Here is a 57,671-nt window from a genome sequence, read left to right on the forward strand (position 1 = left end):
CTGGCCGACGACATCGACATCTCGCGCGGTGACCTGATCGCACCGGCCGACGACGCGCCGGCCGTCACCCAGGACGTCGAGGCGACCGTCTGCCACGTCGCCGACCAGCCGCTCGCGGTCGGCCAGCGGGTGCTGCTCAAGCACACCACCCGCACGGTCAAGGCGATCGTCAAGGACATCCCCTCGCGCCTCACGCTGGACGACCTCTCCCAGCACCCGGCGCCCGGACAGCTCGTCGCCAACGACATCGGCCGGGTCGTCGTCCGTACCGCGGAGCCGCTCGCACTCGACGCCTACGCGGACTCCCGGCGCACCGGATCGTTCCTCCTGATCGACCCGGCGGACGGCACCACGCTGTCGGCCGGCATGGCGGGCGCCTCGTTCGCCGCCGCGGCCGAACCCGAGGCCGCCGCGGACGACGCCGAATGGGACTTCTGATGGCCATCGACATCTACTCCACGTTCGCGAAGGAGGGCGGCCGCATCGGCAGCGGCGCCCTCGGCAGCGGTCAGGGCGGGGTCGCGCGATGTGCGTGATGACGTACGCGCACCGCCCGCGCGCCCACTCGTTCCAACCGCACCGCCCGCACAGCCAGTTCAGACGAAGACCTGCCGACCTCCCGGCCGCGTCCCCCTGATCGCCCAGGACGCTAGCACCGGGCCGACGAGAGGAAAGCCTCCCGTGTCTGCCCCCCGTACCACGCCGCGCCGTGCCCTCGCCGCCGTCGCCGCCCTGCCGCTGCTCGCCCTCGCGCTCACCGCCTGCGGCTACGGCTCCGAGGCGAAGCAGGACGACGCCAAGAAGGCGGACGTCGCCACCGACGGCAAGAAGCTCTCCGCGGACACCGTGAAGATCGGCTACTTCCCGAACCTCACCCACGCCACCGCCCTGGTCGGCATCCAGGAAGGCATCATCGCCAAGGAACTCGGCTCCACGACGGTCAAGCCGTCGACGTTCAACGCCGGTCCGTCCGAGATCGAGGCGCTCAACGCGGGTTCGATCGACATCGGCTTCATCGGCCCCTCGCCCTCCATCAACGGCTTCACCAAGTCCAAGGGCAAGAGCCTGCGGATCATCGGCGGTTCGGCCTCCGGCGGCGTGAAGCTGGTCGTCGACCCGAAGAAGATCAAGACCCTGGACGACCTCAAGGGCAAGAAGATCGCCACCCCGCAGCTCGGCAACACCCAGGACGTGGCCTTCCTCAACTGGATCTCCGAGAAGGGCTGGAAGGTCGACGCCAACAGCGGCAAGGGCGACGTCTCCGTGGTCCGTACGGACAACAAGGTGACGCCGGACGCCTACAGGTCCGGTTCCATCGACGGCGCCTGGGCCCCCGAGCCGACCGCCTCCAAGCTGGTCGCGCAGGGCGCGAAGGTGCTCCTCGACGAGTCGTCGCTGTGGCCGGACAACAAGTTCGTGATCACGAACATCATCGTGTCGCAGAAGTTCCTCGCCGAGCACCCGGACGTCGTCGAGGCGGTGCTGCGCGGTTCGGTCAACACCAACGCGTGGATCAACGCCAACCCGGACAGGGCGAAGGCCTCCGCCAACGCCGCGCTCAAGACGCTGTCCGGCAAGGAACTGCCGGCGGACGTCCTCGACCCGGCGTGGAAGTCGATCCGGTTCACCGACGACCCGCTGGCCGCCACGCTCGACACCGAGGCCAAGCACGCGGTGAAGGCCGGCCTGCTGGAGCAGACGGACCTGACGGGCATCTACGACCTGAAGCCGCTGAACAAGATCCTCAAGGCCGCGGGCAAGCCCGAGGTCGCCGACGCCGGTCTCGGCGTCAAGTAAGAGCGTCCGGCACCCGAACAGGATTCCCAGGAGGTGACGACCATGGCGACCACCACGCTCACCAAGGCCGAGGACCGTACGGCGGTCGGGCACGCCGCCCGCATCGACCACGTCTCGAAGTCCTTCGGCGGACCGGGGGGGCAGCAGCTCGTCCTGGACGACATCACACTCGATGTCGCTCCCGGCGAGTTCGTCACCCTCCTGGGCGCCTCCGGGTGCGGCAAGTCGACCCTGCTCAACCTGGTGGCCGGACTCGACCGCCCGACCGCGGGGTCCATCGAGACCCCGGGCGGGCGGCCGGCCCTGATGTTCCAGGAGCACGCCCTCTTCCCGTGGCTGACCGCGGGCAAGAACATCGAACTCGCGCTGCGGCTGCGCGGCGTACCCAGGTCCGACCGCCGCGCCGAGGCGGAGCGGCTGCTCGAACTCGTGCGGCTCGGCGGGTCGCACGGGAAGCGGGTGCATGAGCTTTCGGGCGGTATGCGGCAGCGGGTGGCGATGGCCCGCGCGCTCGCCCAGGACAGTCAACTGCTGCTGATGGACGAGCCGTTCGCCGCGCTCGACGCCATCACCCGGGACGTGCTGCACGACGAGCTGACCCGGATCTGGCGCGAGACGAACGTCTCGGTCCTCTTCGTCACGCACAACGTGCGGGAAGCGGTCCGGCTCGCCGAGCGGGTCGTCCTGCTCTCGTCGCGGCCGGGCCGGGTCGCCCGGGAGTGGACGGTCGACATCGACCAGCCGCGCCGCATCGAGGACACCGCGGTGGCCGAGCTGTCCGTAGAGATCACCGAACAACTGCGTGGGGAGATCCGCCGACATGGCCAGCACTGAGACCGCAGCCAAGGACACCGCCAAGGACCTGGCGGGCCTGGAGGCGGGGCTGGACGCCCTCGACGCCGTACGGGTGAGCCGGACCCCGGTCCGCGAGGTGCTGGTGCGCAAGGTGCTGCCGCCGGTCGTGGCCGTGGTCCTGGTGCTCGTCGTCTGGCAGATCCTGGTCCGGGCGCAGGTCACCGACGACTACAAGCTGCCGTCGCCGTCCCAGGTGTGGGCCGAGGTGACCGACGCCTGGGCGCAGGGCACCCTGCTCGGCTACATCTGGACCAGCGTCTCGCGCGGTCTGCTCGGCTTCCTGCTGGCGCTGGCCATCGGCACTCCGCTCGGACTGCTGGTGTCGCGGGTCAAGCTGGTCCGCGCGGCGATCGGGCCGGTGCTCTCCGGGCTCCAGTCGCTGCCGTCGGTCGCCTGGGTGCCCCCCGCGGTGATCTGGCTGGGGCTCGACGACCGGATGATGTACGCGGTGATCCTGCTGGGCGCGGTCCCCTCGATCGCCAACGGCCTGGTCGCGGGCGTCGACCAGATCCCGCCGCTGCATCTGCGGGCCGGGAAGACACTGGGCGCCACCGGTCTTCGCGGTACCTGGCACATCGTGCTGCCGGCCGCGCTGCCCGGCTATCTGGCGGGCCTGAAGCAGGGCTGGGCGTTCTCCTGGCGTTCGCTGATGGCCGCCGAGATCATCGCCTCCTCGCCCGATCTGGGTGTGGGCCTGGGCCAGTTGCTGGAACAGGGCCGGGAGACCAGCAGCATGTCGATAGTGTTCCTCGCCATCATCCTGATCCTCACCGTCGGCATCGCGATCGACCTGCTGATCTTCAGTCCGCTGGAGCGGTGGGTGCTGCGCGGCCGCGGCCTCCTCGTCAAGAACTGAGGACGACCATGACCGCTCCGGTGCTTCTCGTCATCGCCCACGGCAGCCGCGACCCGCGGCACGCGGCGACCGTGCACGCGCTCACCGCGCGGGTGCGGTCGCTGCGGCCGGGGCTGCGTGTGGAGACGGGCTTCCTGGACTTCAACGCGCCGTCGGTGCCGCGGGTCCTGGAACGGCTGGCCGCGCAGGGGGCACAGGACGTCGTCGCGCTCCCCCTGCTCCTCACCCGGGCCTTCCACGCCAAGTCCGACATCCCCACCGTGCTGCACGAGGCCCGGAGCAGGCTGCCCCGCCTGCGGGTCCGGCAGGCCGAGGTGCTCGGCCCGTCGCCGCTGCTGAACTCGGCGCTGGAACGGCGGTTGCACGCGGCCGGGGTCCGTCCCGGCGACCGGAGCTCGACCGGGCTCGTCCTGGCCTCGGCGGGCTCCACAGACCCGGAGGCGATCGCAGTGATCGCTGAAATCGCGCGGGAGCTGCGGCACACCGGTTGGTGTTCCGTGCGGCCTGCGTTCGCCTCCGCATCCCTCCCCCGTACCGAGGACGCGGTACGGGCCCTGCGGGACGAGGGTGTGCGCCGGGTGGCGGTGGCGCCGTACGTCATCGCTCCCGGCCGGCTCCCGGACCGGATCGCCGAAGGGGCGGCCGGCGCGGACGTACTGGCCGATGTGCTGGGCGCCTCGCCGGAGTTGGCACGGTTGCTGCTGACCCGGTACGACGAGGCCCGCGTCCCCGGCGCACGGGCGGCGTCGCTCACCGCGTGACGCGGCGCCCGGTCATCCCACGTCCAGGCTGCCGGTGCGGGTCCGCTTGAGCTCGAAGAGGTCCGGATTCCCGGCGAACACCCGGAAGCTGTCGAAGACGCGTCCGGCCTCCTCGCCGCGCGGTGCCGCCCGCAGGACCGGCCCGAACCAGACCGCGCCGTCGACATGGATCGTGGGCGTACCGACGTAGGCGTCGGCCTCCGGGTCCTTGCCGGCGTCATGGCTGCGCCGCAGTGCCTCGTCGTACGTCTCCGAGTGCGCGGCGTCGGCGAGCGCGGCGGGCAGTCCGAGCTCCGCGAGGGACTCGGCGATCACCTCGTCGAAGTCCTCGTTCTTCTGTTGGTGGATACGGACGCCCATCGCGGTGTAGAGGTCGCGGAGCACCCCGTCGCCGTGGGCATCGGCCGCCGCGACCGCGACCCGCACCGGGCCGATCGACCTGTCGACCAGTTCCCGGTACCAGTCGGGGAGTTCGTTGCCGATGTTGTGCAGATACAGGCTCATGACGTGGAAGCGGAGACCGATGTCGCGCCGCTGCTCCACCTCCAGCATCCAGCGGGAGGTGATCCAGGCGAACGGGCATGCCGGGTCGAAGTAGAAATCGACGGCCGTCCGGCCCGGTCGAGGTGTGTGCGATGTGGTCATGAGGTCGAGCCTAGACACGAATTGGCATGTGGTCCCGGGCCATTCGGCGTCGTATCCGCTGGGCCACTCAGGACAGGACGAGGCGGGCGGTAGCATCCCCGGATGCGAACCATCGAGACACTGGTCCCGCAGGCCGGGCAGACCGATACCGAGGGCCTGCGCGCGTTCGACGCGGACGCACTCGCGGGGCACGTCGCCGATCCGGCGCATCCGTGGTGGCGCCGCAGGGCCTGCGTGGTCGCGTTGGCCGGGCGGGTACCGGAGCACCGCGTCGCCGGGCTGATCGCACGCATCCACGACCCCGACGACGTGGGCGAGGTCCGTATCGCGCTGCTGGACCTTCTCGCGGACCGGGCGGAACTCCTGCCCTGGCTCCGGCACAAGGACCGGCGGAAGGAGGGCTGGTACGGAATGTCCGCGGCGATCCTCAAGGCGCGCGGCCTGCTCGGCGACCGCTCGGCAGCCGGCGAACTGGCGACGCTCGCGGCCGAACCGTGGCCGCGCCTGCGGGAGATCGGCGAGGCCGGACTGGACGCGCTGGTCGCCCGGTACGGAACGGAGGCGGTCCTGGCCGACGTCGGTGACGCACGCCCCCAGGACCGGGCCTTCCGCGTCCGGATGAGGCACCGCGCCGGCCAGGACGTCATCGACGCGCTCGCGGACCCCGACCGGGCGGTCGCGTACCTCACCCAGTCCCTGCTGACCGACCCGGACCGGCTCCGCGGCTACCTCGGCGAGGCGCCGACGGCCGAGGCGAAGCTGTGGGCCGCGTACGCGCTGCACCGCCTCACCGGCGACGCCGCCGAGACCCGGGCGATCCACGACTCGCTGGGCCGCCCACGGGTCGAAGTCGAAGGCCTGGACGACGAGTTGCGCGAGGCGGTCCTCCACGAGTACGGGCACGACTGCGAGGAGTGGAGCGACCCGCGGTGGCGGGTCGAGGCCATCTGCGCCGGGCCGCCCGTCCAGCCGGACGAGGACGAGCAGCTCCGCCGGGCCGTGGCCGCGCTCACCGCGGCGGGCCTGGCGCCGGAGCCCCCGGTCTCCTGCGGGGAGCACCACCGGCAGGGCGGTGGCACCTATCACGTCATCAGGTTCGGCGGGAGCGAGATCTCCCTCAGCACCCTCGGGCGGTTCGCCACCTCGCACGAGGACGAACCCGCCGCCCGCGCGGCCCTGGAAGCGGCCGGCTTCCGCTGGATCGACCCGGCGACCGGCGCGATCCAGGTCACCGGCCTCTGCGTCTACTACTTCGGCGGGCGCGAACCCCTGGACGTCAGCACCCTGCTCTTCTACTGGCAGGACTAGGGCCTGTCTCAGGCCCCGGTCCACTTCGGGTCGCGTCCGCTGTGGGCCAGCGCCTGTTCGAAGACCGACGCCGACGCGGGCACCGTCACCTCGTCGGCGAAGCCGTCGTACTGCCGGTAGAGCGCGGCAGTGCTGTCGACGACACCGAGGACGTACGCGGCCGCCCCGTCGGAGAGCCGGAACTCCTCGCCGACGGCACGGGCCACGTCCCAGCCGTGCAGGGCCGTCTCCTCGATGAGCATCGCGGCGATGTCGGCGGCCGGGGAGGTCGAACCCCCGAGGTCGACCTCGCCGTCCCAGACCGCCGGGTCCGACCAGGCGGCGACCGCACGGTCCAGCTGGGCCGCGTACCGCTGCGCCCAGTCGGCGTCGGCGGTGAAGTCGCGGGTGGTGAGCTCCTCGGGGAGGTCCTTGCGCAGGGCACGGTGCTCCAGGCCGTGGGAGGTGTACAGCACCCAGTGGTTGACGAGTCCGCGCACATCCCAGTCGCCGCAGGGCGTGTTCGGTGCGTCGAGCTGCTCGGTGCCGATGGAGCGGGCGATACGTGCCGCCTCGGCGGCGACTTCGGTCATGTGCGCGTGCTCGTTCTTCATGCGTCCCAGTCTGTGTCCGTCCCGGCAGCCGGTATTGAAGAAACGCGACACCGGGGAACGCGACACCGTCCGGTGCGACCGGCTCAGGTCGTCGCGGCGTCGACGGCCGCGACGAGTTCGGCCACGGACATCGAGCCGGCCTCCCGGCGCTCGCGCGCGAAGGTGTTCGCGGTGCGGCGGAGTACCTCGTTGACCGGCGTGGGAATCCCGTGGAGGCGGCCGAGCAGCACGATCTCGCCGTTGAGGAAGTCCGCCTCGATCGTGCCGGTGCCCCGGCTGAGGCTCTGCCAGGACGAACCGCCGCCGCGCGGGGAACCGTCGAACGGTTCGAAGCTCATCCTTCCGGCGCGTGACTCCGTCTGTTCCTCCCGGCCGACCGGGTCGATTCCGGCGGCGGCGAGCACGGCCTCCCCCTCGGCGAAGGCCCGCTCGAACAGGTCGAGCGCGGTCTGTTCGGCGAGTGGGCCGGTGACGGCCTCGATCGCGTTGGCGAGGTTGGAGAGCAGCTTGCCGTACTTCCAGCGCATCACGTCCGGCACGACGGGGGCGAGCAGCTTCGACTTCTCCAGGTCGGCGGCGATCAGCCGGGCCGTCGCGTCGGTCCCGGTGGGGTAGCGGCCCAGGTGCAGGATGCCGGTCAGCGGTGTACCGGCGACGGAGACCTCGCCCGGTTCGACGAAGGTGGCGGGCAGCCAGACGCACATCCCGTACACATGGCGGAAGTGGCGCAGGGCCAGCCGCTCGCTCTCCACCCCGTTCTGCGCGCAGATCAGCGGCAACCGCTCACCCGCCGTGGCGCCGCCCGCGACCGGCCGGACGCTCCACGCGTCGAGGGCGGCCGTGCTGTCCTGCGTCTTCACGGCGAGCACGAGTACGTCGTCCGCGGTCAGGTCGAGCGCCTCGGGCCGGTCGACGACGGGGAGGCGGTGGGTGCGGGCGCCCTCGGGCGTGACGAGCCGCAGTCCGCCGGTGCGCAGTGCCTCGTACTGCGCACCGCGCGCCACGAGCACGACATCGTGGCCGGCCTCGGCCAGGCGTCCGCCGATGGCACCGCCGACGGCGCCCGCCCCGATGATGATGTAGCGCATCCCGACTCCCGTTCCACGGCCGCACAGGTCAGAAATCCGCCCCGCGAAGGGGCGTCGGCGCCTCAGCATAGGGTCCGTGGCCACGGCGCCGATCGGCATGCGCCCGCCGGGGATCACGGGACGGCCGTAGTGTTCCCTTCATGTCTTCGCTCTCCCCTCTTCCCGATGATGTGTTCCTGCTCGGCGGCGAGCTGCCCGTACGCCGCCTCGGCTACGGCACCGCCCAGCTGACCGGCCCCGGTTACTGGGGGCCGCGCGGTGAGCGGCAGGATGCCGTGGCGGTGCTGCGGGCGGCCGTCGAGCAGGGCGTCACGCTCGTCGACACCGCCGACAACTACGGCCCGGGGGTGGCCGAGGAACTCGTCGCCGAGGCGCTCCACCCGTACCGCGAGGATCTGGTGATCGCGACCAAGGGCGGTGTGGTGCGCACCAGCGACAGCGCCTGGCACGTCGCGGGCCGGCCGGAGCAGCTGCGGGCGATGTGCGAGGCCAGTCTCCGACGGCTGCGGACGGACCGGATCGACCTCTATCAGCTGCACCGGCTGGACCCGGAGGTGCCGATGGCCGACCAGCTGGGCGCTCTGGACGCGCTGAGGCAGGAAGGTAAGATCCGGTACATCGGTCTGGACACCCTCACCGCCGACCAGCTGGAGCAGGCTCTCTCCCTGACCGGGATCGCCTCGGTGCAGAACCGCTTCAATCTCCTCGACCGTTCGTCGGACGCGGTACTGAAGGTGTGCGAGGCCCACGGCCTGGCTTTTCTGCCCTGGTTCCCGCTGGCCAACGGCGCTCTGACCGGCGACGCCGCCGCGGCGCTCACCGGCATCGCCGACCGGCACGGTGCCACCCGCGGGCAGATCGCCCTCGCCTGGCTGCTGCACCGCTCCCCCGTGCTGTGCCCGACCCCGGGCACCGGTTCGCCCGCCCATCTGGCGGAGAACCTGGGGGCCCGGGAGATCCGGCTGTCCGCCGAGGACCTGAGCGGCCTGGAGGCGCTCGCACCCGCGTGAAGGAGTACTCGCCCGTGACCACCGCCCGTACCACCTCTGCCGTACCCGCCCCGGCCCCCGCCGAGACCGCCGCCCCGGTGATCCGGGCCGACGACGTCTCGCTCGTCCGGGACGGCAATGTGCTGCTCCGCTCGGTCTCCCTGACCGTACGGAGCGGTGAGCACTGGGCGCTGCTCGGAGCCAACGGCGCCGGGAAGAGCACGCTGCTGGGGCTGCTCGGCGCGGTCAACCACCCCACCCGGGGTTCGGTGGAGGTCCTGGGACGCACCCTCGGCCGGGTCGATCTGCGGGAGCTGCGGTCGCTGCTCGGGCATGTCAATCCGCGTCATCCGCTGCGTTCCCCGCTGTCGGTGCACGAGGTGGTGCTGACCGGCCTGACCAACTCGGTCGAGCCGGTGCCGCGCCGCTCGGTGGACGAGGAGCAGCGGGACCGGGCGGAGCGGCTGCTCAAGATGCTCGGCATGGGCGGCAAGTCGGGGTCGCGCTGGCCGGCGCTGTCGCAGGGTGAGCGGGGCCGTACGCTCATCGCCCGCGCCCTGATGCCGCAACCGCGGCTGCTGCTGCTCGACGAGCCGGCCACCGGTCTCGATCTCGCCGCGCGCGAGCAGTTGCTCGACAGTCTGGACGTGCTGCGCGAGGAAAATCCGGAGCTGGCGACGGTCCTGGTCACCCATCACCTGGAGGAGCTGCCCGCCTCCACCACGCACGCGCTGCTGCTGCGGGGCGGCCGGTGCGTGGCCTCGGGTCCGGCGGACGAGGTACTGACCACGGACCGGGTCAGCGACTGTTTCGGGCATCCGGTGCGGATCTCCCGCACGGACGGCCGGTGGGCGGCGCGGGCACAGCGCGTCGCCCGTCGCTGACCGGGCTCAGCCGTCGTCGTCGGCACCGGTGTCCGCGGCGGTGCCGAACGGCGTGGCCTGGTGGAAGTAGAGCAGCCAGCCCGCGTCGGTCAGCCGCCACACCGAACTGCGGTGGGCGAGGCGCCCCTTCGTCTCGGTGTCGTAGGTGAGGTGGACGAGGTCGTCGCCGAGCTGGACCCCGCTCATCCGGGACGCGGTCATCGGGCCGGGGCGCGGGGCGTCCTTCCCGGTGAGCGAGGCGATCATGGTCTCGCGGTCCCAGACCCGGCCGGCGTAGTCGATCTCGCGGTAGTCGGGGTGCAGCACCCGGGAGAGGAGTTCGGCGGAGGCGCGCACGGCGGGGTCCAGGAGGCGCAGCTCGCCCTCGACCGCCGCGGCCACGCCGGGGAACGGTTCGGTCATGCGGGGGCTCCGTCGCGCGCGGTCCCCGTGGGTGCCGTCATCTCCACCAGCTTGACCACGGTGTTCCAGTTGCGCGAGGTGGCGACGATGCCCTTGGTGACGGAGGACCGGGACAGCGCCTCGGCGAGTTTCGAACGGCCCAGCCCGTCGGGGGCGTAGAGGTAGAGCGCACGGTCGCCGAGGCCGAACGCCTCGGGGAGGAAGGCCGCCGGGTCGATCCGGGCGAAGCGGTCGGCATCGACCGGCTGGTCGTAGTAGGTGATGTGCAGCTGCTTGCCTTCGAGTTCGGCGGCCGGGAACGGGCAGGCCGCCGCAACTGCCGCCAGGTAGACGCCGTCCCGGACCAGACAGGGGACGGGGAAGCCGAACCGCTTCTCGATGGCCTGCTCCAGCTCGGCGGCGAGGGCGTTCTCGTCCTCCGACGCGCTGCTGAAGACGGCGTTGCCGCTCTGCAGGTGGGTGCGGACGTCGCCGTGTCCCAGTTCGGTGAGCAGCGTACGGAGTTCGGCCATCGGGACCCTCTTGTGGCCGCTCACGTTGATCCCGCGCAACAGCGCCGCGTACATGGTCATGGGCACACCATAGGACGATCTCTTCGCACGGTGCGGCCGCCGCGCCCCGTGGGGGAGGGCGCGGCGGCCGCCGGTTCCGTCGTGACCGGGCATTCGCCGCCCGGTCACTGCTGCGGGGTCGGCTACTCGACGACCTTCAGCAGCTTGTTCGGCGTGCCCTCGGTCGCGTTGGAGATCGCGTCGGGGGTGGCCCCGTCGGTCAGCGCCGTGGCGACCTCCTCCGGGGTGGCGTCCGGGTGTCCGGCGAGGTAGACGGCGGCGGCACCGACGACGTGGGGGGTCGCCATGGACGTGCCGGAGATGGTGTTGGAGCCGTCGTCGCTGTCGTTCCAGGACGAGGTGATGTCCGAGCCCGGGGCGTAGATGTCCACGATCGAGCCGTAGTTGGAGAACGAGGACTGCTCGTCGTCCACCGTGGACGAGGCGACCGTGATGGCCTCCGGGACGCGGGCCGGGGAGCTCTCGCTCGCGTCGGCGGATTCGTTGCCGGCGGCCACCGCGAAGGTGACTCCGGAGGCGATGGCCTTCTGGACCGCGGCGTCGAGAGCCTCGTCCGCGCCGCCGCCGAGGCTCATGTTGGCGACGGAGGGGCCCTCGTGGTTCTCGGTGACCCAGTCGATGCCGGCGACGACCTGCTCGGTGGTGCCCGAGCCGGAGTCGTCGAGCACCCGGACGGCGACGATCTTGGCCTTCTTGGCGACCCCGTAGGTCGCACCGGCGATGGTGCCCGCCACGTGGGTGCCGTGGCCGTTGCCGTCGTCGGCGCTGTCGTCGTTGTCCACGGCGTCGTAGCCCGAGCTGGCCCGGCCCTCGAACTCGTTGTGCGTGGTACGGACACCGGTGTCGATGACGTACGCGGTGACGCCCTCGCCCGCGCTGTCGGGGTAGGTGTACGCGTTGTCGCCGGCCGTCTCGGCCTGGTCGATCCGGTCCAGCCCCCAGGACGGCGGGTTGGCCTGGGTCTCGTCGATGTGGAACTTCTTGTTCTGGACGACCTTGGAGACGGCCGGGTCGGCCGCCAGACGCTTGGCCTCGGTGAGCGAAAGGCCGCTGGCGGAGAAGCCGTTGATGGCGGAGCTGTAGTTCCGCTTCAGCTTGCCGCCGTACTCCTTGGCGAGCTTCGCCTTGTCGGCCTTCTGGTCCAGCATCACGATGTAGCTGCCGGAGACGGCGTTCGCCGCGTCCGCGCCGTAGACGACACCCATCGTGGGAGCGGGTGCGGCACCGGCGAGGGAGGTGTTGAGGAGGGTGACTCCGGCCGCTGCGGCCACCGCGGTTATCGCCGCGGTCAGCTTGATCCGGCGTGCGCGCTTGTGAATTGCCATGAAGAGGGGTCTCCTCGTCATTCTTTGTGGGGGGATTGACCCCCGGCCGGAAGATCTCCGGGGGTTGGCTCGAAACCCTCGCCGATTGACGCGCCCAGATCAAGACCTTCATACAGCTGTGACTTACTCAACAAAGTTGCGTAATAAGAAACCGGCCAGCCACGCCCAAGTCAGGCACGGTCGCCGCGGCATCCGCCGCGCACACCGGGCCCACGGCACGACCGGCACACTTCGCACATGGGAAGACGAACCCCGCCCGGCCGTAGGCGCGGACGGGGGAACGGCCGGTTTCCACCCCCGTGTTCACAGAGCCCTCACGAGGTGACCACGTTGAGGTCAGCTTCGGACGACCCGGACCTCGGAGACCCCCATCAGCCCGGCCAGGGGCACCTGCGCGGTGGTCTGCTCCGGACTCACCGTCAGGCCGTCGCCGCGCAGCATGTCGAGCAGCATCTCGGCGAGCGGCATCACCATGTGCCGGCCCCAACAGCGTTCGGAGGCATGCCCGAAGGGGAGGTATCCGGGCTGATCGTCCGGGTCGAGACTGTCCCAGCGCTCGGGGCGGAACTCGTCGGGGTCGTCCCAGAGCGCGGGGTCGCGGTGGCTCACCAACGGCAGGATCAGTACGTCGTCGGCCGCGCCGATCCGGGAGTCGAGTGCGGGGTACTCCGGTGACGCCTTCCGCAGGACGTTCCAGGAGGGCGGCAGCAGTCGCATGGCCTCGTACAGGATGTTCCGGTTCGAGGTGTCCGCGTCGAAGGGCGATCCGAGCCAGAGCGCGTTGGCGACGAGCGTCGAGACGGTGAAGCAGACCGGGGCCGCCGCCCGCCGGTAGAGGCCCATCGCGTAGCGCCGGTCGCTGTAGCTCCCGGCTTCGGCGGTCAGGCCCGCGATGGCGGAGACGGGTGCGCCGGGGCGGAGCCGGCCGGGCAGCGCGGCCCCCGCGGCGATGACCGTCCAGGTGAGCTTGGGCGTCAGCTCCAGCGCGCGGTCCATGAGGATGCGCAGCCGGTAGGGGTCGGCTCCGAGAACCAGATCGCGCAGGAACACATGGCCGACGTGCGGCCACTCGCCGGAGAGGTCGACCGCCTCGACGGGCTTCTTCAGTGCCGTCCGCACGTCCCGGCCGATGGCCTGCATGACCGTCGACGCCTCGGTGCGCGGAATGGAGCGCCCGTGAAGGGGTTTGAACGTGGGGCGTTCGTCCTCGGCGGCCGGCCTGGCGGCGAGGATCCGGTCCGTCAGGCCGGCCCCGGCGACGCCGACGGTGCCGGGGTCGAGGCGGAAGACCTCCTCGCCCCGGTGGTCTCGCAGGAGCGCCTGGAGTCTCGGCGCGAAGACGACGTCCCGGGCGCGGCTGCCGGTACCGGACATGTGCATCGGTGGTCTCCAAGAAGCGGGAAGGGCCCGCGCCCGGCGGGCCGATGAGGCCTGGCCGGACACGGGCCCGAATCGACTGACCGTGTCCCTCGAAGTGACGGACCGTTCTGTCGGTTTAGTACCAGTGGTACCAGGCGTACGCCTTCAGGCTCTTCTCCGGCGTCATCTTGTCCTTGAGCAAGAAAAGGAACTTCATAACAGCACCTCCATCTTTTACTCTGAATTTGCATTCATGCGGGCATGACTCTGACCGTTCACGACGACAATCCCCCGCCTCTGACCGGGAATTTCTCGCCGCTCACCGCCGACAGGAGTGAAGCTCAGCACGAAAGGGCTTGTCAATGACTTCTTCTTTCCCCGCGCCCGAATCACAGCGAAACGGGCGGGGGTGGAACCAAGTCCGGGCGATTTCCATCCGGGCAGGCCGAAACAGGCCGCGCGTTCAGTTTTCGGCAGCGTCCGACAGGCGAGACGCGCCGGAGGAACCACCGCGACAGCAGGCACGATGCGGCACCCATACCCGCACAGGCTCGCGGGCACAAGGATCTGAAGAGTCGAATTCAAGCCACTGAATGTCTGAATCGCCGACGTTCAGGAATATTTCGGACCGGGCTCCGCGATTCCCGTGCTCTCACCGGAGAGCTCGGGCGGCGAGCCCAAAGAAACGTACCGGTCGGTAATTCCGGGTCCGGCCGCAAGAAAAACTGAGTGGCCCATGAAATCGACCCGACCGGAACGGCGGCGAATGGCCGAAGGGACCATCCGCCGCCGCGTCGGCCTCGGGTGGGTTCAGCGCTGATAGCGGGCCAGGACCCGGTTCCCGTCGTCGACCAGACGCTTCCTCAGCTCGTCCGCCCCGACAGCACCGCTGTAGTACTCCTGGAGGGCGGGCGTGGCGACCTTGTCCTTCCACTCCGGGTAGCCGCGCACCGACTGGGCGGGCGCCGGCCGGAGCGCCTTCGCGACGGCGACACCGGTCGCCCAGCCGTTCTCGGCGGTGTGCAGGGACGGGTCGGCGAGGGCCTCGGTGCCGGTCGGGAGCATCCAGTCACCCTTGGCCAGGCGCACCATGTTCGGCGGCCGGAGCAGGAAGTCGATGAACTGCGCGGCCTCCTTCTTGTGCGGGCTGGCCTCCGAGACGGACAGGGTCTGCGGACTCACCCCCTGGGCGAGGCCCGCGCTGCCTGCGGGGGCCGGCAGGACCGTCCATTCGAAGCCTTCGGGGGCCTGTTCGACGACCTGCTGGCGGTACGAGAAGCCCAGCGGCACCATCGCGTACTTGCCGCCGAAGAATCCGGGCAGGGTGTCGGAGCCGCCCATGCCGAGTGCGGTGCGCGAAGCACTGTGGTCGATGTCGACCTGGTCGTGGATGGTGCCGGGGACGATCCGGTCGCCCTCGTCCGCACGGATGGTCACCTTGCCGTCGGCGCCGCGGTGGAAGAGCTCGCCGCCGTCGGAGAGGCCGAGGTTGAGGGTGATGGAGACCGGTTCCTTGAGCGGCCAGGCGACGCCGTATCGCCCCTTGCCCGTCAGCTCCTTGGTGACCTGCCGGAACTCGGCCCAGCTCCAGGGTTCGCCGGGGGTCGGGATGCGGACCCCGGACTCGGCGAGGATCTTGGTGTTGGCGATCAGGACGCGGGGCTCCTGGAGGAACGGCACTCCGTAGACGCCGTCGCCGAAGGTGGTGGTGGACCAGCTCTGCCGAGGGATGTCGGCGGTCAGCCGGCCGGGGAGCAGCCCGCGCAGGTCCGCGAGGTAGCCGCCGTACGCGAAGTCGGCCAGGTCGTCGGAGGCGTCGTGGATGATGTCCGGCGCCTCGCCGCCCCCGAAGGAGGTGAGCAGCTGGTCGTGGACGGTGTCCCAACTGCCCTGTACATAGCTGACATGGATGTCCGGATGGGCTTCGTTCCACTCCTTCACCAGTTGCTTGTTGGCGTCGACGGACTCCTTCTGCCAGGCCAGCGACTGGAAGCTGAGCTCGATCCTCCCGTTGTCGCCCCTGCCGTCGTCCGTCCCCGCGCAGCCGGTGAGCAGCAGGGCCAGCGCGGTGGCCGCCGCGGCGGCCGTCGTCCGCAGGGATGGCCGCATCAGCTCTTCACCGCCCCGGCCAGCATGCCGCCCGTGATCCGACGCTGGATGATCGCGAAGATGACCAGCGAGGGCAGGGTGGCGAGGAACGCGGCGGCGGCGAGCGGCCCGAGATCGGCCGCGCCCTCCGCACCGATGAAGTGGGTCAGTACGACCGGCAAGGTCTGCTTCTCCGGGGTCTTGAGCAGGACGAGCGCGAAGAAGAGCTCGTTCCACGCGGTGATGAAGGCGAAGAGCGCGGTGGCGACGATGCCGGGGGTCAGCAGCGGGGCCGTGACCGAGACGAGTGTCCGCAGCCGGCCCGCACCGTCGACCGAGGCGGCCTCCTCCAGTTCGGCGGGCACGGCCCGTACGTATCCGACCAGCATCCAGAGCGCGAAGGGCAGCGCCCAGACGGCGTAGACCGTGATCAGCCCCCACCGGGTGTTGATCAGATGGAGGTTCTTCAGGATCAGGAAGAGCGGGATGATCAGCAGGACGAGCGGGAACGCCTGGCTGATCACGACCCATCCGGTGGCCGCCGTCGAGAGCCTGGAGCGGCGGCGGGCCATCACGTACGCCATGGGCGTGGCGACGACGACCGCGATGAGGGCGGCGCAGACCGCGGCGATCAGCGAATTGGCGGCGGCCTGGAGCAGCGGCTGTTCGTCGAACGCCTTGCGGAAGTTGTCGAGCGTCGGATGGTCGGGGATCCAGGTGGGGTGCAGGGAGCCGAGTTCGCGCGCCGGTTTGAAGGCGGTGGAGATCAGCCACAGGAACGGGAACGCCAGGAAGACGAGATAGCCGAGCAGCGCGGCGTACTGTCCGGCGCGTGCGGTTCTGCTGGTGCGCATGCTCACCGGTCCTCGCCTCCCCTGAGCCGGCCGGCGAGATGGACCGCCAGGATCACGGAGATCACCGCGACCATCACACAGCCCATCGCCGCGGCGTATCCGAACTGTCCGTAGTGGAAGGCCTCTTCGTACGCGAAGAGCATCGGCAGCCGGGTGCGGCCGCCGGGTCCGCCGTTGGTCAGTACGTAGACCAGGGCGAAGGAGTTGAAGTTCCAGATGAAGTTGAGCGCGGTGATGGCGAGCGCGACCGGTCTGAGCACCGGCCAGGTGACGGTACGGAAGCGGCGCCAGGCACCGGCTCCGTCCAGGGCGGCCGCCTCATGGAGTTCGTGCGGGGTGTTCTGCAGCCCGGCGAGCAGGGCGACGGTGGTCTGGGGCATGCCCGCCCAGACGCCCACGACGATCACGGCGGGCAGCGCGGTGGCGAGTCCGGTGAGCCAGTCCCGGCCGTCACCGAGGCCGAGATCGCGGATGGTCTCGTTGAGGACGCCCGCGTCCGGGTTGTAGACGAGCCGCCACATGATGCCCACGACCACCTCGGGCATCGCCCACGGAATGATCGCCAGCGCCCGTACCAGCCAGCGCATCCGCAGATTCTGGTTGAGCAGCAGGGCGAGGCCGAGGGCCAGTACGAACTGCGGGACGGTGACGCCGAACGCCCACACCAGACCGATCCGGAACGAGTCCCAGAAGAGGGTGTCGTGGAGCAGGTCCTGGAAGTTGAGTCCGCCCACCCACTGGGTGGAGCGGGTGCGTCCGGACTGGGCATCGGTGAAGGCCAGCGCGATGCCGTAGAGCAGGGGGCCGACACTGAGAATCAGGATCGGGATCAGCGCGGGCAGCACCAGGAACCAGGTTCCGGCACCCTTCCGGTCGACCGGCCGTGACCGTTTGTCCTGGGGCCCGGCGGGCGGGTCATGCTTTCCGGAACGTACAGCTGCACTCGCTAATGTCATGAATTAGCCCCCTTGCGTCATTCGATCGGCTTCATACCGTTCTGGCCGCTCAGGTGGCCTCCGTCATCGTGCTGACGGGCCGTCGGTTCGTCAAGCCGACCTGCGCTGATGCGAAAATCGGAGCCATGAACGAGATGCGTGCGCGTGAGGTGCTGACCGCTGCCGGACTGTCCGGCGGTGCGGAGCTGCTCGCGATGGGTGAGAACGCGGTGTTCGCCGTCGGCGACCTGGTGGTCAAGGTCGGCCGGGACGCCGTGCAGCACCCGGAACTGCGGGACCGGGCCGAACGCGAAGTGGCCGTCGCCCGGTGGCTGGCCGCCTCGGACGTCCCCGCCGTACGGGCCGCCGAGCCCGCGGCGCGCCTGGTCGAGGGCCACCCCGTGACCCTCTGGCACCGGCTGCCCGACGCCGTACGCCCCGCCGAGCCGCGGGATCTGGCACAGCTGCTCACCCTGGTGCACGCGCTGCCCGCCCCGGACGGCTTCGGCCTGCCGCGCCGTGAACTGCTGGGCGGGGTCGAACGCTGGCTGCGGCTCGCGGGCGACGCGATCGACCCGGCCGACGCCGACTATCTGCGGGAGCGCCGCGACGGCTTCGCGGCGGCCGCCGCCGCACTGGTCCCGCATCTGCCCCCGGGGCCCATCCACGGCGACGCGCTGCCCCGTAATGTCCACGTCGGTCCGGACGGGCCGGTGCTGGTCGATCTGGAGACCTTCTCCGCGGATCTGCGCGAGCACGATCTGGTGGTGCTCGCACTGTCCCGGGACCGGTACGGCCTGGCGCCCGAGGCGTACGACGCCTTCACCGCCACATACGGCTGGGACGTCCGCGAGTGGGAGGGCTGCGCGGTGCTCCGCGGGGCCCGGGAGACGGCCAGCTGCGCCTGGGTGTCCCAGCACGCGCCGGCCAACCCGAAGGCCCTCGCGGAATTCCGCCGCCGGGTGGCCTCGCTGCGAGACGGCGACACGGCGGTGCGGTGGTATCCGTTCTGAGGGCTGCCCCCGGACCTCGGCGGTGGGTCCGGGCCGTCAGCCCGCGGCGACCCCGGCCGGCTCCCGCAGCGGCCAGTGGCCGTCGATCACCGCGTCCGCGGTGCCCTTGCGGCGCAGGAACTGCTGGAAGTCCGCCGCCCATTGCGCGTACCACTCCACCTGGCGCTCATGCAGCTCGGCGGCGGTCAGCCCGGCCACCGAGCCGTGCCGCTCGGCTATGGCGTACGCCACCCGGACGGCGGCCAGCGCGTCCGCCCCCGCGTCATGGGCTCCGCCGTGCACCACGCCGTACTCGACGCAGACCGCTTCCAGGTTGCGCTTGCCCTTGCGGTAGCGGTCGACGGCCCGGTCGATGGTGTACGGGTCGATGACCGGCCCGATCCCCGCCCCGTCGAGCCGGTCGCTCAGCGACGGCAGCCCGTGCCGCTGCAACTCGGCCGTGAGCAGCGTCAGATCGAAGGCCGCGTTGTACGCGACGACCGGCACGCCGCGGCGCCAGTACTCCGTGAGCGTGCCGGCGATCTCGTCGGCCACCTCGCGCACCGGTCGGCCCTCCGCCGCCGCCCGCTCGCTGCTGATGCCGTGGATCGCCGAGGCCTGCTCGGGAATCCGGATGCCCGGATCCGCCAGCCAGCTGTGCTGCCGCACCGGCTCCCCGTCCCTGCCGCCGACGCCGACGATCGCGGCTGTCACGATCCGGGCCTCCAGCGGTTCCGTGCCCGTCGTCTCCAGGTCGAAGCCGACCAGCGCCTCCCGGTGCCAGCTCATCCCGTACCTCCTTCGTGGTGCTCTCCCCCAAGTGATGACCACCCTCGCATGCACCACTGACAACGCGGCCCCGGCCCCTCAGGAGACGGGCCGGGAGTCCGCCCACACGGACTCGAATTCCTCGCGGTACGTCTCGAACAGCCCGTGCTCGTTGTCCTGCCCCGCCCGGACCACGGCGCGCCCGCCGCCGCGCAGCACCAGCACGGGCGCCTCCATGCCGCGTGCGCGCCGCAGATAGGTCTGGACGACCCCGACCGCGTCCGTCCCGTCGCCGTCCACCAGATAGGCCGTGAAGCGCGGTGTCTCGTCGAACACATGGATCTCGAAGGCGCCCGGATCACGGAGCTTGGAGCGGACCCGGCGCATATGGAGGATGTTCATCTCCACCGACCGGCTCAGCTCGCCCTTCTTCAGACCCAGCTCCCGCTCCCGGCGCTTGACCGCGCTGCTCGCCGGGTTGATGAAGAGCAGCCGGACCCGGCAGCCCGACTCGGCGAGCCGGATGAGCCTGCGGCCGGAGAAGTTCTGCACCAGCAGGTTGAGCCCTATGCCGATCGCGTCGAGCCGGCGCGAACCGCCGAAGAGATCCTCGGCCGGCAGCTGGCGCTGGAGCCGCACCCGGTCGGAGTGGACGGAGACCACGTCCGCGTACCGGTCGCCGACGAGCTCCTCGACGGCGTCGACCGGGAGCCGGTCGGCCGACGGGACCGCGGCGCCGCTGCCCAGGATCTCCAGGAGCCGGGCGGAGGCGCGCTCGGCCTGGGCGAGGACCGCCTCGTTCAGGGCGCGGTTGCGGGAGACCACGTTGCGCGCGACCTCCAGCTCGTCGAGCGCCAGCTCCACCTCGCGCCGGTCGTCGAAGTACGCCTCGAAGCACGGCCAGTGCTGGACCATCAGCTCACGCAGCTGAGGCAGCGTGAGGAAACTGAGGACGTTGTCGTCCGCGGGGTCCAGCAGATATCCCTTGCGGCGCGAGACCTCGCGCACGGCGACGGCGCGCTGCACCCACTCCTGCCCGGCGGGCCCGGCGGCGGCCACCACCCAGTCCTCGCCGTGGACCGGCTCGTAGATGGGCCGGAGCACCGCGGCGACCACGGCGCGCAGCCGCTGCTCCACGAGATTCAGCCAGATGTAGGCCCGGCCGGCCCGCTGGGCGCGCGTACGCACCTCGCTCCAGGCGTCCGCTCCCCAGTCCAGTTCCGCGCCGATCTCCATGGGCTGCGCAAGTGAAACCGCCCCCGGCGGGACATCGGTGGAGTCCCCCTCGTGACCTGGGTCACCTGGGGGCAGCTCGAAGCCTCCCGAGCTCACCCGCGCACCGCCTTCCACTCCCCCACCAACGATCAAGGAAGGGTACTCCGGGAGCGGGAGCCGGTGCAGCCGGATGCACATGCTGCTTCGTCAACTCCCCTATGGCTCAGGCATGTTCCCGGCGGCAAGATCTGCCGTAGTGAGGGGATTCATAGTGATTAGGCACCCCGTCCGGGGCCCTGTACCGGGCGAGGGCCTGGGCCGGGGGTCCCGATCCCGGTTCCGGGCGACACGGAGAGGCCCGATGTTGACCGGACCGCGTGCCGTGCCGGTCGGTCTTGGACCGACCGGCAATTGGGGGGTGGGAGAAGGAGCGGGTCCGGGTGCGTGCGGCTGCGAGGCGGAGGATTGAGGCAGATGGGGTCTCCCCTGCTCGAACGCAGCTGAGAGCTTGGGGAAGGAGCCATGGTGATTGACGACAACGCCGCAGACGCGCGTACCCAGACCCGCGACGCCGCCCCCCAATTGCCGGTCGGTCTTAGGTAGCCGCACCTCTTTCGGGGAAGATCTGGCTCCAGGGCCCGTCCGGCGGATCAGGGCCGGACAGGGTCCAGGGCGTGTCCGCAAGCTCCAGGCACCCGGATCAGAAGTGGAAGAGTCGAGCCTATGCAGGTCTGGCCGGGACAGGCGTATCCCCTCGGCGCCACGTACGACGGCGCCGGGACCAACTTCGCGGTCTTCTCGGAGGCCGCCAGACGAATCGAGTTGTGCCTGCTGCACGACGACGGTTCCGAGACGGCGGTGGAGCTCAGGGAGACCGACGCCTTCGTCCGCCATGCCTATCTGCCCGGGGTGATGCCCGGTCAGCGGTACGGATTCCGGGTCCACGGGCCGTACGAACCGGAGCGCGGCGCCCGCTGCAATTCGGCCAAACTGCTGCTCGACCCGTACGCCCGCGCCGTCGCCGGGCAGATCCGGTGGGGCGAGGCGGTGTACGGCTATCCGTTCGGCCGGCCCGACGCGCGCAACGATCTCGATTCGGCGCCGCACACCATGACCTCGGTCGTGGTCAACCCGTACTTCGACTGGGGCGACGACCGGCGGCCCCGTACGGACTACCACCGCACGGTGATCTACGAGGCCCATGTGAAGGGCCTGACGATGCTCCACCCGGGGCTGCCGAAGGAGCTGCGCGGCACCTACGCGGGGCTGGCCCATCCGGAGGTGATCGCCCATCTGACGGAACTGGGTGTCACGGCCATCGAACTGATGCCGGTCCACCAGTTCGTCCAGGACCACCGACTGGCCGACGCGGGGCTGGCCAATTACTGGGGCTACAACACCATCGGCTTCTTCGCCCCGCACAACGCCTACGCCTCCTGGGGCGACCGCGGCGAGCAGGTGCTGGAGTTCAAGCAGGCCGTACGGGCCCTGCACCAGGCCGGCATCGAGGTGATCCTCGACGTGGTCTACAACCACACCGCGGAGGGCAACCACCTGGGTCCGACGCTCTCCTTCCGGGGCCTGGACAATGCCTCGTACTACCGGCTCGCGGACGACCAGCGGTACTACATGGACACCACGGGGACCGGGAACTCCCTGCTGATGCGGTCGCCGCACGTGCTCCAGCTGATCATGGACTCGCTGCGGTACTGGGTCACGGACATGCATGTGGACGGCTTCCGCTTCGATCTGGCGGCCACCCTGGCCCGGCAGTTCCACGAGGTGGACCGGCTGTCCTCGTTCTTCGACCTGGTGCAGCAGGATCCGGTGGTCAGCCAGGTGAAGCTGATCGCCGAGCCGTGGGACGTGGGCGAGGGCGGCTACCAGGTGGGGAACTTCCCGCCGCTGTGGACCGAGTGGAACGGCAAGTACCGGGACACCGTGCGGGACCTGTGGCGGGGCGAGCCGCGGACCCTGGCCGAGTTCGCGGGGCGGCTGACCGGGTCGTCGGACCTGTACCAGGACGACGGACGGCGTCCGCTCGCCTCGATCAACTTCACCACCTGCCACGACGGATTCACGCTGCACGACCTGGTCTCGTACAACGACAAGCACAACGAGGCGAACGGCGAGGGCAACCGGGACGGCGAGAGCCACAACCGGTCCTGGAACTGCGGGGTGGAGGGGGAGACCGACGAGCCGGAGGTCCTCGATCTGCGGACGCGGCAGATGAGGAACTTCATCGCCACGCTGATGCTGTCGCAGGGCGTGCCGATGCTGAGCCACGGCGACGAGTTCGCGCGCACCCAGCGGGGCAACAACAACGCGTACTGCCAGGACAGCGAGTTGTCATGGGTGCACTGGCCGGATCCGGCCGAGGCCCCGGAGGACGAAGCGGACGAGGCCGCACCGGACGGGGCGAACGGTCCGGGCAGCAGTCTGCTGGAGTTCACCCGGGCAATGGTCTGGCTCCGTCGCGACCACCCGGTCTTCCGGCGCCGCCGGTTCTTCCACGGCCGTCCGGTCGAGGGCACGCACGACGAGCTCTCGGACATCGCGTGGTTCACGCCCGAGGGCAGTGAGATGACGCAGCGGGACTGGCAGGCCGCGCACGCCAAGGCACTGACGGTCTTCCTCAACGGACACGCGATCTCGGAGCCGGGGCCGCGCGGCGAGCGGATCTCCGACGACTCGTTCCTGCTGATGTTCAACGCGAGCGCCGAGACGCTGGAGTTCTCCGTTCCGGTGAATCACGGCCGGCAGTGGCTGGTGGTGGTCGACACGGCACGCCCGGTCGGAGTCCTGCCCGGCTCGGGGCCGAAGGTGGCGGGAGGCGATCGGGTGACGCTGGTCGGGCGCAGCATGGCGGTGCTCCAGCGGCCCGCGTAGGGCGTGTCCGGCCACCGGGGACACCGCCGGTCGAGCCCTTTGCGGCGTTCCGTGACACAGAAGCCGCCGGGCTGGGTACGAACGTCCGCATGACGCCCACCGCCACCTACCGGCTCCAGCTCCAGCCGGACTTCCCGTTCGAGGCCGCCGGACACGCCGTGCCGTATCTCGCGGCGCTCGGCGTCTCCCACCTCCATCTGTCCCCGGTCCTCGAAGCCGTGCCCGGCTCCCGGCACGGCTACGACGTCGTCGACCACGGCCGGGTCCGTGGTGAGCTCGGCGGTGAGGACGGGCTGCGGGAGCTGGCCCGTACGGCGCGTGAGCACGGCCTCGGGCTGATCGTGGACATCGTGCCGAACCACATGGCCGCCGTCCCCCGCCACAACCGCGCGCTGTGGGAGGTGCTGCGCGAGGGCCCCGGGTCCCCGTACGCCCGCTGGTTCGACATCGACTGGGCGGCGGGCGGCGGCAAGGTGCTGCTGCCGGTGCTCGGCGGACGGATCGGCGAGGAGATCCGCGGGCTGCGGGCGGACGGGGACGTGCTGCGCTACGGCGAACAGGAATTCCCGCTGCGGACCGGCACCGCCGGTCTGCCGCTGCCCGAGCTGCTGGATGCCCAGCACTACCGGCTCGGCTGGTGGCGGCTGGCCCGTACCGAGCTGAACTACCGGCGGTTCTTCACGATCTCGGAGCTCATCGGGGTGCGGGTGGAGGACCCCGAGGTCTTCGCCGCCACCCACGGCAAGATCCTCGAACTGGTCCGGGACGGTGTCGTCGACGGACTGCGCATCGATCACCCCGACGGGCTGGCCGACCCGGCGGCCTACCTGGAACGGCTCTCGGCGGCGGCCGACGGGCGGTGGACGGTGGTGGAGAAGATCCTCACCGGCGGCGAGACGCTGCCCGCGGACTGGGCCGTCGCGGGGACGACCGGGTACGACGCACTGCACCGCGTCGACGGGCTGTTCGTCGACCCGATGGGCGCCGCGGAGCTGGTCGGCCGCTACCGGGAGTACGCGGGACCCGCCGGTGACCGCGGCGGTTACTGGACGGCGACCGTCCGCCGGGCCGCGTACCGGGTGGTGACGCATGAACTGGCCGCCGAGACCGAGCTGCTGACCCGGCTCGCCGTACGGATCTGCGCCGACGACCCCGCGCTGCGCGATCACGCCCCGTGGACGCTGCACGCCGCCGTGCGCGAACTGCTCGTGCGGGTACCCGTCTACCGCCCGTACGCGACGGCCGGCGGGCCCCGCACACGGACGGCCGACGAGACGCTGCCGGACGCGGTCGTACGGGACGCGAAGGCGATGTTCGCCGTGGCGGAGGAGGCGTCGGCCGTCGATGTGGTCCGGGAGCTGGCGCTGGGGCGGCTGGGAGAGGGGCCCGACCGGGCCGCGTTCTGTGCCCGGTTCGCCCAGACCGCTTCCGCACTGCGCGCCAAGTCCGTCGAGGACACCGCGTTCTACCGGTACGTGCCGCTGATCTCGGCGAACGAGGTGGGCGGCGATCCCGGGCAGCCCGCGGTGACGCCCGAGGAGTTCCATGCGTTCTGTGCCCGGCTGGCCCGCGACTGGCCGGCCACCGGCACGGCGCTGACCACCCATGACACCAAGCGGAGCGCCGATCTGCGGGCCCGGGTCGCGGTGCTGACGGAGTGCCCGGAATCGTGGTCCGGACTGCTGACGGAGCTGGAGCGGATGACCCCGGCCACCGCTCCCGACGCTCAGCTCGCCTGGCAGGCCTGGCAGACGGCCGTGGGCTGCGCGAAGCTGCCGGGCGGCGAGATGGCGGGCCGGCTGGAGCCGGCACTGCTGAAGGCGGTCCGCGAGGCCGGGCTCTTCACCAGCTGGACCGAATCCGATCCGGCGTACGAGCGGGCGGTGACGGACTTCGTCGCGGCCGGGCCGGCCGCCGGCTCCGGTCCGGTGCGCGAGACGCTGGAGCGGTTCGCGAACACGCTCGACCCGTACGTGCGGGCCAATGTGCTGGGTGCGGCGCTGGTGCAGCTGACGATGCCCGGTGTGCCGGATCTGTACCAGGGCACGGAGCGGGAGTACGTGGCGCTGGTCGACCCGGACAACCGGCGGCCGTTCCGCGCGCCGTCCGGGGACGGGGCCCGCGGCGAGAAGGGCGAGCTCACGGCGACCGCCCTGCGGCTGCGGCGCGAACGGCCCGGGGTGTTCGGCGAGTCCGGTACGTACGCCCCGCTGGGCGCGCACGGGCCGGCGGCCGCGCACTGTCTGGCGTTCTGCCGCTCCGGCGAGGTGGTCACCGCCGTGACCAGGCTGTCGCTGCGGCTGGCGGAGTCGGGCGGCTGGCACGACACGGAGCTGGCGCTGCCGGACGACGGGCCGTGGACCGATCTGCTGACACCCGGCCGCGAGTTCGCCGGGGGCCCGGTCGCGCTCGCCGAGCTCTTCGCCGGGCGGCCGGTGGCGCTGCTCAGCCGGGCCGGACGAGGAGGGCCCGCGGACCGCGGGTGAGCAGCCCGGTGCCGGCCGGGCGGAATCCGTCCGCCCAGCGGAGCCGGGGCATCGCGTCGAGCAGCGCGCGCAGGCCCTGCCCTGCCTCCAGCCGGCCGAGCAGCACGGCCGGGCAGGACACGGGGCCGGTGAGGGACCGGCCCTGGTCGCGGCGGAAGGGGTCGAAGAGGTCGGGTGCGGCGAACCGTTCCGGATCGCGGCCGGCCGAACCGATCAGACAGGCGACGTCCGCCCCGGCGGGCAGTGTGCCGCCGCTGAGGGTGACCTCGGCGACGGTGCGGCGCAGCACGACCTGGACCGGCGGGTCGCGGCGCAGCGACTCGGTCCAGGCCCGGTCGGCCAGGGCGGGTGCGGTGCGCAGGGCGGCGAGGAGGTCGGGGGCGTCCAGCACATTGGCGAGGAAGGAGGCGAGCGCGGTCTCGCGGAGGCCGGTGTGCCGGGTGCAGGGTGTGGCAGTGGCGGCTGTCGCACCTGTTGCACCTGTCGCGGTGCGGGACAGCCGGACGCCGTACGGTCGGGCACTCGCGCCGGGGGCGGCGCCGACGGGCAGCCAACGGCAGAACTCCGCGACGAGGTCGGCCTGTTGGCGGCCTTCGAGCCGGCGCGCCAGCACGTACGCGGTCCGCTCGATCCGCGCGACCATGTGACGTGGTACCGATCCGGCATCCGGCATGTGACAGGGCATCGGGCCGGCGTCCGGCATGTGACGTGGCACTGATTCGGCATCCGGCACGTGACATGGCATCGCCCCGGCGAGCGCGGTCGTGTGGTGCCGGCGGGGTGCGCAGTGGGGGCTGCCGTGGCAGAGGCCGAGCGGGGCGGGGCCGCCACGGGGCGCGGCGTCGTGCGGGAGGCCGGTGAACCGGGGGTCGGTGAGCGCCGTGGCCACGTCCGCGTACCGGCTGACCAGCCAGGAGCCCAGGGGCGCGTCGTAGCAGAGCGGGTACTCCTCGCGCAGGACGCGGTAGAGCCGGTACGGGTCGTGCGCCGCGCCGGGCGCGAGCAGGCTGGGGCCGGTGCTCGGGCGGGGGCCGCGCGCCGGCCTGCCGGCCCGACGGCCGAGGTCCGGTGCGGGTATGCCTTCCGGCGCGTCGGCCTGCATCGGTACCCCCGGAGCTCAGGGCGCCGGTGTGCGGCGCTGCTTCCCACCAGGGGACCACCGGCGGGGGCGTCGCGCAGTCGGCGTACGGCCGTCCGGGTGACGGCGGTACGCCCGGTCGGGGGTCTCAGTCCGTCGGCGTCCGGGCTCTCCGAAGCGGTCGGCGAAGCCTTTCTCACCCTCGGCGGACACGGGCTGCACCAGCGGTCCTGAGCCGGCCGGCTCGCAGCCGGGCGGCCGAGGCCGGGGTCCTCAGTCGGGCGGCCCGAGGACGGGCGCGGAGAGCCGGAAGCTCATCCGTCCGAAGCTCACCTGGTCCCCGTCGCGGACCGGGACCGTGCCGGTGACCCGCTGGCCGTTGACACAGGTGCCGTTGGTCGAGCCGAGGTCGCGCAGCAGCCAGCAGCCGCTCCGCACGGTGAGCTCCGCGTGGAGCCGGGAGACGGTCTCGTGGTTGAGCCGCAGGCCGTTTCCGGGATCGCGGCCGATCAGCAGGGGGTTCGGGCTCGGGGTGGGGAGCAGGAGCTTCGGGAGCCGTTCGGTCTGCCAGGCCCGGCGCACCCGGCCGGGAAATCCGGACATCCCGCCCACCACCCGGAGTATCCGCCGTGACCAGCGGTCCTCGCCCTCCAGGTCGGCGGTGAGCGCGTCCAGTTCCTCGGAACGCCGGGCGGTGAGGGCCAGTTCCATGCGTCGCATGAAGGTGTCGTGGGACAGTCTGCCCTGTGCCGCACCGTCTCTGAGCACGCCGAGCACACGATCGCGCTGGGCGTCGGACAGCCGCACGGGATACGTGTGGGACTCGAAGGAGGACGTCACACGGCCAATTGTCGGTCCGACCGCCCCGGAGTGTCCAGAACGGGCCCGTGTCCCGCCCCTCGACCTGCGCGGAACACACTCCGCGAACGCCTTCGCGGACAGCGCTGCGGACACCCCCGCGGAACCCTGCCGCGCATATCCCCGCGCACGGCCGTGGCGACGTTGCTACTGTCTCCCGCCGCGGGCCGCCCGGGATTCACCGGATGGCTCTTCCGCGCATCCCGAGGAGCTCGTGTGACCCTTGCACCACAGGAACTGACCATCCGTCCGCTCGCCGGCCCGCACGAGCTCGGGCTCTTCCGCCGGCTGTCGTACACCCTCGATCACGAGCTCGCCGACGACCTGGAGAGCGGGCGCCGTCGCCCCGAGTGGATGTGGGTGGCGATGCGCGGCGAGCACGTGGTGGCGCGGATCGCGTGGTGGAGCCGGACCGGAGAGGCGCCGCTGCTCCTGGACTTCTTCGACCTGGACGACACCCTGCCCGAGCCCGAACGCGGCGAGGCGGGCCTGAAGTTGCTGGAGACGGCGACGGCGGCGGTCGTGCCCGCCGGCGCCCCGCGGCCCGAGTACGGACGCTTCGTACCGGCCGACTGGCGCGAGGACCCGGCCGCCCGCGATGCCGTCGAGGCCCGGATCCGGGTCATGGAACGCTCCGGTGCGCGGCTGCTGGTCGAGCGGCTCCGTCTGGAGTGGCGTGCGGGTACGCCGGTTCCCGCCGACAGCGGCCGGCTCCGGTTCCGCCCGGTCGGCGACCGTGAGGATCTCCTCGCGCTGATGACACCGGTGATGGAGGGGACCCTCGACGCCCACGGGCAGGCCGACCTGGCGTCCGGGCTCGGTGCCCGCGAGGCCGCCGAGAAGCATTACGACGAGGAGCTGGCCGGGTACGGGACACCGCGCGAGTGGTGGCGCGTCGCCGAGCTCCCGGACGGTGAACCGGTCGGGTTCGTGATCCCGGCACGCAACGACTACAACCCGATCATCGCCTACATCGGTGTGCTGCCCGCCCGGCGCGGCCACGGCTACATCGACGACATCCTCGCCGAGGGCACCAGGGTCCTGGCCGCGCAGGACGGCGTGGAACGGATCCGGGCCGCCACCGACCTCGGCAACGTACCGATGGCCGAGTCCTTCGCGCGCCTCGGGTATGTGAACTTCGAGCGCTCCTTCGACATGGTCTGGGACTGATCCGGCCCACCGGCAGGGCGGTTGCGCCGGCCGCTCCCCGGTGAGTCCGGAGGCGGGTTCCGCCAGCCATTCCAGGCGGAGTTGCTGCGCGGCGGGGATCGTCGCGTCCTCGCCGCGCGGCCTCGCGTCGAGCAGCGGATTGCCGCCTCCGGCCGCCGTTTCCCGTACCAGCGTTTCCAGCGTCTCGCGGCCGAGGTACGCCTCGGGCGGGGAGTTGCGGTTGCAGCCGAAGCCGTGGTCGATGCCGCGGGTGATCTCGTACGGGTCGGGGCCGCTGCAGTAGCCCCTCGGCTCGGCGTACGAGGTCCAGCCGGGCGGCGAGCGGCGGCCGGTCTGCGGGAGTTCATCCGCGGGGACGTACGGCGGGGCCCGGCCCGGCACGGAGGCGGGCGTCCAGTGCACAAAGATCCCCAGTCCGGCCCGGGACCACCATGAAGCAACCATGCCGCGAAGTACGGATCACGCCGGAGACCCTCCGTCAGGCCGGTGTCCCGGACCGCCCGCCTTCTGTGTGCGGATCAGGTCGCGGTACCAGGCGTAGGAGTCCTTGGGCGTCCGGCGCAGTGTCTCGTAGTCGATGTGGACCAGGCCGAAGCGCTTGCTGGTGCCCTCGGTCCATTCGACGTTGTCGGTGAGCGACCAGGTGAAGTAGCCGCGTACGTCGACACCCGCGTCGATGGCCGTACGCAGGGCCCGCAGATGTCCTTCGAGGTACGCGATCCGGCGGGTGTCCTCGGCGGGCTCGTCGACGGCGCAGCCGTTCTCGGTGATGTAGAGCGGCGGGAGCCGGTCGCCGAAGCGGTTGTGGAGCTGGACGAGGGTCTCGCGCAGGCCGTCGGGGACGACGGGCCAGCCGAAGTCGGTCTTCTCGTAACCCTCTATCTCGCGGATGCCGAAGGGGAGTTCGGCGGGCATCCGGAATCCGGAGAAGGTCTCCTGGGCGTCGGCGTCGGGGGCGCCGACGAGGGTGGGGTTGTAGTAGTTGACCCCGTACCAGTCGAGCGGGGTGGAGATGGTCGACAGGTCGTCCTCGACCGGGCCCGGCATCAGCGCGGCGAAGTTCTCGTCGGGGTAGCGGCCGGTGAGGACCGGGTCGGCGAACAGCCAGTTGGTGATCGTGTCGTACAGCTCCGCGCCCAGGCGGTCCTCGTCGCGGTCCCCGGCGGTCCAGACGGGGGTGTGCGAGACGGCGATGCCGATGTTGTCCGCGCCCGCGCCGCGCAGCGCGCGCACGGCCAGGCCGTGGGCGAGGAGTTGGTGGTGGGCGGCGGGCAGGGCGTCGAAGAGGAGGGCGCGGCCGGGCGCGTGCTCGCCGAGGGCGTAGCCGAGCATCGTGACTTCGGCCGGTTCGTTGATGGTGATCCACATCGGTACGCGGTCGGCGAGGCGCTCGGCGACGATGCCCGCGTACTCGGCGAAGCGGTAGGCGGTGTCCCGGTTGAGCCAGCCGCCCTCCTCGTCCAGCGGCAGCGGGGTGTCCCAGTGGTAGAGGGTGGGGGCCGGGGTGATGCCGTGGGCGCAGAGTTCGTCGACGAGGCGGTCGTAGAAGTCGAGCCCCTGCGGGTTGACCGGTCCGCTGCCGCCGGGCACCACGCGCGGCCAGCTGACGGAGAACCGGAAGGCGTCGGCGCCGAGGCCGGCCAGCAGGGCGACGTCCTCGCGGTAGTGCTGGTGGAAGCCGGTTCCGCGGGTGGTGTCGGTGCCGTCCTTGATCCGTCCGGGCTGCGCGGCGAAGGCGTCCCAGCCGGAGGGGCCCTTGCCGTCGGTGTCGGCCGCCCCCTCGGTCTGGAAGGCGGACGCGGAAGCTCCCCAGAGGAAACCGGGCGGGAACGACGGCACAGTCATCTCGGCCTCCACAGCCGTAAGAGGGAGTGCGTATTGAGCGGAACCTGGCGGGGCAATGATCAGAACCAGACCTTAATCGTCAGTAGCGGGCTCGATCCAGTGTCGTGGGCCGGTGATCGCGGCTGTTGCCGACGATGGGGCACGGGGGCGAGGAGACGAGGAGCGTTGCATGCTGTTCGAGGTATGGGCACCGGATGCGGACTCGGTCGGGCTGCGGCTGTCGGGTGAGCTGCGGGCGATGGGACGTGATCCCGGGCGGGACGGCTGGTGGACGGCCGAGGCGGAGGCCTCGGACGGGGACCGCTACGGCTTCGTCCTGGGCGGGGACGGGAGCGGGAGCGGCGGGGACGGGAGCGGCGGGGACGGCGCTGACCCGCGGGTGCTCCCCGATCCGCGTTCGCGCCGTCAGCCGGACGGGCCGGACGGCGAGAGCGCCGTCGTCGACCACTCGTTGTTCGAATGGCGCAGCGACTGGGCGGGCCGGGGGCTTCCGGGCGCCGTCCTGTACGAGCTGCACATCGGTACGTACACCGCCGAGGGCACCTTCGACGCCGCGGCCGCCCGGCTGGAGCACCTCGCCGAGCTCGGCGTCACCCATGTGTCGCTGATGCCGGTCTGCCCGTTCCCCGGCACCCACGGATGGGGGTACGAGGGGGTGTCGCTCTGGGCCGTGCACGAGCCGTACGGCGGACCGGAGGGGTTCAAGCGCTTTGTCGACACGGCGCACGGTCTCGGGCTCGCGGTCCTTCTGGACGTGGTCCACAATCACCTCGGCCCGTCCGGCAATCACCTCCCGGCCTTCGGCCCGTACCTCACCGCGACCCATCACACGCCGTGGGGCGCGGCGGTCAATCTCGACGCCCCCGGTTCGGACGAGGTGCGGGCGTTCCTGCTGGGCAGCGCGCTCGCCTGGCTGCGGGACTACCGGCTCGACGGGCTGCGGCTCGACGCGGTCCACGCCCTGGCCGACGGCCGGGCGCTGACCTTCCTGGAGGAGCTGTCCACGGCGGCCGACGCGCTCGCGGCCGAACTGGGCCGGCCGCTCCCGCTGATCGCCGAGTCCGACCTCTGCGATCCGCGGACCACGGCCCCGCGCGAATCGGGCGGCCTCGGCCTGCACGCCCAGTGGAACGACGACTTCCACCACGCCCTGCACACCGCGCTCACCGGGGAGTCCCAGGGCTACTACGCGGACTTCGCCGCGGCTCCGCTGGCCGCCGTCGCCAAGACCGTGACGAGCGCGTTCTTCCACAACGGCACGTACTCCAGCTTCCGGGGCCGTACCCACGGCCGCCCCGTCGACATCGCCCGCACGCCCGCCCACCGCTTCGTCGGCTACGCCCAGACCCACGACCAGATCGGCAACCGGGCCCTGGGCGACCGGCTCTCCGCCACGCTCTCCCCCGGCCTGCTGGCCTGCGCCGCGGCTCTCGTCCTGACCGGGCCCTTCACGCCGATGCTGTTCATGGGCGAGGAGTGGGGCGCGCGCACCCCCTGGCAGTTCTTCACCGACCACACCGATCCGGCGCTCGCCGAGGCGGTCCGCAACGGCCGGCGGCGGGAGTTCGCGGCGCACGGCTGGGCGGCGGACGACATTCCGGACCCGCAGGCCCCGGCCACCCGCAACCGTTCCTGTCTGGACTGGAGCGAGCCGTCGCAGGAGCCGCACGCCCGCCTGCACGCCTGGTACCGCGAGCTGATCGCACTGCGCCACGCCCTGCCCGACCTCCGCGACCCGGACCTGGCGTCGGTGCGCACCGCCCACGACGAACAGGCCCGCTGGCTGGCGTACCGCAGGGGCGATCTGCGGATCGCGGTCAACCTCGGCGAGAAGCCGGCCACGATCCCGCTGGGCGGCGGCCGGCGCCGGGGCGACGGGAACCGGGTGGTGGCGGCGTGGGAGCCGGTGGAGGCCCCGGGCGGCGACGGGCTGCTGCACCTGCCGCCGGAGTCGTGCGTGGTGCTGGCCGACGGCTGAGGGGCGCGGCGGGGCCGGTCCGCCGCGCCCCGCGTCCGGCTATTCGACGATCGCCAGCTCGCGCGCGGTGGTGTTGAGGCGTCGGCCGCCGTCCTCGGTCACGGTCACGATGTCCTCGATCCGCACACCGAACCGGCCCGGCAGATAGATGCCCGGCTCCACCGAGAAGCACATCCCGGGCACCAGCGGCTGCTCCTCGCCCTCGATCATGTACGGCGGTTCGTGGGTGGTGACACCGATGCCGTGGCCGGTGCGGTGGATGAAGCGTTCGCCGTAGCCGAACTCGGTGATGACCGCGCGGGCCGCACGGTCGATCTCCTGGCAGGCGACGCCCGGCCGGACCGCGTTGCAGCCCGCCTCCTGCGCCTCCCGCACGATGTCGTGGACCCGCTGCTCCTCGGCGGTGGGTTCGCCGACATGGACCGTACGGGAGGTGTCCGAGCCGTAGCCGTGCTTGAGGCCGCCGAAGTCGAGCACGACCATGTCGCCCCGCTCGATGGTGCGGTCACCGGCCTCGTGGTGCGGATTGGCACCGTTGGGGCCGGAGCCGACGACCGTGAAGTCGACCTGGGAGTGACCGAACCGCTTGAGCAGCTCGGCCAGTTCGGCGGCGATGTCGGTCTCCTTGCGGCCGGAGAAGCGCACCTTGAGGATCTCGCCGTACGTGGCGTCGGCGGCGGCTCCGGCGGCCGCGAGCCGCTCCAGCTCATGGGCGTCCTTCACCGCGCGCAGCATCGGCAGGGCCTCGGTGAGCGAGACGTACGAGGTGCCCGGCAGTGTGCGTTGCAGCCCGAGCAGATGCATCGCCCAGGCGTTGTCGCTGATCCCGAACCGGCCCGCGCCGTCGAGCAGCGGGGCGGTGACGGCGTAGGGGTCCTTGCCGTCGGTCCAGTCCCGGAGGGTGAGGGCCGGGGCGCCGACGGCCTTCTCGGCGTCCGGGGCCTCCATCGTCGGGACGACGAGGACCGGGTCCTGACCGGCCGTGAGGACGAGGACGGTGAGGCGTTCGGTGTTCACGGGCTGGTAGCCGGTGAGGTAGACGAGATCGGGTCCGGGCGCGACCAGGACGCCCGCGAGTCCGGCCTCGGCGGCGGTGTCGGCCGCACGCCTCATGCGGGCCCGGTAGTCGTCGGCGGTGAACGGTACGGGCTGGTTCTGGCTGGACATGCGGGACCTCCTGGCGACGCGACACGGCACACAGCATCCTGCCCGTCCGCGCCGGTCGACGCGAGTGGGGCTCAGGTTTCCGGATTCGGACGTACGACGAGGTCGGCACCGTCCCGGCCGCGCTCGACCAGGCGCGCGTTGGCCTCGTCGGACCGCATCACCCAGCGCTCGGCGTACGGCCGCGGCTTCCCGAACCGCACATGCCGCTCGACGAGCCGCCGTACCCGCAGGGCCGGATCGGTGTCCAGGAACCACACCTCGTCGAGCAGCCCGCGGACGGGGGCCCAGGGGCCTTCGTCGTGCAGCAGGTAATTGCCCTCGGTGATGACCAGCGGGATGTCCGGGGGGACGGGGACGGCCCCGGCGATCGGCTCCTCAAGGGCGCGGTCGAAGGCGGGGGCGTACACGGTGGTTCCCGCTTCCGGTGTGCGCAGGCGTCCGAGCAGGGCCGCGTATCCGGCGGCGTCGAAGGTGTCGGGGGCACCCTTGCGCGCGGCGCGGCCGAGCCGTTCCAGTTCGGCCTGGGCCAGGTGGAAGCCGTCCATGGGGACGAGGACGGCGAGGCCGTCGAGCGCGTCGGCGAGCCGGGCCGCCAGGGTGGACTTGCCGGCCCCGGGCGGCCCCGCGATGCCGAGGATGCGACGGTGCCCGGGGACGGCGAGGCGGCGGGCGCGGGCCGTCGTCCCGGCAGGATCGCTGTCGGCGGTGGGATCGCTGGTGGTGGGGTCGCTCATGTCCATGCGGGGCATTGTCCCGCCGCGTCGTGCCCGGCCGGGCGGCCCGCCGGGTCTCCGGACGACCGGAACCACGGAGGCATCCGCCCGATCGTCGGCGCCACGGTGGTCAGACCTCCCCCAGCAGCAGGTCGGTGGTGGTGACGGCGGCGCATGTGCCGGCCGCCCAGCGCAGCGCCATCTCGTGGTCCTCGCGCGAGAAGTCGGCCACGGCGTCGGCGACCAGGAAGGTCTGGATGTCGTGCGTCCAGGCGTCGCAGGCGCTCATCAGGACTCCGATGTGTGCGTACACGCCCACGACGATCAGCTGATCGCGGCCGAGGTCCCGCATCTGTCCGAGCAGACGGGTCCGGGCGAAGGCGCTGTACTTCCGCTTGGTGAGCAGCGTGTCACCGACCTGTGGTTCCAGCGGTGCCGGAATCGCCTGCGCGTGCGCGTCGTAGGGGAGACCCGGGCCCCAGAAGTCCTGTTGCAGTCCGCGCTGCGCGGGCGACTGGCCGCCGGGCAGCGCGGAGTAGACGACGGGAACACCGGCCCGGCGCGCCCGTGTGGTCAACCGCTCGATGTTCACGAGGAGTTCGGTGAGCGGCGAGGCGTCGTCGGTGTAGGCGCCGAGGAAGTGGTTCTGCAGATCGTGCACCAGCAGCAGGGCGCGTTCCGGGTCCGGGACCCACGGGACACGATTCGTGGGCAGTTCGTCCGCGGTGGGCATGGGGTACGGGGCGATGGCGGGGAGTGCCATGGTGGGCGGCCTTTCAGTGGTACCGGTGTGAGGTGGGCACTTCGGGGCGGTGCGGGCGGAACGCTTCGGGGCGGTGCTGCGGGGCGCGGAGGCGACGGCGCGGAGATCGCTTCTGTTGATCCTGCCGATTCCGGTCTGCGGGAAGGTGCCGACGAAATCGACGCGGTCGGGGACCTCGCAGTCGGCCGGGCCGCGTTCGCGCAGGGATTCCTTGACGGCGGCCGGTCTCGGCGGCTCGGCGCCGGCTCGCAGGACGACGTGGGCCCAGGTCCGTTCGCCGAGGTACGTGTCGGTTCGGGCCCGGGTCGGCGTCGGTCAGCTCCGCGACGGGTGCGGGTCAATCACGGCCTCGCGGGCAGTTCGAAGGAGGTCACGCGGTACGCGGCTCCGTGGCGACGGGGGTCCGAGAGGGTCCGGTCCGCCGCCGGCCGGGCCACCGCCGTGGCGGCTCCGGCACCGACGGCGCCGCCGGCGAGCGGTGCCGCACAGAGCACAAGTGCGGGACGCCGTCGGACGGTTCCCCTGCTGTTGTCTCGCATGTCCACTCCCTGAACGCATACGGAGGCAAGCCGAATGCGACCTCGACCCATTCGCCCCTTAGGTAAGGCTAACTTAAGTTGACATTCGGAGTCCATGGCTGAGCCCGCCTGCGGCCGTACGTTGCCGGAGGCAGGCGCAACAGTGATTCGGACGGGATCCGGACGGGATCCGGCCCGGGGTCCCTACGGCTCCCCGGCCCCGCGGATCACTCCGGCTCTCCCCGGACCAGCCTGATCCGCTTCGCGAACTCGCGGAAACCACCCGGGGAGCGGCGCATCACGTCGCGGTACTCGCATGCCTCGAAGTCCAGGGAATCGAGGTCGACTTCACGGGAAACGGGATCGACCGCGCGAGGGCACAGGAAGGAGAAGAGCCACACATGGGCATACGCGTCACGTTCCGGCAGCGCGTCCCAGTCGCTTCCGCACGCATCGGCCAGCGCGTTGACGCAGAAGGCCAGGGCCCGGTGCTCGCTCCCGTTCCACTCCTCGCGGAGCCAGCTCTGGAAGTTGGCCTTCGCTCTCTCGACATCCTGTGCGCTGTGCTCGCCCCTGAGAATCCTTCTCACGATCACGGCCTGCGGCTCAGGCATGCTCACCATGACGCCCATGGTCCCGGCGTTCCGCGACCGGAACAAGAGGGCCTGCCGGCGCCGGCCCTCCCCACCACCGCTCCGCGTCAGCGCGTCCCCTTGCCCTCCAGGTACGCCAGCACCGCCAGCACCCGTCGGTGCACCGTGCCGTCGTCGGGTTCCAGGCCGAGCTTGGCGAAGATCGAGCCGATGTGCTTGCTCACCGCCCGTTCCGTCACGACGAGTTCGGCGGCGATGGTGCCGTTCGCCTTGCCCTGCGCCATCAGTTCCAGCACCTCGCGTTCGCGCGGGGTGAGGCTCTGCAGCGGTTCGGCGGACGACTTGCGGGTCAGCAGCTGGGTCACGACCTCGGGGTCGAGCGCCGTGCCGCCGCCCACCACCCGGTCCAGTGCCTGGAGGAACTGGTCGACCCGGCCGATCCGGTCCTTCAGGAGGTAGCCGATGCCCTGGGCGCCCTGGGCGAGCAGCTCGGCGGCGTATGTCTCCTCCACATACTGCGAGAGCACCAGGATCGGCAGCTCGGGCAGCTCCGTACGGGCGGCTAGCGCGGCGCGCAGCCCCTCGTCGCGGAAGGTGGGCGGGAGCCGCACGTCGAGCACGGCGGCGTCCGGGCGGTGTTCCAGCAGGGCGGGCAGCACCTCGGGCCCGGTCGACGCGGCGGCCACCACCTCGTGGCCCGAGCTGGTGAGCAGCAGGATCAGCCCCTCCCGCAACAGCGCGTTGTCCTCGGCGATCACGATCCGCACGGCAGCTCCACTTCGATGTCCGTCGGCCCCCCGATGGGGCTGCTGATGCGGGTGGTGCCGTCCAGGGCGGCGATCCGCCGCCTGATGCCGACCAGCCCGCTGCCGGACCCACCCCGGTCCGTGGCCTGCGTGGGCCGGGGGCTCGGGCGACCGCCGCCGGTGGAGGGCTTCTCCGAGGTTCCGTACCGTTCGCCCGCGCCGCCGTGCCCATTGTCGCTGATGGTCACCCGCAGGGTGCCGGGGGTACGTTCGATGCGGACGGTGGCGGCTGTCGCAGCGCTGTGCTTGCTGATGTTGGTGAGGGCCTCGGCGATGACGAAGTAGGCGGCGGCCTCGATCGCGGCCGGAAGCCGTCGGCCGTCCTCGACGCCGTCCAGCTCCGCGGTGACGGGCACGCCCGCATCGGCGGCCAACGCCCGTACCGCGCCAGCCAGTCCGCGGTCCGTCAGCACCGGCGGATGGATGCCGCGCACCACGTGCCGCAGTTCGGCGAGAGCCGCCTCCGCGCCGTCCTGCGCCTCGTCCAGACGGATGCGCGCGGCGCCCGGGTCGCTGTCCAGGAGTTGTCTGGCGAGGCCGATGCGCAACGACAGGGCGACGATCCTGGCCTGGGCTCCGTCGTGCAGATCACGTTCGATGCGCCGCAGTTCGGCGCCGTGTGCCTCGACCGCACCGGCCCGGCTCTCGGTCAGCTGGGCGATCCGTTCGGCGAGCGCGGTCGACGGCGACGAGGTGAGCAGCGACCGCGTCCATCCGGCCGACAGGTCCGCGAGTACGCCGTGCCAGCGCAGCACCCACCCCTGCCGCTCGGGCAACGGGGTGCCGTACTCGTCGGCGGCCCGCCGGTCCAGCAGATGCACGACCGGCAGCGCGACCCCGTCCACCAGGAGTCCGACCGGCCACAGCACCATCGCGAGGTAGCCGAGGGCATTGCCCATGAGCGCCTGGAGGGGCAGCCAGAGCGCGTCGCGCCAGACCGTCGGATCGGCGAGCACCCGCCGGACCCGCTCGGAGAGTTCGGCGCTGTCCAGCGACGGATACTGCGTCGGGATGAACGGAACACCCAGCCGCGCCGCGGCCCTGCGCCGCTCGGACTCCGCGAACCGGCGCAGCACCTTGGCGGCCTCCGGCAGCGCGGGCAGCCCGATGAGCACGGTGGCGAACAGCAGGACCGCCACCACCAGGAACGCGCTCACATACGCGAGCAGCGCGACCGCGATGCCGACGGCCAGATAGCGCGACGCGTCCCACGAACGCCGGATGGCGGCCGTCAGCGGGGCGGGAGTGGTGCTCATGACGCAGAACGTTACGGGGCTTCGTCCGTCGCCGGAGTGGGGCCCTCCCCCGGGCCGGGGTGGAGCCGGCTGCACCCCCGTTCCGGGACCGCGCACCCTCGCCCGGCCGGTCTCCGGTTCGTAGCGTTTACCCAGGTCAGAAGGTATGTGGTGGGTCAGAGAAGGAAGGGTGGAGTCAACGGTGGACGCGATCACAGCGGTGCGGCCGGCCGCGCTGAGGCTGGAGTCGGTGAGCCGGCGCCACGGCCGGCGCGGCCGGGAGACGACCGCGCTCGACGCGGTCAGTTGCGTGGTCCCGGCCGGGAGCTTCACCGCGGTGGTGGGCCCCTCGGGTTCGGGGAAGAGCACGTTCCTGCAGTGTGCCGCAGGTCTGGACCGGCCGACGTCGGGCACGGTACGGATCGGGACCACCGATCTCGGTGCGCTCTCGGAGGCCGCGCTGACCCGGCTGCGGCGGGACCGGATCGGATTCGTCTTCCAGTCGCACGCCCTCAATCTGGTGCCTTCGCTGAGCATCGAGGAGAACGTCGTGCTGCCGCTGGTGCTGGCGGGCGCCGACCCGGCGGCCGAGCGGGTACTGACCCGCGGGCGGGACCTGCTGGCCCGGGTCGGCCTGGCGGACCGCGGCGCGCAGGGTCCTGCGACGCTCTCCGGCGGGCAGCAGCAACGGGTGGCGGTGGCACGGGCGTTGGTGACCGAACCCGAGGTCGTCTTCGCGGACGAGCCGACGGCTTCCCTGGACCCGGAGTCGGCGGCCCTGGTGCTCGGTCTGCTGCGGGACGCGGTGCGGATCGACGGCCGTACGGTCGTCATGGTCACCCATGATCCGGTGGCGGCGAGCTGGGCGGACACCGTACTGACGATGGACGGCGGCCGGCTGCGATGAACAGGACCAAGGGAAGCAGGACCAGGGAGAGCAGGAGCGAGGGGAGCAGGACCAGGAGCGAAGGGGGCAGGAGCGAAGGGGGCAGGAGCGAGGAGAGCAGGAGCGAGGAGAACAGGGCCGGGAGCGAAGGGGCGGCGCGGCCACGGGCGGATGCGCGGACCGGCGTCCGACGGGCGTCGGCGTTTCTCGCCCGGCGTTCGCTGAAGGCCCATCGCCGGGCCTGGGGCGCGGTGTTCGCGGCGACGACGGCGGCGGCCGCGCTGATCGGCGCCTTCGCCCTCGTCGTCGGTTCGCTGCTGCTGGCGCAGCCGCCGGTGGAGCGTTACGCGGGGGCCGACGCGGTGGTGGCGGCCGACCAGAAGGTGACGTACACGGCGAAGCCGTGGGGCAGCAAGCCGAAGACCACGACGACGTATCTGCCGGAGCGGGTGCGGCTCGACCGCTCAGTGGTGGCGAAGGCCGCCGCCGCCCACGGCGTCGCGAAGGCCGTCGCGGACGATTCGGTACCGGTGACCGTGGGCGGCGAGGGCGGCGCGGCTTCGGGCCTCGGCCGTTCCTGGGCGGCCGCCGCGCTCGCCCCGTACCGGCTGACGGACGGACACCCGCCCAGGTCCGCCGCCGAGGTGGTCATCGACAGCGCGCTGTCGGCGGCCACCGGGAGCGGGACCGGTGACCATGTGACATTGCAGGTCGACGGGGCGCCCCGGCCGTACACCGTCAGCGGTGTCGTGGGCACCGGTCACCGGGGTGGCTCCCCCGCCGTCTTCCTCACCGAGCGGCACCTCACCGCGCTGGCGGGGCACCCCGGCACGGTGGACGCGGTCGGCATCGTCGCCGAACCGGGAGTCTCCGCCGACGCGCTGCGGGCCTCGCTGGAGGAGGCGTTGCCCGACCGCGCCCGTGGCGACCGCGAGGTCCGGGTGCTCACCGGCCCGGAGCGCGGGCAGGCCGAGCACCCGGACGCGCTCGGCGCCCGCGGCGAACTGCTGCCGCTGCTCGCCTCCATCACGGGAACGGTCTTCATGGTGGCGCTCCTGGTGATCGCCACGCCCCTCTCCCAGGCGGTCCACCAGCGCTCCGGTGAACTGGCGCTGCTGCGTGCCGTCGGGGCGACGCCCCGGCAGCTCAGGTCGGCCGTCGGCCGCGAGGTGAGCCGGGTGGCCGGTGCCGCGGCGGTGCTGGGCGGGCTCGGTGCCGTACCTCTGGGGCTGCTGATGCGGTCGCTCCTGACGACGGACCCGCTGCCACTGCCCATGCCGGTGTGGCTGCCGTTCGCCGCGGCAGCCACGGCGGCGTCGCTCGTCGCGCTCGCCGCCCGTCCGGTGTCGGTCCTCGCGGCCAGGTCCATCACCGGGCTGCGGCCCGCCGCGGCGCTGGGCGCGGCCCGTGCGCCCGAGCCGAGCGAGCCGGGACGGGTGCGTACGGTCGCCGGGGCGGTACTGGCCATGGCGGGCGTCAGCGCGGCCGGTGCGGCGACGGCGCAGGGCGGGCAGGCCGCCGCGGTGGCCGCGTCGGGTGCGGCGACATCGCTGATCATCGCCGTTGCGCTGCTGGGTCCGTGGATCGCCCGGGTGGCGATGAGGGTCCTCGGCACGCCGGTACGACGCGTCGGCGGGGTCTCCGGCTTCCTCGCCGCCAAGTCCGCCGCCGCGCACAATCGGCGCCTCGGCGCGGCGATCACCCCGATCGTGCTGGTCGTCGCGTTCGTCTGCGTACAGCTGGCGGCGGGCTCGACGCTGGAGCGGGCCGCCGACCGGCAGGCCGGTGCCGCGCTCCGGGCCGACCTGGTGGTGACGGGCCCGGCCGCCGGACTGCCGGCCGGTGCGGCTCGGGCCGTGCGCGGGGCACCGGGGGTGGCGGCGGCGACCGGTGTGCTGCGCTCCGGTGTCGTCCTCGCGCATCGTGAGATGGGTGATCCGAAGCTGGACCGGTTCCCGGTGCTGGGGGTGACGGCGGACCAGCTGTCCGGCACGCTCGATCCGCGGATCACCGCGGGCGATCCGGCGGACCTCACCGGCCGGGGCACGGTGGCGGTCGGCGAAGACCGGGCCGCCGATCTCGGTGTCGGCATCGGCGACCCGGTGGAGCTCCGTCTCGGCGACGGCACCGAGGTGCGGCTCCGTGTGGTGGCGCTCTACGAACGGGCGCTGGGGCTCGGTGAGTTCATGCTGCCGCGCGAGGCACTGGCCGGGCACGTCTCGGCCCTTCGCGACCAGCGGATCCTGATCCGTTCGACGGACGGCACGGCGGCCTCCGCCACCGCTGCTTCGGTACGGCGTGCGCTCGCCCCGTACACGGGTGTGCGGGTCCGGCCCGCGACGGCCGACGACATACGGATCGCACCGTCGTCGTCGGACCAGGACAACGCGATGGTCATCATCGGTGTCGGGGTGATCGGTGGCTTCGCGCTGCTCGCGGTGATCAGCACACTGTCCCTGATCACGGTGGGCCGCCGCCCCGAGTTCCGTCTGCTGCGGATGGTCGGTGCGGGCCGCCGTCAGGTGCGGCGGATGCTGGTGCTGGAGACGGGACTGGTGGCGGTGGCCGGGCTGGCGATCGGCACGCTGGTCGCGGCGGTACCACTGGTGGCGTTCGCGGTGTCGACGACCGGTTCGGTGCCGTATCTGCCACCGGCGCAATACGGAGTGCTCGCCCTGGCCGTGACCGTCGCGGCGGGTGCGGGGACGCTGTGGCCGGGGTCGTCCGGTGGCCGGTTCGTCCTCGGGCGCCGGAGGTGAGGACGCCCCCCGCGGTCCCGTCCGGCAGCCGTGGGGCACCGCGTCAAGGCGCTGCGGGCAGGGGCAGCGCCCCCTCCCGTACCGCCGCCGCGGCCAGTGCGTCGAGCACCGGGGCGATCAGCGGATGCCCCTCCGCCCCCTGCCGCACCGCGGCGAAGACCCGGCGGGTCGGCGCGCTGCCCTCCACCGGCCGCACCACCACGCCCGTCAGCTCCATCCCCAGCAGCGCCGACCGCGGCACCAGCGCCACCCCGGCCCCCGCCCCGGCCAGCGCGACCACCGCGCGGAAGTCGTCCGAGGAGTGCTCCAGCCTCGGCTGGAAACCGGCGAACTCGCAGGACAGGACCACCACGTCGTGGCAGGGGTTGCCGGGGTAGGGGCCGATCCACGCGTCCTTCTCCAGGTCGGCGATGGCCACCTGGGTCCGGCCGGCCAGCCGGTGCCCGACCGGCAGCACCGCGTCGAAGGGCTCGGAGTACAGCGGCACCCGGGTCAGCCGGCGGTCGTCCTCGCCCGGGGCGCCCCGGTACTCGACGGCGACGGCCACGTCGACCTGCCGGTCGAGCACCATCGGCACACTCGCGTCGCCCTCGGCGTCCTGGACCCGGACCCGGATGCCGGGCGCGGTGCGCGTCAGTTCGGCTATGGCTGGGGCGAGAACCAGGCCGATGCCGGTGGCGAACGCGGCGACGGTGACCGTGCCCGCGTCCCCCGCGCTGTAGGCGGCGAGCTCCGCCTCGGCCCGTTCCAGCTGGGCCAGCACCGCGTTGGTGTGGGTCAGCAGGATCTCCCCGGCGGGGGTGAGCCGGGCGCCGCGCGCGCCCCGTTCGACGAGCCGGTGTCCGGTCTCCTGCTCCAGCGCGGCGAGCTGCTGGGAGACCGCGGAGGGTGTGAGGTACAGCGCGGCGGCTGCGGCCGTCACCGTGCGGTGGTCGGCCACCGCACGGAGGATCCGCAACCGCCGTGAATCGATCATGTGCCCCATTGTCCCAGGTCACGGAGGGACCCCGCCGCCGGGCGGGGCTCCCGGGTGAGGCCCCCGGGTGAGGCCCGGGTGCTACTCCCCCAGCGCGGCCCGCGCGTCGACGAACGCGTCCACGGCCCGGTTCACGTCCTGTGTGGAGTGCGCGGCGGAGAGCTGGACGCGGATCCGGGCCGCGCCCTGCGGGACGACCGGGTAGGAGAACCCGATCACGTACACACCGCGCTCCAGGAGGAGCTCCGCCATCCGGCCTGCCTTCGCCGCGTCCCCGATCATGACGGGGGCGATGGCGTGGTCGCCGGGCAGGATGTCGAAGCCCTCCTCGGTCATCCGGGTACGGAAGAGCGCGGTGTTGGCGTTGAGCTGCTCGCGCAGGTCACCGGCGGCCTCCAGCAGGTCGAGGACCTTGAGCGAGGCCGCCGCGATGACCGGGGCGAGGGAGTTGGAGAAGAGGTACGGGCGGGAGCGCTGGCGCAGCAGCGCGACGATCTCGGCGCGCGCCGCGACATAGCCGCCGGACGCGCCGCCGAGCGCCTTGCCGAGGGTGCCGGTGATGATGTCGACCCGGTCCATCACGTCGTGCAGCTCCGGCGTGCCGCGGCCGCCGGGGCCGACGAAGCCGACGGCGTGCGAGTCGTCGACCATGACCATGGCGTCGTAGCGCTCGGCCAGGTCGCAGATCTCGCGCAGCGGCGCGACGTACCCGTCCATGGAGAACACACCGTCGGTGACGACGAGCCTGCGCCGGGCGCCGGACGCCTCCTTGAGCTGCTTCTCCAGGTCGTCCATGTCACGGTTGGCGTAGCGGAACCGCTTGGCCTTGGAGAGGCGGATGCCGTCGATGATGGAGGCGTGGTTGAGGGCGTCGGAGATGACCGCGTCCTCCGGGCCGAGGACGGTCTCGAAGACACCGCCGTTGGCGTCGAAGCAGGAGGAGTAGAGGATCGTGTCCTCCTGGCCGAGGAACGTGGAGAGCCGCTGCTCCAGTTCCTTGTGGACCTCCTGGGTGCCGCAGATGAAGCGGACCGAGGCCATGCCGTAGCCCCAGCGGTCCAGCGCCTCGTGGGCGGCGGCGATCACCTCGGGGTGGTCGGCGAGGCCCAGGTAGTTGTTGGCGCAGAAGTTGAGCACCTCACCGGGCCGGCCACCCGCGGTGACGGCGACCGACGCGGACTGCGGGGTGCCGATCACTCGCTCGGGCTTGTGCAGTCCGGCGGCCTCGATCTCTTCGAGGGTGGTGCGCATGTCGTCGCGTACGGAGTCGAACATGAGGGGTGTCTCCCAGCTGTCTACGGTGGCGTCGTCCACGGGGGCGTCGGGTCAGGAAGTCCAGTCGAGGATGACCTTGCCGCCGCGGCCGCTCGCCGCGTCGTCGAAGGCCGCTTCGAAGTCGCGGTAGCCGTACCGGCCGGTGATCACGGGGGCGAGGTCGAGGCCGCCCTCCAGCAGTACGGACATGGCGTACCAGGTCTCGTACATCTCACGGCCGTAGATGCCCTTGACGGTGATCATCGAGGTGACGATGCGGGCCCAGTCGACGGCGAACTCCTCGGACGGCAGTCCGAGCATGGCGATCCGGCCGCCGTGCGTCATGTTCGCGATCATCTCGCGCATGGCCTCGGGCCGGCCGGACATCTCCAGGCCGACGTCGAAGCCCTCGCGCAGTCCGAGGCTCTTCTGGCCGTCGGCGATGGTCTCCTCGCCGACGTTCAGGGCGAGGCTCACGCCGACCTTCCGGGCCAGCTCCAGGCGGGCCTCGCTGACGTCGGTGATGACGACGTTGCGGGCGCCCGCGTGCCTGGCGACGGCCGCGGCCATGATGCCGATCGGTCCGGCGCCGGTGATCAGTACGTCCTCGCCGACCAGCGGGAACGACAGCGCGGTGTGCACGGCGTTGCCGAACGGGTCGAAGATCGCGGCGACGTCGAGGTCGACGGGGATCCGGTGCACCCAGACGTTGGACGCGGGCAGGGCGACGTACTCGGCGAAGGCACCGTCCCGGCCGACGCCGAGGCCGAGGGTGGAGCGGCACAGGTGGCGGCGGCCGGCCAGACAGTTGCGGCACTTGCCGCACACCAGGTGGCCCTCGCCGCTGACCAGGTCGCCGACATTGATGTCGACGACGTCGGCGCCGGTCTCCGCGACCTCGCCGACGAACTCGTGCCCGAGGACCAGCGGGGTGCGCACGGCCTGCTGCGCCCAGCCGTCGTAGTTGCGGATGTGCAGATCGGTGCCGCAGATACCGGTACGGAGCACCTTGATCAGTACGTCCGAGGGGCCGATCTCCGGCTCCGGCACGTCCATCAGCCAGAGTCCCGGCTCGGCCTTCTGCTTCACGAGTGCCTTCACGGCTGCGGCTCCCTGCGCTGGTGCGGCGTTGAGTACCCCGGGCCGGGGGCATGCCTGTGGGAAGCCTGCGGCCCGGGGAGGATCGAGAGGGACGGGGCAATGGCAGCGCGCGTCGGTCGGCTGCCGCGCACCATCCTCTGCCGTCACGGAGAAATCTGCCGCACCCCGCGCCACAGGTCCATCGAGGTTTTCTTAAGCGCGCCCGAAGATCCGCTTCATGCCGTGCGCCGCCCCGGCGTCACATGCGGGCGCCGCGCCCGCCCGGCGCCCGCGCCGTTCCGCTTCATGCCTCCGTGTGCAGCCCCAGGAAGCGCGCCCGCCCGCTCCGGACCCGGTAGAGGAACATCCCCGTCTCGGTCGGCACCTGATGGGTGGAGTGGGAGGAGAGCATCCGGGTGATGCCGGGGGGCCGGTCCGGAACAGCCGCTGTGCGACGCCACCGCGTTCCGCGCCCGCCGTGCTCGTGGACCGGGCGGCGCGGGCGATCAGGCCGACCGCGTCGTACGCCTCGGCGGACCAGCCGGCCGGCGCGGCCCCGAACCGCTTCCGGTAAGCGGCGGTGAAGGCCTTCGCGGCCGGGAGCGCCGCCGGGTCGGTGTACGCCGACGGAGGACTTGGCGCCCGCCCGGTCGGCGGTGGTGGATCCTGCCGCGACGACGACCTGGGCGAGGCGTGCGTACTCGTAGCGGCCGTCGGGCGGCTCGGCCGCTACGCCGCCGGCTCTCCCGCCGGCTCGGCCGGTTCCGGGTCGGTGGCCAGGCGGGCGTGCAGGTGCTCGTCGTGGTACTTCCCGTCGCCGAAGCGGTAGGAGTCGCGCAGTGTGCCCTCGGGGAGATAGCCGCAGCGGTCGGCCACCCGGCAGGAGCCCTCGTTGCCCACCGCGTGGGCTATCTCGATCCGACGGGCATCGGCGGTGGCGAAGCCCCAACTCGTCACCGCCCTGGTCGCCCTGGTGGCGATGCCCCGCCCGCGGGCGGCCGGCAGCGTCCAGTAACCGATCATCGCCAGGCCGTCCTCGCGGTCGACCCAACGCAGTGCGACATTGCCCAGCAGGGCGCCTCCGGCTGCTTCCCGCACGGCGAACGAGGCGCTGGCGCCACGGTCCCAGGCCCCGTCCCGCGCCTGCACCCAGGCCAGGGCGGCGCTGCGGTCGGCTGCCGCGAGCGGGCTCCAGAGGGCGATCCGCGGATCCGTCGCCGCGGCCACCAGGCCGTCCAGCACGGCTTCCGACTGGGCGTCCTCCCGGCTCCATGGGCGCAGCACCACATCACCGAGGTCGAGTGCGGTGCGGACGAAGGCCCGTCGGTCGATGGGGTCCTGCGCGGTCTGCGGGGGTATGGCTGTGCTCATGACCCCATTCCTACCTGGCCGTACGGAACCCCGCCAGCGAATTTCCGCCGGTCACGGGCGGTGGTCCGCGGTCCACCCCGGCCCGGGAATTGGACGACTGTTAACCCCCGCGTGCCCTTGTGATTCCCGCACGACACGGACGCAACCGATCGAATAGGTCTGGACCACTCGCGGACGCCTTGATCCGCCACCCCATTCAACACTCCCTTTTAACGCTCCCTTCGCAAATGGTCTATACCTTTGACGCTATGGTGGATCACCCGATGCCGCCAAATGCCCGGCCATGGGAGCCTTATGACGATCCATCATCTTCCTCAACCGCCGTCCGACCACGAGCTCTACTGGTACTTCGGGCCGCAACGCCGCTGGGTACTGATCAGCACCTCGTTCGCCTTCGCACTCACCGCGGCGACGATGCTGACCTTCGCGCTGCGCACTCCGGCCCTGTGGGCCTTCCTCGCGTTGCTCGCCCTCAATGTCGTCGCGCTCGCGCTGTCCTCGGTCAACAGCCTGCGTCAGCGGCGGCTGACCAGGCGCTCGCACGAGGTGCTCGTCCATGCCTGGGACCCTGCCGAACTTCCCGGTGTGGACCTGTACTTGCCGACCTGCGGCGAACCGCTCGCCGTTCTGGACAACGCCTACCGCGCGGTCTCGGCGGTCGACTGGCCCGGCGCGCTGACCGTCTGGGTGCTGGACGACGCCGCGAGCCCCGAGGTCGCCGAGCTGGCCGCCTCGTACGGATACCGGTACGTCGTCCGGCCCGACCGGGGTCACCTCAAGAAGGCCGGCAATCTCAACCACGCGCTCACCCTGAGCAGCGCGGAGTACATCGCCATCCTGGACGCCGACTTCGCGCCCAGGCCCGACTTCCTGCGTCATCTCGTCCCGTATCTCGCCGACCCGGGTGTCGGCATCGTGCAGAGCCCGCAGTGCTTCGACACCGACGGGTCGATGAGCTGGATCCAGCGCGCCGCCGGATCGGCCCAGGAGTGGTTCTTCCGCTGGATCCAGCCGTCCCGGGACGCGAGCGACGCCGCGATCTGCTGCGGCAGCAACGCGGTCTACCGCCGCAGCGCCATCGACCTGGCCGGCGGCTTCGCCAGGCTCGACCACAGCGAGGACCTGTTCACCGGGCTCGCACTCCACGAACAGGGGTTCCGCACCCTGTACGTTCCGGTACTGGTGGCCAAGGGCACCTCGCCGGACAACCTGGCGTCCTTCATCAACCAGCAGTACCGCTGGGCGATGGGCAATCTGCATCTGCTGGGGACGCCCGTCCTCAAGCGCATGGGTGCCCCCTGGCGGATGCGGCTGTGCTTCTACGAGGGCATCGTCGGCTATCTGACGACGGCGGTGAACACCTTCGCCGCTCCGCTGCCGCCGTTGGTGATGCTGTTCCGGTACCCGGACGACGTCCGCCCCTGGCATGTGCTGCCGCTGCTCGCTCCGCTCTGGCTCTGGCACGTACTGCTGCCTCGGATCAGCCGGACCCGCTGGCGGGTGGAGGTGATCCGGGCCAACGTCCTGACGAGCGTCGCCGCCGGGGCCGCCTTTCTGCACACCCTGCGCGGCCGCAGCGCGGCCTGGGTGCCCACCGGGGCCGGCGGTGCGGCGAAGGGCGGCATGGCCCGCCGCGTCGTGATCGTCTCCCTCGCCTGGCTCTGCTGCTCCACCGGCGCGGCCGCCGCCGGGCTCGCCCTGGCGGTGGCCCGCAACGGCTGGGAACCCAACTGGGGCCTCGCTCTTTACCTGTTGGTGCAGTGCCAGATCAACCTGCCTCTGATACGCGACCTGTCGACCGAACTGCGCTCCGCCGGCCCGGCACGCGGGCCCGCGCGGCCGGTACGTCCGACAGGACGCTCCCTGCTGCCCAGGCGCTGGCCCGAAGCGCTGGCCGCCACAACACTCCTCCTGCTCACCGCCCTGCTCGCATCCGGTTGGGTCAACCCGATGCTGCCCTGGCTGAGTTGAAAGGCCCGTCAGATCAATGTCCACGACCATGGCTCCCGGCTTCCGTCGCTCCGGGTTCCGCCCAGACATCGAGGGGCTGCGCGCGGTCGCGGTCCTCGGAGTCCTCGCCTTCCACGCTGCCGTGCCCGGCCTGACCGGCGGATTCGTCGGAGTGGATGTCTTCTTCGTCATCTCCGGCCATCTGATCACCGGGCTCCTGGTGCGTGAGGCCGTCACCACCGGGCGCATCCGGCTCGGGGAGTTCTTCTCCCGCCGGGCCCGCCGGCTGCTGCCCTCCGCCGCCGTGGTCCTCGGCGCCGTCGCGCTGGCCGGGGCCTGGCTCACCGTCCCGCTGCGCCGCACCGAGCTGGAGTACGACGTGGTGGCCGCGGCGCTGTCCGCCGCCAACTGGCGCTTCGTCCAGCAGCAGACCGACTACCTCGCGGCAGGCCACGACCAGAGCCCATTGCTGCACTTCTGGTCGCTGGCGGTGGAGGAGCAGTTCTATCTCCTCTGGGCCCCACTGCTCGCCGGGTTCGTGTACGTCGCCGCCAGGGCGGCACGCCGGGGGCGCGCCGTGCGGTCGGCGGTGACCGCCTTCACCGTGCTGCTGACGCTCGGCTCCTTCGCCCTGTCGCTGCGCTGGACGAGTGACTCCGTTTCGCTGGCATACCTCGGAACTCCGTCGCGGGTATGGCAGTTCGGCATCGGTGCGTTACTGGCACTGCTGCCCTGGCACCTGCTGCGCGGTCCCCGCGCGTTGCGTCTGCTGTGCGGGTGGGCGGGGGCCGGGGCACTGTTGTGGTGCATGGTCGAGTACGACGCGTCGACCCCGTACCCCGGATACGCGGCGCTCGTACCGACGCTGGCCACGGCAGCGGTCATCCTGGCCGGGATACCCGACCGGTCGGCCGGCGGGAGCGCGAACGGCCCGGACGCGTACGGGGTGGGGCGGCTGCTGGCGGGCCGGGCACCCCGCGCGGTCGGACGGCTCTCCTACACCCTCTACCTGTGGCACTGGCCCGTACTCGTACTCGCCGAGGCCCGCCTCGGCACGCTGGACTGGCCGGCGAAGGCGGCACTGACGGTGGCGTCCGCGTTGCCCGCGCTGGCCACCATGCGCTGGGTCGAACAGCCGGTACGTCACAGCAGGACCGTGTCAGAGCTGCCCCGGCGCGGACTGTCGGTGGGGGTGTCGGCCGTCGCCATCCCGGTCGTCCTGGCGCTGGTGATGGGCACCACGACCCTGCGTCTGCTGGGCCCGGCCGCACCGGTGGACGTGAAGGGCCTGCCGCCGGGCGCGGCCGAGGGCCCGCATCTGCTGTCGCGGAACGGCACGCCGTTCAAGGACGGCCCCGTGGTGCCCAGTCCCGTGCAGGCGCGCAAGGACTTCCCGCCGGACGGGGCCTGTGAGGTGGCACCGCCGGTGACCAGCAGTCCGCCCTGCCTGTTCGGGGCGACCGACAGCCCGGACCGGATCGTCCTGCTCGGCGACTCGCATGCCGGTCAGTGGTTCTCCCCGATGCTCGCCCTGGCGGCCCAACGCGGCTGGGCCCTCGAGGAATTGGTGAAGCAGGGCTGCCCGCTGCCGGAACTGCGGGTGGTCAACCCCCAGTTGGGCCGCACCTATCGCGAGTGCGACACCTGGCGTACGAACACCCTGGCCCGGCTCGGCAAGGGGCCCAAGCCCCGCCTCGTCGTGATCGCCTCCCTCAACCGCTACACCGATGACCAGCGACTCCTCACCAGGGGCTGGGAGAAGACGCTCAAGCCCCTGCGTGCGCTCGGGGTCCCGATCGTCTACCTGGAGGACACCCCCGTGCCGGGGAAGGACATCCGGCCTGCGTCTCCGGGCACACCACGGATCCGGAGGCATGCGCGTTCGACCGCGGCACCGCACGGTGGCCCGACCCGCTGGCGCGGCGGATCGCGTCCGGCCGGCTGCCCGGGGTGCGGGCCGTGTCGGTCGACCCGGTCCTGTGCCCGCCGAAGGGGGCGACCTGCCCGGCGGTGCTGGACCGGATCCTGCTGTACCGGGACGACGCCCATCTGACCGATGTCGCCGCCGTGGTCCTCACGCCCCGGCTCGAACGGCTCCTCTCGGAGGCCGGAGCACTGTCCGGCGGCCCGGGGCCGGAGGCGGACGGCTGGACCCGGATCATGCACGACGACTTCGAAGGGCCGGCGGGCAGCCGCCCGTCCGCCGCCCGCTGGAAGTACGACATCGGCACCTGCTATCCGGGCTGCCCGGCCCCGCAGTGGGGAACCGGTGAGATCGAGACCATGACGGACTCGACCGACAACGTGCGCCTGGACGGGAAGGGCTCACTGGAGATCGTCCCCACGCTCAGGGACGGCAAGTGGTACTCCGGCCGGATCGAGTCCCGGCGGGCGGACTTCGCCCCGCCTCCCGGCGGTGTGATGCGGATCGAGGCGTCCATCGCGCTGCCCAATGTCACCGGCTCCGCGGCGGCGGGCTACTGGCCGGCCTTCTGGACCCTGGGAGCGAAGCTCCGCGACGGCTTCACGGGGTGGCCTTCGGTCGGTGAACTCGACGTCATGGAGTCCGTCAACGGCCGCGACACCGTCTTCGGCAGCATGCACTGCGGCACCTTCGAAGGCGGCCCCTGCGAGGAGCCGGTGGGGCTCACCTCGGGACCGCGGCCGTGCCCCGGCTGCCGTACCGCCTTCCACTCCTACGCCGTCGAGGTCGATCTGACACCCGGTGCCGAGGAAGTGCGCTGGTACCTGGACGGCCGCGTCCACCACCGGGTCACCGAGGCGGGAATGGACTCCCGGACGTGGGACCGGGCGGTGCACCACGGGCTGTTCCTGATCCTGAACGTGGCCATGGGCGGCAAACTCCCGGCCGCCGACGGCGCCACCGCGGGCCCCGGCACCGAACCGGGACACCCGATGCGCGTCCAGCACGTCACCGTCTCGACCCGGGAGGGCGCCCCCGCTCCTGACCGACCACGCCGCGCCGCACACCGAGAGTCGGCTCCGGTGCGCGGCGCGGCGCGGCATCAGGTGTTACAGGTCGGGCGCGACATGTCACGCGTCACGCGCCACTCGTCACTCGTCACTCGTCACTCGTCAGGAGAAGGCCAGCTCGGTGACGTTGTTGGCCTCCAGGACCCACGTCGCGCTCAGGCCGCCCTCCTTCACCCGTGCGTCGCCGTCGCCCTTGAGCACACCGATGCGGTTGCCGGACAGGGCGATCTGGATGGCCTGGTTGTACTCGTGGACCCAGCTCGCGCTGAGGCCGCCTTCCTTCACGTGTGCCTCACCGTTGTCCTTCAGGACGCCGATGCGGTTGCCCGACAGTTCGAGCTGGATGACGTCGTCGGACTCCCGGACCCAGGAGGCGCTGAGGCCGCCTTCCTTCACCCACGCGACACCGTTGCCGGTGAGGACACCGATGCGGTTGCCGGACAGGTCGATGCCGATGACGTTGTCGGACTCCCTCACCCAGGAGGCGCTGAGGCCGCCCTCCTTCACCCACGCGACACCGTCACCGGTGACGACACCGATGCGGTTGCCCGACAGTTCGAGCTCCTTGACCTTGTCGGACTCCTTGACCCACGTGGCGCTCAGGCCGCCCTCCTTCACGTAGGCCTCGCCGGTGTCCTTCAGGACGCCGATGCGGTTGCCGGACAGGGCGATCTGCTTGACGTCCGTGGCTTCCTTGACCCACGTGGCGCTGAGGCCGCCCTCCTTCACCCACGCGACACCGTTGCCGGTGAGGACGCCGATGCGGTTGCCGGACAGGGCGATCTGCTTGACGTCCCCCGACTCCTTGACCCAGGTGGCGCTGAGGCCGCCCTCCTTCACGTGGGCGTCACCGTTGACCCGCAGGGTGCCGATGCGGTTGCCGCCGTCGCCGGAGACCGTGCCGGGCACCGCGTTGGCCGTGGACGAACCAGCGAGACCGGCCAGCGCCAGAACGGCTGCTGCCGCGGAGAGAGTTTTGAGATTCAACGGAGTAACTCCAGTACACAGAGGGGCCCTTGGGCCCAATGAGCAGTGCCCTCGGGGGATTGAGCAATCCGAAGACGCTCAACGACTGGAGGGGCGGCGGGTGCCGGGGCCATTGGGGTGACGGAGGCGCATTGAGCGGGGCTCGCCACGCGCCGGGTCCCGCGAGCCCTGCCGGGTCCGGACGAAGGCCCCGGGCGACCTTCCGGCGGGGTGCGTGCGGGGCGGTGTGCCTTGATAGCGTCGCTCCCGCGATTGCGGACCGCTCCCCGCCGGGGTCGTCGCTGCGCCCGGACGGCCCGCCCTCGACGGGCGGCCTGCGGAGCGGGCGTGCTGACGGTACGGGGACGTTCGCGGCAAGGACGAAGAGGGCCGACGCATGAGCCTCGCGCAGTTGCACTACACCTCTGCCACCGCGGAGGACGACGGGGGCGGCGCACGGTTCACGGCCGTCAGCGCCGGCATACCCACGCCGGTGCTGGCGGAGGCCGAGCAGCTCCTCGGCTACGAGCCGCCCGCCGGAGCTCCTTACCACCCCACCACCGGCGAACTCCGTTCGTTTCCCGAGGCGTTCAGCTTCAGCACCCTGTCCGACGGCAGTCATCTGCTGAGCCGCACCGTGGCGCTCGGCGGCCCCGGCGCCGGTGGATTCCACGCGCACGCGGTGCACCTTCCGGCCGGTACCCGGCTGCCGGGCGACGCCCTGCCGATCACGGCCTGGCGGTCGCCGAACTGGGCCTCCGTCGCGCCGGTCGGCGGCACCCCCGGCCCCATGGCCGCCCTGCCCGCCTCCGCCGCCTTCGGTCCCGAGGCGCTCAACGACTTCGCGGTCTCCCGGAGCCCCTGGCTGGCGGCGGTCTTCGCCGACCTGCGCCGGGTGTGCGAGGAACCGGCGCGGGCACGGCTCGTTCTCGTGGAGCGGCAGTGCGCCGATGTGGCCCGGTGGATCGCCCTGGCCGGAGCCGTACTGCCGCCGGAGACCGCTCAGCGGCTGACCTTCACGACCTACACCCGCCGGCCGTCCGGTTCCCCGCACCGGGTTGTCGGGGTGCTGCCGGAGGACGCCCCCGAACCGACCGGCCCGGACGGCGCGTTCCTGGTGCGCGACTGCGCCGGGGCGCGCCCCGGCGAGCCGGTGGGCGATGCCTGGGCCGAGACCTGCGCCCGGATCTGGCGCAACCGGTCCCCCGAGCTGTTCCGGGTGGCGGCGGAGCTGCCCGGCGAACCCTTCGCCGCCGGGCCGCTCGCGGTGACGGCACTCTGCGCGGGCGTCCCGCTCGGCCCCGAAGGGCGCGCCGCGGCGGCGAACTGGGCGGCCGAGCGGCCGTACGCGCTGGACGAGGAGCGGACCCGGCAGCTGACCGACGCGCTGACCGCTCCCGGTCTTGACCGCACGAACACCGAACTGTCGGGGGTTGCAAGGCTGTTGACCGCCCTCGACGGCCGGTCCGCCGCCGCCACGACCGCGACGCTCGGCGCCCTGCTGGTGACGGAGGCGGTCCACGGCGGCGATGTCGCACTCGAACCGCCCGCGCGCTCGGTCTTCGCCGGACCGGCCGGGGAGCGTGCCGTCGCCGCGCTGGTCACGGCTCTGGGCGACGACCTCCGTACCGAACTCGCCACCGGTACGCCCCTCGCGGCCCCCGCGACGCCCGTTCCCGGGCGGTGTGTGGGGCGTGCCGTGCAGTTGCTGCGGATCGCTCGGCTGCTCGATGTGGACTGCGCGGAACTGCTCCCCGACGTCGTGGGCCGGATGGCCCGGTCCCTGCTGGACGAAGGGCCGGCCGACTGCGCCGCGGTGCTGCTCGATCTGCTGGACGAACAGTTCGATGTCCGTACGGCGCTGCTCGGCGAGCTGGACCGGATCGCCCCGCAGGATCCGTCGGCGACGGAGCGGCTGCTGGCGGAGGTCGCGCTGCCGTTCACCGGGGCACAGGCACTGCCGCATCTGCGGATGTGCGCGGCGGCGCCGGGCGCCAGGGCGGGCGGCGGCGACGACCGGGTGAAGGTGCTGAACACGGTGCTGCGCGCCGGTGGAATGTCACCGTTCACCGAGCCGCTGGTGCTGCGTACGGCGGTGGGTCTCGCCTGGGGCGACGGCACCCCCACGGCGGGCGAGGCCCGGTTGCTGCTGAGTGGGAGCACTTCCGACGCGCACCGCACGGCCGGTACGTGGGCCGTTCTCGTCGCGGCGGCGCTCGGTGCCTCCGCCGACGACGCGGCGGCCCCCGAGCTCGCCCATGACCTGTTGCGCGGCTTCCCGCAGGAGATCGACGCGCGGACGCGCGGCGCCCTGCTCCTCCTGGAGTTCGCGCGGGACGTCCGCTCGGGGGCGGCGGAGCCCGGCTGGGCGGAACAGGCCCGGAAGCTGTGTGCCGGGGCCGAACCGGTGGAGCCGGGCGTGCGCGAGCAGGCGTTCGGCGCCCTGGCCGGGCAGCTGCTCGGCCCGGACCGGCCGGAGGCGGAGCTGTACGCGTTCGTCCACAGCGACGCCCCGGATCTCATCGCGGCCTACGGAAACGCCGCCCGGCAGGACGCGGTGCTCGCCCGGCTGCGCTCCGACCCGGCCTATGTCGCCGACTGCTTCACCGTCTGGAGCTCTCACCCGCACGCGGGCCGTGCCTGGGGCGAGACCCGGGCGGCGCTGTTGGAGGAGGTGCTGCGTCCGGTGGTGCGCGGCTTGTCCGCCGACGAGGTGGCGGCGGTGGAGGAGGCCGCCGAGCGGGCGGGCAGCAGCCGTACGGCGGAGGCGTTCCGGGCGTGGAACCGGCCGGGCGGCCTCCGCAGGCGGCTCGGCAGCAGACTGGCGGCGCGGGTGCGCCGGTCGTGAGCGACAGCCCTCGGCGGTCGTGAGCGACACTCTTCGGCGGTCGTGGGCGAGGCCTCGGTGGCCCGTCCGGGGCGACCGGTACCGTGTGACCTATCGATCTCGTGCGCTCCCGGCGGGCTGCGTGACACCCCCAGGAGGAACAGATGACGACGAACCGCGGACGCAAGGACGTCATCCGGGACCGGATGGCCGCGACCGGCGAGTCGTACAACGTCGCCGCCCGCAATCTGAAAGCCATGAAGGACATGGGCGCCACGCGTGAGGCCGTCCTCACCCAGCGCTGGCGTCCCGCCGACACACTCGACGTCCCCTGCCCCTGCGGCGGTACGTGCGAGCCCGGTGAGCGGTGCGAGCGCTGCCACGCGCTCCACCGGCACATGGCGCGCTACCCCGGCAGCGTCACGGACGTGGAGACCTGGGCCGACCGTTACGACTGCATGGGCTGCGCGTCCTCGTACATCCTGACCGTGGTGCTGCCCGGTCGGCCGTGGGGCGTCGCCGAGACCGTGATCCTTGGCGGATCCGCGGAGCCGGTCGTGCGGGCCCGGGTGTTCCCGGGTGTCGCCCATCCACTGCTGCGGCCGGAGAGCACCGAGGACGAGACCGAGGACTGACGACCGGCGCCGGCCCCCGCATCCGCCCCGCCTCCGCGCCCGTCAAGGCGGAGGCCCCGGCCGCCCCGGAGTCACCGGACGGCCTGGACGACGGTCGCTCCCACCGCGACGGCGAGGGCCAGGGCCGCGACGACCAGGGACCGCGGGTTGCCGAAGTTGACCGTCCAGCCGATGCCGACCCGTTTGGGCACCAGGACCGCGGGATCATCGGCATTGACGTAGATCGTGCCGGCGCCGTGCCAGAAGCGGTCGTCGTCGCGCGCGACCAGTCCGGTGCTCTCCTCGCCCGTGTCCTCCGGCAGCCTGCTGCCGGAGGACCCGACACGCAGGACGAACCGGGCGACCACGGCGAGCACCGCGACGAACGGCACGCCGGTGACGGCCAGGGTCACGACCGTGGAGCGGGTGTCGCTCCACATCAGCGCGGACAGCCCGAGCAGCATCAGGTTCACCAGGGCGGTGATGCCCATCATGGAGCGGGCCGTGACGGTGAGGTAGCGGCGGTACCGTGCGGCACCGGCCACCGGGCGTGCCACATCGAGGTCGGCACGGGCGCGGAGCAGTCCGGCGACGACGGCGGCCATGGTGAGGGTGAGGAGGACCTGGCAGAGGACGAGGCCGAAAGCGGTCCACACACTGGTCGTGTACATGTGGTAGACGGTTCCGCCGGAGGAGCGTCCGGGCAGTGCGATGCGGTCGGGCAGGCCGGGGTAGACAACGACGCCCGCGGCGATGCTGACGGCGATCACGACGAGCGCGGGGACGGTCCAGCCCCAGGGGAAGCGGACCGGGTCCGTGCGCAGGGACGTGTCCACGACGGAGCCCTGCCGGGCCTGTCCGTACCATCCGCCCTCCGCCTTCGCGCGGGCGATGCCGCGGTGGGCCCGTACCCACAGGGCGGCGGCGAGGGCGCAGAGCAGCAGGGAACCGGCGGCTCCGGCGGTGAGGGTGCCGAGCGCGGCGCCGAGCGCCGAGGCGAGCACGGTGACGACGGCCGCGGCGACGAGCATCGCACCGCGGTAGCGACTGCGCTGTTCCTCGACGGCGGCGGCGCGCGCCTTGTCCGGCGGTACACGGACGCCGAAGGGTACGGCGGAGGGGTTGAGGAGCGGGCTGTGGGCGGTGTACAGGACGGCGCTCAGCACCGCGAGTATGCCGAAATTGAGAGCTGCGTCGACCAGCAAGGTGTTCACCTGTCCGTTCTTGTCGCTGATCCCGGTGGAGCGGGGCGCCGCACCGGGACACGGAATGACGTTTCGGGGTCTCGTTCCGCGCGCCGCTCCGCGAGGAACGTCGTGCCGCGGCCCAGGTCTCCCGCCCGGCCCCACGGGTCAGGGCTTTTCGTCCTCACTCCCGGGGAAGCCGTCCAGAACCGCCGCGACATGACTCTTCACCTCCTCCTTCGCGATCCCTCGCACGTCCAGCTCGGCGAGGAGGGTGCGCATCCGCGCCTCCCAGTCGACGCCGGCCCGCAGTTCGTCCGACGGCTGCTTGACGTCCGGCCGGACCGCCGCACCGCTCTTGCGGTTGATGCGGATGATCCCTTCGCGTCGTAGCAGGTCATAGGCCTTGTTGACGGTGTGGAAGT

General features: G+C 72.0%; 48 protein-coding genes and 1 pseudogene (2 of these 49 running past the window's edge). 19 read left to right on the top strand and 30 right to left on the bottom strand.

Translation table 11 applies throughout. The features are described from left to right. The 5 genes from OG520_RS08440 to OG520_RS08460 form a co-directional block, all read left to right on the top strand. Positions 1-438 carry the 3' portion of a sulfate adenylyltransferase subunit 1 gene (locus OG520_RS08440; protein WP_406012759.1) on the top strand. Its footprint begins 936 nt before the window's first position, so 438 of the gene's 1,374 nt are visible here — the last part of the coding sequence; its start codon lies off the left edge, out of view; its stop codon occupies positions 436-438. 243 nt (positions 439-681) lie between these two features. Next, positions 682-1,797, top strand: a complete 1,116-nt coding sequence (locus OG520_RS08445; RefSeq protein ID WP_399329073.1) for an aliphatic sulfonate ABC transporter substrate-binding protein — start codon at positions 682-684, stop codon at positions 1,795-1,797. A gap of 42 nt (positions 1,798-1,839) precedes the next feature. Next, a complete protein-coding gene (locus tag OG520_RS08450; RefSeq protein WP_406012760.1) occupies positions 1,840-2,631 on the top strand; it encodes an ABC transporter ATP-binding protein in 792 nt (263 codons plus the stop codon). Continuing rightward, the gene (locus OG520_RS08455; protein WP_406012761.1) at positions 2,618-3,508 is read left to right on the top strand and encodes an ABC transporter permease; all 891 of its coding nucleotides are present in this window, start codon (positions 2,618-2,620) and stop codon (positions 3,506-3,508) included. The genes OG520_RS08450 and OG520_RS08455 overlap by 14 nt, the downstream gene beginning before the upstream one ends. Positions 3,509-3,516: 8 nt before the next feature. Beyond that, entirely contained in the window at positions 3,517-4,269 is a 753-nt protein-coding gene (locus OG520_RS08460) for a sirohydrochlorin chelatase (protein WP_399329070.1), read from the top strand. 12 nt (positions 4,270-4,281) lie between these two features. Here the strand turns inward: OG520_RS08460 and OG520_RS08465 are convergent, their stop codons facing one another. Then, the gene (locus tag OG520_RS08465) at positions 4,282-4,914 is read right to left on the bottom strand and encodes a DsbA family protein (protein ID WP_399329069.1); all 633 of its coding nucleotides are present in this window, start codon (positions 4,912-4,914) and stop codon (positions 4,282-4,284) included. Between the two features lie 102 nt (positions 4,915-5,016). Between OG520_RS08465 and OG520_RS08470 the strand changes: the two genes are divergently transcribed. Further along, entirely contained in the window at positions 5,017-6,222 is a 1,206-nt protein-coding gene (locus OG520_RS08470; protein ID WP_406012762.1) for a hypothetical protein, read from the top strand. A gap of 8 nt (positions 6,223-6,230) precedes the next feature. On the opposite strand, the gene OG520_RS08475 is transcribed toward OG520_RS08470, so the two are convergent. Both OG520_RS08475 and OG520_RS08480 read right to left on the bottom strand, forming a co-directional pair. Further along, on the bottom strand, positions 6,231-6,815 hold the full coding sequence (locus OG520_RS08475) for a TIGR03086 family metal-binding protein (protein WP_406012763.1): 585 nt from the start codon (positions 6,813-6,815) through the stop codon (positions 6,231-6,233). Between the two features lie 83 nt (positions 6,816-6,898). Next, positions 6,899-7,903: a ketopantoate reductase family protein gene (locus tag OG520_RS08480; protein WP_406012764.1), complete on the bottom strand. Its 1,005-nt coding sequence runs from the start codon at positions 7,901-7,903 to the stop codon at positions 6,899-6,901. Between the two features lie 140 nt (positions 7,904-8,043). On the opposite strand from OG520_RS08480, the gene OG520_RS08485 reads away from it, so the two are divergent. Both OG520_RS08485 and OG520_RS08490 read left to right on the top strand, forming a co-directional pair. After that, positions 8,044-8,913, top strand: coding sequence for an aldo/keto reductase (locus tag OG520_RS08485; RefSeq protein WP_399329065.1), 870 nt, complete (start codon positions 8,044-8,046; stop codon positions 8,911-8,913). A gap of 14 nt (positions 8,914-8,927) precedes the next feature. Further along, positions 8,928-9,776 carry an ABC transporter ATP-binding protein gene (locus OG520_RS08490; protein ID WP_406012765.1) on the top strand — a complete coding sequence of 283 codons (849 nt, stop codon included), beginning with the start codon at positions 8,928-8,930 and terminating at the stop codon, positions 9,774-9,776. A 6-nt stretch (positions 9,777-9,782) separates the two neighbouring features. Here the strand turns inward: OG520_RS08490 and OG520_RS08495 are convergent, their stop codons facing one another. From OG520_RS08495 to OG520_RS08530, 8 genes are all read right to left on the bottom strand, one after another. After that, entirely contained in the window at positions 9,783-10,178 is a 396-nt protein-coding gene (locus OG520_RS08495) for a DUF4440 domain-containing protein (RefSeq protein WP_399329062.1), read from the bottom strand. Continuing rightward, a complete protein-coding gene (locus OG520_RS08500) occupies positions 10,175-10,750 on the bottom strand; it encodes a DUF1697 domain-containing protein (RefSeq protein ID WP_399329061.1) in 576 nt (191 codons plus the stop codon). The genes OG520_RS08495 and OG520_RS08500 overlap by 4 nt, the downstream gene beginning before the upstream one ends. Positions 10,751-10,872: 122 nt before the next feature. Then, a complete protein-coding gene (locus OG520_RS08505) occupies positions 10,873-12,075 on the bottom strand; it encodes a S8 family serine peptidase (protein ID WP_406012766.1) in 1,203 nt (400 codons plus the stop codon). Positions 12,076-12,411: 336 nt separating this feature from the next. Next, entirely contained in the window at positions 12,412-13,455 is a 1,044-nt protein-coding gene (locus tag OG520_RS08510; RefSeq protein ID WP_406012767.1) for a cytochrome P450, read from the bottom strand. Positions 13,456-13,570: 115 nt separating this feature from the next. Next, positions 13,571-13,651 (bottom strand): tryptorubin family RiPP precursor, encoded by an 81-nt coding sequence (locus OG520_RS08515; protein ID WP_350985409.1) that lies wholly within the window; start codon positions 13,649-13,651, stop codon positions 13,571-13,573. A 593-nt stretch (positions 13,652-14,244) separates the two neighbouring features. After that, positions 14,245-15,543, bottom strand: coding sequence for an ABC transporter substrate-binding protein (locus tag OG520_RS08520; RefSeq protein ID WP_406012768.1), 1,299 nt, complete (start codon positions 15,541-15,543; stop codon positions 14,245-14,247). Continuing rightward, positions 15,543-16,382 carry a carbohydrate ABC transporter permease gene (locus OG520_RS08525; protein WP_399329057.1) on the bottom strand — a complete coding sequence of 280 codons (840 nt, stop codon included), beginning with the start codon at positions 16,380-16,382 and terminating at the stop codon, positions 15,543-15,545. The genes OG520_RS08520 and OG520_RS08525 overlap by 1 nt, the downstream gene beginning before the upstream one ends. Beyond that, positions 16,379-17,332, bottom strand: a complete 954-nt coding sequence (locus OG520_RS08530) for a carbohydrate ABC transporter permease (protein WP_406012769.1) — start codon at positions 17,330-17,332, stop codon at positions 16,379-16,381. The genes OG520_RS08525 and OG520_RS08530 overlap by 4 nt, the downstream gene beginning before the upstream one ends. A gap of 125 nt (positions 17,333-17,457) precedes the next feature. On the opposite strand from OG520_RS08530, the gene OG520_RS08535 reads away from it, so the two are divergent. Beyond that, positions 17,458-18,324 carry a phosphotransferase enzyme family protein gene (locus tag OG520_RS08535; RefSeq protein ID WP_399329054.1) on the top strand — a complete coding sequence of 289 codons (867 nt, stop codon included), beginning with the start codon at positions 17,458-17,460 and terminating at the stop codon, positions 18,322-18,324. Between the two features lie 36 nt (positions 18,325-18,360). Here OG520_RS08535 and OG520_RS08540 read toward each other — a convergent pair whose 3' ends face one another. Together OG520_RS08540 and OG520_RS08545 are read right to left on the bottom strand one after the other, a co-directional pair. Further along, positions 18,361-19,092 (bottom strand): 3'-5' exonuclease, encoded by a 732-nt coding sequence (locus OG520_RS08540; protein ID WP_399329053.1) that lies wholly within the window; start codon positions 19,090-19,092, stop codon positions 18,361-18,363. A gap of 78 nt (positions 19,093-19,170) precedes the next feature. Then, positions 19,171-20,403 (bottom strand): SAV2148 family HEPN domain-containing protein, encoded by a 1,233-nt coding sequence (locus OG520_RS08545; protein WP_266428444.1) that lies wholly within the window; start codon positions 20,401-20,403, stop codon positions 19,171-19,173. Positions 20,404-21,009: 606 nt separating this feature from the next. Between OG520_RS08545 and glgX the strand changes: the two genes are divergently transcribed. Both glgX and treY read left to right on the top strand, forming a co-directional pair. Next, positions 21,010-23,175 (top strand): glycogen debranching protein GlgX, encoded by a 2,166-nt coding sequence (gene glgX / locus OG520_RS08550; RefSeq protein WP_406012770.1) that lies wholly within the window; start codon positions 21,010-21,012, stop codon positions 23,173-23,175. An 89-nt stretch (positions 23,176-23,264) separates the two neighbouring features. Beyond that, positions 23,265-25,661, top strand: coding sequence for a malto-oligosyltrehalose synthase (treY, locus tag OG520_RS08555; protein ID WP_406012771.1), 2,397 nt, complete (start codon positions 23,265-23,267; stop codon positions 25,659-25,661). Here the strand turns inward: treY and OG520_RS08560 are convergent. Both OG520_RS08560 and OG520_RS08565 read right to left on the bottom strand, forming a co-directional pair. Beyond that, entirely contained in the window at positions 25,621-26,763 is a 1,143-nt protein-coding gene (locus OG520_RS08560) for a cytochrome P450 (RefSeq protein WP_406012772.1), read from the bottom strand. The two genes, treY and OG520_RS08560, sit on opposite strands and share 41 nt — an antisense overlap. 249 nt (positions 26,764-27,012) lie before the next feature. Further along, positions 27,013-27,579, bottom strand: coding sequence for a DUF1707 and FHA domain-containing protein (locus tag OG520_RS08565; RefSeq protein WP_399329049.1), 567 nt, complete (start codon positions 27,577-27,579; stop codon positions 27,013-27,015). 234 nt (positions 27,580-27,813) lie between these two features. Between OG520_RS08565 and OG520_RS08570 the strand changes: the two genes are divergently transcribed. After that, positions 27,814-28,767, top strand: a complete 954-nt coding sequence (locus OG520_RS08570; RefSeq protein ID WP_406012773.1) for a GNAT family N-acetyltransferase — start codon at positions 27,814-27,816, stop codon at positions 28,765-28,767. A gap of 459 nt (positions 28,768-29,226) precedes the next feature. On the opposite strand, the gene OG520_RS08575 is transcribed toward OG520_RS08570, so the two are convergent. Then, the gene (locus OG520_RS08575; protein WP_406012774.1) at positions 29,227-30,612 is read right to left on the bottom strand and encodes a GH1 family beta-glucosidase; all 1,386 of its coding nucleotides are present in this window, start codon (positions 30,610-30,612) and stop codon (positions 29,227-29,229) included. Positions 30,613-30,781: 169 nt separating this feature from the next. Between OG520_RS08575 and treZ the strand changes: the two genes are divergently transcribed. Beyond that, positions 30,782-32,590, top strand: coding sequence for a malto-oligosyltrehalose trehalohydrolase (gene treZ / locus OG520_RS08580; RefSeq protein ID WP_406012775.1), 1,809 nt, complete (start codon positions 30,782-30,784; stop codon positions 32,588-32,590). Positions 32,591-32,629: 39 nt separating this feature from the next. Here treZ and OG520_RS08585 read toward each other — a convergent pair whose 3' ends face one another. From OG520_RS08585 to OG520_RS08615, 7 genes are all read right to left on the bottom strand, one after another. Next, positions 32,630-33,757 (bottom strand): M24 family metallopeptidase, encoded by a 1,128-nt coding sequence (locus tag OG520_RS08585; RefSeq protein WP_406012776.1) that lies wholly within the window; start codon positions 33,755-33,757, stop codon positions 32,630-32,632. A 71-nt stretch (positions 33,758-33,828) separates the two neighbouring features. Further along, positions 33,829-34,497 carry a nucleoside/nucleotide kinase family protein gene (locus OG520_RS08590; RefSeq protein WP_406012777.1) on the bottom strand — a complete coding sequence of 223 codons (669 nt, stop codon included), beginning with the start codon at positions 34,495-34,497 and terminating at the stop codon, positions 33,829-33,831. A 103-nt stretch (positions 34,498-34,600) separates the two neighbouring features. Beyond that, positions 34,601-35,233: an isochorismatase family protein gene (locus OG520_RS08595; protein WP_406012778.1), complete on the bottom strand. Its 633-nt coding sequence runs from the start codon at positions 35,231-35,233 to the stop codon at positions 34,601-34,603. A gap of 341 nt (positions 35,234-35,574) precedes the next feature. Further along, positions 35,575-35,772 (bottom strand): hypothetical protein, encoded by a 198-nt coding sequence (locus tag OG520_RS08600; protein ID WP_406012779.1) that lies wholly within the window; start codon positions 35,770-35,772, stop codon positions 35,575-35,577. A 206-nt stretch (positions 35,773-35,978) separates the two neighbouring features. Then, entirely contained in the window at positions 35,979-36,374 is a 396-nt protein-coding gene (locus OG520_RS08605) for a hypothetical protein (protein ID WP_399329041.1), read from the bottom strand. A gap of 77 nt (positions 36,375-36,451) precedes the next feature. Beyond that, entirely contained in the window at positions 36,452-37,111 is a 660-nt protein-coding gene (locus tag OG520_RS08610; RefSeq protein WP_406012780.1) for a LuxR C-terminal-related transcriptional regulator, read from the bottom strand. Further along, on the bottom strand, positions 37,099-38,406 hold the full coding sequence (locus OG520_RS08615; RefSeq protein ID WP_406012781.1) for a sensor histidine kinase: 1,308 nt from the start codon (positions 38,404-38,406) through the stop codon (positions 37,099-37,101). Before OG520_RS08615 ends, OG520_RS08610 begins: the two co-directional genes overlap by 13 nt. A gap of 169 nt (positions 38,407-38,575) precedes the next feature. Here OG520_RS08615 and OG520_RS08620 point away from each other — a divergent pair, with 169 nt between their 5' ends. Beyond that, positions 38,576-39,292 (top strand): ABC transporter ATP-binding protein, encoded by a 717-nt coding sequence (locus OG520_RS08620; RefSeq protein ID WP_406012782.1) that lies wholly within the window; start codon positions 38,576-38,578, stop codon positions 39,290-39,292. Beyond that, positions 39,289-42,030, top strand: a complete 2,742-nt coding sequence (locus tag OG520_RS08625; protein ID WP_406012783.1) for an ABC transporter permease — start codon at positions 39,289-39,291, stop codon at positions 42,028-42,030. The genes OG520_RS08620 and OG520_RS08625 overlap by 4 nt, the downstream gene beginning before the upstream one ends. A 43-nt stretch (positions 42,031-42,073) precedes the next feature. On the opposite strand, the gene OG520_RS08630 is transcribed toward OG520_RS08625, so the two are convergent. From OG520_RS08630 to OG520_RS08645, 4 genes are all read right to left on the bottom strand, one after another. Further along, positions 42,074-43,006 (bottom strand): LysR family transcriptional regulator, encoded by a 933-nt coding sequence (locus tag OG520_RS08630; protein WP_385328070.1) that lies wholly within the window; start codon positions 43,004-43,006, stop codon positions 42,074-42,076. An 81-nt stretch (positions 43,007-43,087) separates the two neighbouring features. After that, positions 43,088-44,281 carry a glycine C-acetyltransferase gene (locus OG520_RS08635; protein WP_385328072.1) on the bottom strand — a complete coding sequence of 398 codons (1,194 nt, stop codon included), beginning with the start codon at positions 44,279-44,281 and terminating at the stop codon, positions 43,088-43,090. 51 nt (positions 44,282-44,332) lie between these two features. After that, a complete protein-coding gene (gene tdh / locus OG520_RS08640; RefSeq protein WP_399329036.1) occupies positions 44,333-45,361 on the bottom strand; it encodes an L-threonine 3-dehydrogenase in 1,029 nt (342 codons plus the stop codon). Between the two features lie 708 nt (positions 45,362-46,069). Next, a complete protein-coding gene (locus OG520_RS08645; RefSeq protein ID WP_406012784.1) occupies positions 46,070-46,711 on the bottom strand; it encodes a GNAT family N-acetyltransferase in 642 nt (213 codons plus the stop codon). Positions 46,712-47,005: 294 nt separating this feature from the next. Here OG520_RS08645 and OG520_RS08650 point away from each other — a divergent pair, with 294 nt between their 5' ends. Continuing rightward, positions 47,006-48,682 (top strand): glycosyltransferase family 2 protein, encoded by a 1,677-nt coding sequence (locus tag OG520_RS08650; protein WP_406012785.1) that lies wholly within the window; start codon positions 47,006-47,008, stop codon positions 48,680-48,682. A gap of 16 nt (positions 48,683-48,698) precedes the next feature. Next, positions 48,699-51,619: pseudogene (locus OG520_RS08655) on the top strand (acyltransferase family protein); the annotation flags it as partial. 138 nt (positions 51,620-51,757) lie between these two features. Here OG520_RS08655 and OG520_RS08660 read toward each other — a convergent pair. Then, positions 51,758-52,642 carry a peptidase S1 gene (locus OG520_RS08660; RefSeq protein ID WP_406016447.1) on the bottom strand — a complete coding sequence of 295 codons (885 nt, stop codon included), beginning with the start codon at positions 52,640-52,642 and terminating at the stop codon, positions 51,758-51,760. A 376-nt stretch (positions 52,643-53,018) separates the two neighbouring features. Here OG520_RS08660 and OG520_RS08665 point away from each other — a divergent pair, with 376 nt between their 5' ends. Continuing rightward, positions 53,019-55,469 carry a GTPase-associated protein 1-related protein gene (locus tag OG520_RS08665; protein ID WP_406012786.1) on the top strand — a complete coding sequence of 817 codons (2,451 nt, stop codon included), beginning with the start codon at positions 53,019-53,021 and terminating at the stop codon, positions 55,467-55,469. 143 nt (positions 55,470-55,612) lie between these two features. Continuing rightward, entirely contained in the window at positions 55,613-56,083 is a 471-nt protein-coding gene (locus OG520_RS08670) for a hypothetical protein (protein WP_399329032.1), read from the top strand. A 71-nt stretch (positions 56,084-56,154) separates the two neighbouring features. Here OG520_RS08670 and OG520_RS08675 read toward each other — a convergent pair whose 3' ends face one another. Beyond that, complete coding sequence (locus tag OG520_RS08675) at positions 56,155-57,276, bottom strand: DUF1648 domain-containing protein (protein WP_406012787.1); 1,122 nt, start codon at positions 57,274-57,276, stop codon at positions 56,155-56,157. Between the two features lie 138 nt (positions 57,277-57,414). Further along, positions 57,415-57,671 carry the 3' portion of a GntR family transcriptional regulator gene (locus OG520_RS08680; protein WP_399329030.1) on the bottom strand. It continues 145 nt past the right edge of the window, so the window shows 257 of its 402 coding nt (coding positions 146-402); its start codon lies off the right edge, out of view; its stop codon occupies positions 57,415-57,417.

This window comes from Streptomyces sp. NBC_00984, assembly GCF_045162475.1.
Classification (GTDB): domain Bacteria; phylum Actinomycetota; class Actinomycetes; order Streptomycetales; family Streptomycetaceae; genus Streptomyces.

Bases quoted from the DNA above. Each gene is read 5' to 3' on its own strand.
- OG520_RS08605 (WP_399329041.1), bottom strand. From the start codon at position 36,374: ATGGTGAGCATGCCTGAGCCGCAGGCCGTGATCGTGAGAAGGATTCTC.
- OG520_RS08455 (WP_406012761.1), top strand. From the start codon at position 2,618: ATGGCCAGCACTGAGACCGCAGCCAAGGACACCGCCAAGGACCTGGCG.
- OG520_RS08625 (WP_406012783.1), top strand. From the start codon at position 39,289: ATGAACAGGACCAAGGGAAGCAGGACCAGGGAGAGCAGGAGCGAGGGG.
- OG520_RS08495 (WP_399329062.1), bottom strand. From the start codon at position 10,178: ATGACCGAACCGTTCCCCGGCGTGGCCGCGGCGGTCGAGGGCGAGCTG.
- OG520_RS08630 (WP_385328070.1), bottom strand. From the start codon at position 43,006: ATGATCGATTCACGGCGGTTGCGGATCCTCCGTGCGGTGGCCGACCAC.
- OG520_RS08645 (WP_406012784.1), bottom strand. From the start codon at position 46,711: ATGAGCACAGCCATACCCCCGCAGACCGCGCAGGACCCCATCGACCGA.
- OG520_RS08540 (WP_399329053.1), bottom strand. From the start codon at position 19,092: ATGAGCTGGCACCGGGAGGCGCTGGTCGGCTTCGACCTGGAGACGACG.
- OG520_RS08510 (WP_406012767.1), bottom strand. From the start codon at position 13,455: ATGCACATGTCCGGTACCGGCAGCCGCGCCCGGGACGTCGTCTTCGCG.
- OG520_RS08470 (WP_406012762.1), top strand. From the start codon at position 5,017: ATGCGAACCATCGAGACACTGGTCCCGCAGGCCGGGCAGACCGATACC.
- OG520_RS08665 (WP_406012786.1), top strand. From the start codon at position 53,019: ATGAGCCTCGCGCAGTTGCACTACACCTCTGCCACCGCGGAGGACGAC.
- OG520_RS08505 (WP_406012766.1), bottom strand. From the start codon at position 12,075: ATGGCAATTCACAAGCGCGCACGCCGGATCAAGCTGACCGCGGCGATA.
- OG520_RS08600 (WP_406012779.1), bottom strand. From the start codon at position 35,772: ATGCGAGACAACAGCAGGGGAACCGTCCGACGGCGTCCCGCACTTGTG.
- OG520_RS08575 (WP_406012774.1), bottom strand. From the start codon at position 30,612: ATGACTGTGCCGTCGTTCCCGCCCGGTTTCCTCTGGGGAGCTTCCGCG.
- OG520_RS08520 (WP_406012768.1), bottom strand. From the start codon at position 15,543: ATGCGGCCATCCCTGCGGACGACGGCCGCCGCGGCGGCCACCGCGCTG.
- OG520_RS08590 (WP_406012777.1), bottom strand. From the start codon at position 34,497: ATGGACATGAGCGACCCCACCACCAGCGATCCCACCGCCGACAGCGAT.
- OG520_RS08500 (WP_399329061.1), bottom strand. From the start codon at position 10,750: ATGACCATGTACGCGGCGCTGTTGCGCGGGATCAACGTGAGCGGCCAC.
- glgX (WP_406012770.1), top strand. From the start codon at position 21,010: ATGCAGGTCTGGCCGGGACAGGCGTATCCCCTCGGCGCCACGTACGAC.
- OG520_RS08615 (WP_406012781.1), bottom strand. From the start codon at position 38,406: ATGAGCACCACTCCCGCCCCGCTGACGGCCGCCATCCGGCGTTCGTGG.
- OG520_RS08585 (WP_406012776.1), bottom strand. From the start codon at position 33,757: ATGTCCAGCCAGAACCAGCCCGTACCGTTCACCGCCGACGACTACCGG.
- treY (WP_406012771.1), top strand. From the start codon at position 23,265: ATGACGCCCACCGCCACCTACCGGCTCCAGCTCCAGCCGGACTTCCCG.
- OG520_RS08480 (WP_406012764.1), bottom strand. From the start codon at position 7,903: ATGCGCTACATCATCATCGGGGCGGGCGCCGTCGGCGGTGCCATCGGC.
- treZ (WP_406012775.1), top strand. From the start codon at position 30,782: ATGCTGTTCGAGGTATGGGCACCGGATGCGGACTCGGTCGGGCTGCGG.
- OG520_RS08465 (WP_399329069.1), bottom strand. From the start codon at position 4,914: ATGACCACATCGCACACACCTCGACCGGGCCGGACGGCCGTCGATTTC.
- OG520_RS08450 (WP_406012760.1), top strand. From the start codon at position 1,840: ATGGCGACCACCACGCTCACCAAGGCCGAGGACCGTACGGCGGTCGGG.
- OG520_RS08530 (WP_406012769.1), bottom strand. From the start codon at position 17,332: ATGACATTAGCGAGTGCAGCTGTACGTTCCGGAAAGCATGACCCGCCC.
- OG520_RS08635 (WP_385328072.1), bottom strand. From the start codon at position 44,281: ATGTTCGACTCCGTACGCGACGACATGCGCACCACCCTCGAAGAGATC.
- OG520_RS08515 (WP_350985409.1), bottom strand. From the start codon at position 13,651: ATGAAGTTCCTTTTCTTGCTCAAGGACAAGATGACGCCGGAGAAGAGC.
- OG520_RS08485 (WP_399329065.1), top strand. From the start codon at position 8,044: ATGTCTTCGCTCTCCCCTCTTCCCGATGATGTGTTCCTGCTCGGCGGC.
- OG520_RS08475 (WP_406012763.1), bottom strand. From the start codon at position 6,815: ATGAAGAACGAGCACGCGCACATGACCGAAGTCGCCGCCGAGGCGGCA.
- OG520_RS08670 (WP_399329032.1), top strand. From the start codon at position 55,613: ATGACGACGAACCGCGGACGCAAGGACGTCATCCGGGACCGGATGGCC.
- OG520_RS08595 (WP_406012778.1), bottom strand. From the start codon at position 35,233: ATGGCACTCCCCGCCATCGCCCCGTACCCCATGCCCACCGCGGACGAA.
- OG520_RS08535 (WP_399329054.1), top strand. From the start codon at position 17,458: ATGAACGAGATGCGTGCGCGTGAGGTGCTGACCGCTGCCGGACTGTCC.
- OG520_RS08560 (WP_406012772.1), bottom strand. From the start codon at position 26,763: ATGCAGGCCGACGCGCCGGAAGGCATACCCGCACCGGACCTCGGCCGT.
- OG520_RS08460 (WP_399329070.1), top strand. From the start codon at position 3,517: ATGACCGCTCCGGTGCTTCTCGTCATCGCCCACGGCAGCCGCGACCCG.
- OG520_RS08650 (WP_406012785.1), top strand. From the start codon at position 47,006: ATGACGATCCATCATCTTCCTCAACCGCCGTCCGACCACGAGCTCTAC.